This is a genomic window from Halopseudomonas sp. T1L2 (genome assembly GCF_055397385.1).
Genome location: NZ_AP040865.1, coordinates 165,934 through 223,604 on the forward strand (window position 1 = coordinate 165,934; position 57,671 = coordinate 223,604).

The 57,671-nt window shown below is 62.2% G+C and carries 44 protein-coding genes, 1 tRNA gene and 1 pseudogene (2 of these 46 only partly in view); 32 read left to right on the forward strand and 14 right to left on the reverse strand.

Going from position 1 to position 57,671, the window contains the following annotated elements; genetic code table 11:
* From ACZ5WQ_RS00855 to exaA, 7 genes and pseudogenes are all read right to left on the reverse strand, one after another.
* Positions 1-123: pseudogene (locus ACZ5WQ_RS00855) on the reverse strand (cytochrome D1 domain-containing protein); its annotated part reaches 726 nt to the left of the window's first position; the annotation flags it as partial.
* Positions 120-461, reverse strand: a complete 342-nt coding sequence (locus ACZ5WQ_RS00860; protein ID WP_464382925.1) for a c-type cytochrome — start codon at positions 459-461, stop codon at positions 120-122. The gene ACZ5WQ_RS00860 and the pseudogene ACZ5WQ_RS00855, both read right to left, overlap by 4 nt.
* Positions 462-482: 21 nt before the next feature.
* Positions 483-797 carry a c-type cytochrome gene (locus ACZ5WQ_RS00865; RefSeq protein WP_014851536.1) on the reverse strand — a complete coding sequence of 105 codons (315 nt, stop codon included), beginning with the start codon at positions 795-797 and terminating at the stop codon, positions 483-485.
* 355 nt (positions 798-1,152) lie between these two features.
* The gene (locus ACZ5WQ_RS00870) at positions 1,153-2,352 is read right to left on the reverse strand and encodes a tyrosine-type recombinase/integrase (protein ID WP_273010050.1); all 1,200 of its coding nucleotides are present in this window, start codon (positions 2,350-2,352) and stop codon (positions 1,153-1,155) included.
* A gap of 478 nt (positions 2,353-2,830) precedes the next feature.
* Positions 2,831-5,164: a putative bifunctional diguanylate cyclase/phosphodiesterase gene (locus tag ACZ5WQ_RS00875; protein WP_464382926.1), complete on the reverse strand. Its 2,334-nt coding sequence runs from the start codon at positions 5,162-5,164 to the stop codon at positions 2,831-2,833.
* 89 nt (positions 5,165-5,253) lie between these two features.
* A complete protein-coding gene (locus ACZ5WQ_RS00880) occupies positions 5,254-5,919 on the reverse strand; it encodes a pentapeptide repeat-containing protein (protein WP_335598994.1) in 666 nt (221 codons plus the stop codon).
* A gap of 50 nt (positions 5,920-5,969) precedes the next feature.
* Positions 5,970-7,826 (reverse strand): quinoprotein ethanol dehydrogenase, encoded by a 1,857-nt coding sequence (exaA, locus tag ACZ5WQ_RS00885; protein ID WP_464382927.1) that lies wholly within the window; start codon positions 7,824-7,826, stop codon positions 5,970-5,972.
* Between the two features lie 403 nt (positions 7,827-8,229).
* Here exaA and pedF point away from each other — a divergent pair, with 403 nt between their 5' ends.
* The 8 genes from pedF (at position 8,230) to ACZ5WQ_RS00925 (ending at position 22,089) form a co-directional block, all read left to right on the forward strand.
* Complete coding sequence (pedF, locus tag ACZ5WQ_RS00890; protein WP_464383678.1) at positions 8,230-8,640, forward strand: cytochrome c-550 PedF; 411 nt, start codon at positions 8,230-8,232, stop codon at positions 8,638-8,640.
* 4 nt (positions 8,641-8,644) lie between these two features.
* On the forward strand, positions 8,645-9,532 hold the full coding sequence (locus ACZ5WQ_RS00895; protein WP_464382928.1) for a substrate-binding periplasmic protein: 888 nt from the start codon (positions 8,645-8,647) through the stop codon (positions 9,530-9,532).
* Between the two features lie 528 nt (positions 9,533-10,060).
* Positions 10,061-12,094, forward strand: coding sequence for a TonB-dependent receptor (locus ACZ5WQ_RS00900; protein WP_464382929.1), 2,034 nt, complete (start codon positions 10,061-10,063; stop codon positions 12,092-12,094).
* 197 nt (positions 12,095-12,291) lie between these two features.
* Positions 12,292-14,070: a PQQ-dependent methanol/ethanol family dehydrogenase gene (locus tag ACZ5WQ_RS00905; protein WP_269687769.1), complete on the forward strand. Its 1,779-nt coding sequence runs from the start codon at positions 12,292-12,294 to the stop codon at positions 14,068-14,070.
* Between the two features lie 168 nt (positions 14,071-14,238).
* Positions 14,239-16,815 (forward strand): insulinase family protein, encoded by a 2,577-nt coding sequence (locus ACZ5WQ_RS00910; RefSeq protein WP_464382930.1) that lies wholly within the window; start codon positions 14,239-14,241, stop codon positions 16,813-16,815.
* Between the two features lie 183 nt (positions 16,816-16,998).
* Positions 16,999-18,165: a porin gene (locus tag ACZ5WQ_RS00915; protein WP_335600063.1), complete on the forward strand. Its 1,167-nt coding sequence runs from the start codon at positions 16,999-17,001 to the stop codon at positions 18,163-18,165.
* 179 nt (positions 18,166-18,344) lie between these two features.
* Complete coding sequence (nosP, locus tag ACZ5WQ_RS00920; RefSeq protein WP_464383679.1) at positions 18,345-19,505, forward strand: nitric oxide-sensing protein NosP; 1,161 nt, start codon at positions 18,345-18,347, stop codon at positions 19,503-19,505.
* Entirely contained in the window at positions 19,489-22,089 is a 2,601-nt protein-coding gene (locus ACZ5WQ_RS00925; protein ID WP_464382931.1) for a hybrid sensor histidine kinase/response regulator, read from the forward strand. Before nosP ends, ACZ5WQ_RS00925 begins: the two co-directional genes overlap by 17 nt.
* Before the next feature lie 821 nt (positions 22,090-22,910).
* Here the strand turns inward: ACZ5WQ_RS00925 and ACZ5WQ_RS00930 are convergent.
* From ACZ5WQ_RS00930 to ACZ5WQ_RS00950, 5 genes are all read right to left on the reverse strand, one after another.
* Complete coding sequence (locus ACZ5WQ_RS00930) at positions 22,911-23,573, reverse strand: response regulator (RefSeq protein ID WP_464382932.1); 663 nt, start codon at positions 23,571-23,573, stop codon at positions 22,911-22,913.
* A 252-nt stretch (positions 23,574-23,825) separates the two neighbouring features.
* Positions 23,826-24,617, reverse strand: a complete 792-nt coding sequence (locus ACZ5WQ_RS00935; protein WP_464382933.1) for an ABC transporter permease — start codon at positions 24,615-24,617, stop codon at positions 23,826-23,828.
* Positions 24,614-25,354 (reverse strand): ABC transporter ATP-binding protein, encoded by a 741-nt coding sequence (locus ACZ5WQ_RS00940; RefSeq protein WP_464383680.1) that lies wholly within the window; start codon positions 25,352-25,354, stop codon positions 24,614-24,616. The genes ACZ5WQ_RS00935 and ACZ5WQ_RS00940 overlap by 4 nt, the downstream gene beginning before the upstream one ends.
* Entirely contained in the window at positions 25,351-26,325 is a 975-nt protein-coding gene (locus ACZ5WQ_RS00945) for a YVTN family beta-propeller repeat protein (protein ID WP_464382934.1), read from the reverse strand. Before ACZ5WQ_RS00945 ends, ACZ5WQ_RS00940 begins: the two co-directional genes overlap by 4 nt.
* Positions 26,326-26,336: 11 nt before the next feature.
* Complete coding sequence (locus ACZ5WQ_RS00950) at positions 26,337-27,533, reverse strand: ABC transporter substrate-binding protein (protein ID WP_464382935.1); 1,197 nt, start codon at positions 27,531-27,533, stop codon at positions 26,337-26,339.
* Positions 27,534-27,686: 153 nt separating this feature from the next.
* Here ACZ5WQ_RS00950 and ACZ5WQ_RS00955 point away from each other — a divergent pair, with 153 nt between their 5' ends.
* The 13 genes from ACZ5WQ_RS00955 (at position 27,687) to ACZ5WQ_RS01015 (ending at position 42,005) form a co-directional block, all read left to right on the forward strand.
* A complete protein-coding gene (locus tag ACZ5WQ_RS00955; protein ID WP_285678093.1) occupies positions 27,687-28,124 on the forward strand; it encodes a cupredoxin domain-containing protein in 438 nt (145 codons plus the stop codon).
* Between the two features lie 8 nt (positions 28,125-28,132).
* Complete coding sequence (locus tag ACZ5WQ_RS00960; protein ID WP_464382936.1) at positions 28,133-29,410, forward strand: sensor histidine kinase; 1,278 nt, start codon at positions 28,133-28,135, stop codon at positions 29,408-29,410.
* On the forward strand, positions 29,407-30,048 hold the full coding sequence (locus ACZ5WQ_RS00965; protein ID WP_464382937.1) for a response regulator: 642 nt from the start codon (positions 29,407-29,409) through the stop codon (positions 30,046-30,048). The genes ACZ5WQ_RS00960 and ACZ5WQ_RS00965 overlap by 4 nt, the downstream gene beginning before the upstream one ends.
* 192 nt (positions 30,049-30,240) lie before the next feature.
* Positions 30,241-31,761: an acetaldehyde dehydrogenase ExaC gene (gene exaC, locus ACZ5WQ_RS00970; protein WP_464382938.1), complete on the forward strand. Its 1,521-nt coding sequence runs from the start codon at positions 30,241-30,243 to the stop codon at positions 31,759-31,761.
* A gap of 1,786 nt (positions 31,762-33,547) precedes the next feature.
* Positions 33,548-33,997 (forward strand): hypothetical protein, encoded by a 450-nt coding sequence (locus tag ACZ5WQ_RS00975; protein WP_464382939.1) that lies wholly within the window; start codon positions 33,548-33,550, stop codon positions 33,995-33,997.
* A gap of 693 nt (positions 33,998-34,690) precedes the next feature.
* Positions 34,691-34,762, forward strand: a complete 72-nt coding sequence (gene pqqA, locus ACZ5WQ_RS00980; RefSeq protein ID WP_063607997.1) for a pyrroloquinoline quinone precursor peptide PqqA — start codon at positions 34,691-34,693, stop codon at positions 34,760-34,762.
* Between the two features lie 56 nt (positions 34,763-34,818).
* A complete protein-coding gene (gene pqqB, locus ACZ5WQ_RS00985; protein WP_088277984.1) occupies positions 34,819-35,730 on the forward strand; it encodes a pyrroloquinoline quinone biosynthesis protein PqqB in 912 nt (303 codons plus the stop codon).
* A 10-nt stretch (positions 35,731-35,740) separates the two neighbouring features.
* Positions 35,741-36,493, forward strand: coding sequence for a pyrroloquinoline-quinone synthase PqqC (pqqC, locus tag ACZ5WQ_RS00990; protein WP_464382940.1), 753 nt, complete (start codon positions 35,741-35,743; stop codon positions 36,491-36,493).
* Positions 36,490-36,768, forward strand: coding sequence for a pyrroloquinoline quinone biosynthesis peptide chaperone PqqD (pqqD, locus tag ACZ5WQ_RS00995; protein ID WP_092288261.1), 279 nt, complete (start codon positions 36,490-36,492; stop codon positions 36,766-36,768). The genes pqqC and pqqD overlap by 4 nt, the downstream gene beginning before the upstream one ends.
* Positions 36,740-37,882, forward strand: a complete 1,143-nt coding sequence (gene pqqE / locus ACZ5WQ_RS01000) for a pyrroloquinoline quinone biosynthesis protein PqqE (protein ID WP_464382941.1) — start codon at positions 36,740-36,742, stop codon at positions 37,880-37,882. The genes pqqD and pqqE overlap by 29 nt, the downstream gene beginning before the upstream one ends.
* Entirely contained in the window at positions 37,848-39,746 is a 1,899-nt protein-coding gene (locus ACZ5WQ_RS01005; RefSeq protein WP_464382942.1) for an alpha/beta hydrolase family protein, read from the forward strand. The genes pqqE and ACZ5WQ_RS01005 overlap by 35 nt, the downstream gene beginning before the upstream one ends.
* A gap of 199 nt (positions 39,747-39,945) precedes the next feature.
* Positions 39,946-41,037: a flavin-containing monooxygenase gene (locus ACZ5WQ_RS01010; protein ID WP_464382943.1), complete on the forward strand. Its 1,092-nt coding sequence runs from the start codon at positions 39,946-39,948 to the stop codon at positions 41,035-41,037.
* A gap of 41 nt (positions 41,038-41,078) precedes the next feature.
* Positions 41,079-42,005, forward strand: coding sequence for a hypothetical protein (locus tag ACZ5WQ_RS01015; protein ID WP_464382944.1), 927 nt, complete (start codon positions 41,079-41,081; stop codon positions 42,003-42,005).
* Here ACZ5WQ_RS01015 and ACZ5WQ_RS01020 read toward each other — a convergent pair whose 3' ends face one another.
* Positions 42,006-42,542: a hypothetical protein gene (locus tag ACZ5WQ_RS01020; RefSeq protein ID WP_233049267.1), complete on the reverse strand. Its 537-nt coding sequence runs from the start codon at positions 42,540-42,542 to the stop codon at positions 42,006-42,008. It lies immediately after the preceding gene.
* 124 nt (positions 42,543-42,666) lie between these two features.
* Between ACZ5WQ_RS01020 and ACZ5WQ_RS01025 the strand changes: the two genes are divergently transcribed.
* A complete protein-coding gene (locus ACZ5WQ_RS01025) occupies positions 42,667-42,999 on the forward strand; it encodes a DUF7693 family protein (RefSeq protein ID WP_464382945.1) in 333 nt (110 codons plus the stop codon).
* Positions 43,000-43,065: 66 nt separating this feature from the next.
* On the forward strand, positions 43,066-44,433 hold the full coding sequence (locus tag ACZ5WQ_RS01030; RefSeq protein WP_233049269.1) for a diguanylate cyclase: 1,368 nt from the start codon (positions 43,066-43,068) through the stop codon (positions 44,431-44,433).
* Positions 44,434-44,443: 10 nt separating this feature from the next.
* Here ACZ5WQ_RS01030 and ACZ5WQ_RS01035 read toward each other — a convergent pair whose 3' ends face one another.
* Positions 44,444-44,755: a GIY-YIG nuclease family protein gene (locus tag ACZ5WQ_RS01035; RefSeq protein WP_269687747.1), complete on the reverse strand. Its 312-nt coding sequence runs from the start codon at positions 44,753-44,755 to the stop codon at positions 44,444-44,446.
* A gap of 546 nt (positions 44,756-45,301) precedes the next feature.
* Between ACZ5WQ_RS01035 and ACZ5WQ_RS01040 the strand changes: the two genes are divergently transcribed.
* From ACZ5WQ_RS01040 to ACZ5WQ_RS01080, 9 genes are all read left to right on the forward strand, one after another.
* The gene (locus tag ACZ5WQ_RS01040; RefSeq protein ID WP_233049271.1) at positions 45,302-46,324 is read left to right on the forward strand and encodes a DUF2804 domain-containing protein; all 1,023 of its coding nucleotides are present in this window, start codon (positions 45,302-45,304) and stop codon (positions 46,322-46,324) included.
* Positions 46,325-46,450: 126 nt separating this feature from the next.
* A complete protein-coding gene (locus ACZ5WQ_RS01045; RefSeq protein WP_464382946.1) occupies positions 46,451-47,887 on the forward strand; it encodes a thioredoxin family protein in 1,437 nt (478 codons plus the stop codon).
* On the forward strand, positions 47,884-48,414 hold the full coding sequence (locus tag ACZ5WQ_RS01050; protein WP_464382947.1) for a UGSC family (seleno)protein: 531 nt from the start codon (positions 47,884-47,886) through the stop codon (positions 48,412-48,414). Before ACZ5WQ_RS01045 ends, ACZ5WQ_RS01050 begins: the two co-directional genes overlap by 4 nt.
* Positions 48,415-48,429: 15 nt before the next feature.
* Positions 48,430-49,809: an L-seryl-tRNA(Sec) selenium transferase gene (selA, locus tag ACZ5WQ_RS01055; RefSeq protein WP_464382948.1), complete on the forward strand. Its 1,380-nt coding sequence runs from the start codon at positions 48,430-48,432 to the stop codon at positions 49,807-49,809.
* Positions 49,806-51,665, forward strand: a complete 1,860-nt coding sequence (gene selB / locus ACZ5WQ_RS01060) for a selenocysteine-specific translation elongation factor (RefSeq protein WP_464382949.1) — start codon at positions 49,806-49,808, stop codon at positions 51,663-51,665. The genes selA and selB overlap by 4 nt, the downstream gene beginning before the upstream one ends.
* A gap of 15 nt (positions 51,666-51,680) precedes the next feature.
* A tRNA-Sec gene (locus tag ACZ5WQ_RS01065) sits at positions 51,681-51,775 on the forward strand.
* A 220-nt stretch (positions 51,776-51,995) separates the two neighbouring features.
* On the forward strand, positions 51,996-54,194 hold the full coding sequence (gene katG / locus ACZ5WQ_RS01070; protein ID WP_464382950.1) for a catalase/peroxidase HPI: 2,199 nt from the start codon (positions 51,996-51,998) through the stop codon (positions 54,192-54,194).
* Positions 54,195-54,645: 451 nt separating this feature from the next.
* Complete coding sequence (locus ACZ5WQ_RS01075; RefSeq protein ID WP_464382951.1) at positions 54,646-56,637, forward strand: carboxylesterase/lipase family protein; 1,992 nt, start codon at positions 54,646-54,648, stop codon at positions 56,635-56,637.
* Between the two features lie 235 nt (positions 56,638-56,872).
* On the forward strand, positions 56,873-57,671 hold the 5' end (the start) of the coding sequence (locus ACZ5WQ_RS01080; RefSeq protein ID WP_464382952.1) for a carboxylesterase/lipase family protein. Its footprint extends 1,091 nt past the window's final position; only the first 799 of its 1,890 coding nucleotides appear in the window; its start codon is at positions 56,873-56,875; its stop codon lies beyond the right edge, outside the window.

Below are 57,671 nucleotides of genomic sequence, written 5' to 3' on the forward strand. Positions count from 1 at the left end.
CAGTTGCAGGCTGCCGGTGGCGCGTTCCACCACCACGCCCAGGTCGCCGGTGCCGCGCAGGGGTTGTTGCGCGCAGGCGCAAAGCAGGCCGGCCGCAGCCAGCAGCAGGAAGGGACGGATCATGGCTTTGGATATCCTTCGAGAAGCAGATCGACCAGCCAGACGATGTCCTGCTCGTCGAGCAGGGCATTCCAGCCGGGCATGGCGGTGCCGGGTCTTCCGTGGGTCACGGTGGCGATGAGGCTGTCGCGGGGTTTGCCGGTCAGTGCGTCGCGGGTGATGGCGGGGCCGAGGCCGCCGGTCATGCGCAGGCCGTGACAGGAACCGCAGTCCTGCACGAGAAGGTGTTCGAGTTGAGCCTGGCGTTCGGCATCAGGTGCCGCGGCCAGGGCTTCGGGAATCAGGAGGAGGGACGCCAGGGCGAGCCCCAAACGTGATACTGCGTGTCGGGACACTGTCATGACGTCCTCCAGGACGCTAGGTTACTTCTGGCTAAGAACCCACTCGGCGAGGATCTTGGCTTCTTCTTCGGTTACAGCATTTGGCGGCATCGGGATCGGACCCCAGACGCCCTGGCTGCCGTTCTTGATGTGGCCGGCAAGCAGGTCGGCTGCGCCTTCCTGGCCCGCGTATTTGGCGGCGACTTCCTTGAATGCCGGGCCAACCAGCTTGGCATCGATGCTGTGGCAGGCTGCGCAAGGCTTGCTCTTGAACAGCGCTTCGCCGTCCTGAGCAATCGCCGGTTGCAGCATCAGCGCGCCGCTCAGGGCGAACAGCGGAACCAGGATTTTTTTCATGAGTACTTCCTCAAGGCTAATTGAGGGGAGGATCTGAGCCCGCCCCGGTGGAAAAACCCAGCAACAAATGTACTGGGTGGATGCACGTTAAATTTTACCTCAATGCCCTCCGGTCAGACTTACAAGACTCTCCTGAATCATGTCAAGTAATGTCAAATAAAGTACGCCTGAAGCAGCGCTAAATATCAAGCCCTTTACGCTATGTGGACCGCCCCAGGTGTACAGACTAAGTATCACCTGACAACAGCCCCGTTCCGGGGCTGAGTTAATCAGCGTCTTCCGTAGCCGGTTCTGTCTGCTCAACAATACCTTCGGTGAACGCTTGGCTTTACGCTTTGCCGTTCATCATTTGCCCCTATTGTGCAAGGTACAGCGCCCAGTCCTCCATCAGCTTTCGCCGTTTCTCGAACATGTCACCGCGCCGATACGCAGACTCGACCGAGCTTTCCAGCGTATGAGCCAAAGCCTGCTCACAGACATCACGGGGATGAGATGTGTTTTCGGCCGCCCAATCCCGGAATGTGGATCTGAAGCCGTGGACGGTTATATGGTCGTAGCTCATTCGTTTCAGCGTCATCAACATAGACATGTTCGATAGGGGCTTGCCGTGGTCCCTACCCGGGAATAGGAACGGACTGTCGTCTATTCGATGTAAGCCTTCCAGGAGTGAACGAAGCGCGCCGGTTATTGGCACGCGGTGAGATCTCCCCGCTTTCATACGTTCATCAGGTATGGTCCAGATGCCTTCCTGCAGATTGACCTCATCCCACGTTGCGCCAAGTACTTCACTTGTGCGACAGCATGACAGGATGGTCATCTCTAGGGCGCGATGTGATGGGGAATGACACTGACGCAACTTGGCTATAAATGAAGGCGCTTCCTGCCAAGGGAGTGCAGGGTGGTGCACAACTTTGCTCACCTTGCTGCGTTTGGGGAACAGCTTGTCGAGATGCCCGCGCCATCTTGCGGGGTTTTCTCCTTCACGCAGCCCGACAGCTTTTGCTGCATCCAGAACCAACTCAATCCGGTTTCGTACACGGGAAGCGGTTTCCGGCACTTTGGTCCAGATTGGCTTCAATACCTTGAGCACGTGCTCGGTGGTGATCTGGTTAGGCGGTAAGTCACCGATGAGAGGGAAGGCGTAGGTGCTTAGCGTATTGGTCCACTGGCTTGCATGCTTGGCGTTTTTCCAACCAGCTTTCTGGGACTCAATGTAGTCGAGCGCAACACTTTCGAACGTGATCGACATTGCTGCTGCACGGCGTTGCTCCGCCTCAGCCTCTTCGCGTAGGCGCTTTCGTTCATCAAGCGGGTCTATGCCCGTTTTGGCCAGTTTACGTGCATTGGCCGCTTGGTCTCGTGCTTCGGCCAGGGTGACCTCTGGGTAAGCCCCGAGTCCCATGTCACGGAGTTTGCCATTGGTGCGGTATCGGTACAGCCAACTGGCGCTTCCGGGTGACTTGATACGAAGATACAGACCGTCACCATCGTTGTGCATTTTCGAGGTGCCATCCTTGACGAGCTTTTCAATGGTTTTGGCTGTGAGATTACCCAAGGGGGACTCCTGGAATTAATGTGGTAAGCCTTCGCTGGCCCATACTCTGGCCCATACTTTAGCGCTGGAAGTGCTGAGACGTCAAAAGACGATGTGCTAAAAAATATCAATCTAAAACATGGTGTTACGCCATTTTTTCGGATTTTTAGAGATGTGCTGAAACACTGAAAATAAGGACTGACTCTCCGCCAATAAACAAAACGCCCAGCCTAGCTGGGCGTTTTTGTTTATCCGGCGAGCTCTCGGTGAGAACCCTCGTTCGACCGAGCCTGCAACGCAGGCGAGGAACGCCGGAGCGCAGCGACGGCGGCCCCTCGAAGAGGGGTGAGGCGCGCAGCGCCGAATAATCCCTGACGAAGTCGCAGACGGCACAGTCCCCCGACTAGCTGGGCGTTTTGTTTATCCGGTGAGTTCTCGGTGAGAGCCCTCGTTCGACCGAGCCTGCAAGCTATACCTGCCATCTCAAGGCGGGGCGGCGTCAGCTTTGCAGCTCGCTTGTCATGACCGTGACAACGCCGGGGCGCTCGGGCAGGCTGCGCGGGAATGCCGAGAGTGGCACCGGCGCGGATATCAGATAGCCTTGTACCTCGTTGCAGCCGGTGGCGCGAACGGCGTTCAGCTGCTCGGCGGTTTCAACGCCTTCGCAGACCGTGCGCTTGCCGAGGGTGATGGCCAGCTCAGTAATCATCCGCACGATGGCCTGGGCATCCTGTCGGGTCAGCAATTCGGTAATGAATGAGCGGTCGATCTTCAGAGTGTCGAACGGAAAGCAGCGCAAGTACGACAAAGACGAGTAGCCAGTACCGAAATCGTCCAGTGCCAGTCTTACGCCGGTCTCACGGATGGCGTGGAGCGTGGCCAGCGCCTGATCCGGGTCATCGAGAATCACCGACTCGGTGAGCTCCAGTTCAAGCCGCTGCGGGGCGAGCTGGTAGCGTTGCAGCAGGGTCTTGAGGTCCTCAAGAAAATGCCCGAACTGTACCTGCATCGCCGAGACATTGACTGAAATGGTCAGCCCTTGCAGCTCATTGACTGCAGCCCGGCAAGCCTCCTCAAGTACCCAGTGGCCCAGACCGTCAATCAGACCGCACTGTTCGGCAATGGGAATGAACTCGTCCGGTCCGACTCTGCCCAGCTCGGGATGGCTCCAGCGAATCAGTGCCTCGGCGCCGACAATTTCCCAATTCGCGAGATCAACCTTTGGTTGCCAGTGAACCTGAATCTGTCCCCGCTCAATGGCGTGTCGCAAACCCTCTTCAATGGCCAGTCTGCGCCGGCTGCGCTCGCCCATTTCTTCGGAGTAGAGCGACCAGCAGCCCCTGCCCGCAGACTTTGCTGTGTAGAGAGCCATATCCGATTGCACCATCAGATCATCCAGATGAGGACCGCCCGGCGGACGCACGCTGATACCGATGCTGGCGCCAACGCGAAACTCTCGCTCAGCGACGGTGATAGGGTTACTGAGGTTGCTGATCAGCTTCTGGGCCAGGGCGGTGATCTCTGTGCTGCTCTCAAAGTGCCAGACCACCAGGGCGAATTCATCGCCGCCGAGGCGGGCGACCAGCATGTTTTCGCCGGCGCAACCGAGCAGGCGGCGGGCGATGACCTGGAGCAGGGCGTCGCCGGTACTGTGGCCGTGGTTGTCGTTGATGCTCTTGAAACGGTCCAGGTCGACCGACAGCAGGGCCAGTGACTGATCGCGCTTGACCAGTGCACTGATGGTGTCGCGCAGCTTGAAGCGGTTGGCCAGGCCGGTCAGCGAGTCGGTGTGGGCCAGGGTTTGCAGCATGCGTTCGTTGTTGACCTTGTCGGTCACGTCGCTGACGATGCCACGCCGTCCGACAAAGCGGCCTTGATCATCCAGAAGAATTTTGCCCGTCAAGGCCAGGTGGCGCACTCCGCGGCGACCTTGCAAGCTGAGCGGCAGTGCACGGAAGTTCTGGCGACATTCAATCAGTTCGGTGCCTTGCTTCTTCAACTCAGCGCAGCGATCACTCAGCAGCTCCACGAAGCGTTTTTCCAGGTGCTCATTGGGCGCCAGTTCAAGCAGTTCGGTCAGCCGCGGCGAAACGTGGTTGAGCATGCCATCGGCGTCTGTTTCCCACAGCGCGTCACCGGCATCCAGCTCGAAGTCCTGAAGCAGCACCGAGAGCATTTCGCCCTGGCGTGCAGCTTTGCGCTGAGCATTGATCAGGTCGGTTGATTTTCGCCACGACAGCAGCGCACCGATGACTACCATCGGCGAGTAGAGTGACAGCAGCAGGGCGAAAGCAAAGAAGTGAGTTTGACCGGTAAGCAGCAGGCCGATCAGGGAGGCCAGCGTGTATATGCCGACATAGATGATGCTGGCACTTGGCAGCGGGCTGAGAACAAACCCGCCGGCGCCGATCATTCCTGTTACCAGTGTCGAGATGGTCATCTGCTGCAAGCCACCACTGGTTGGGAACCACAGGATGATCATCACACCCCAGATACCGGACAGCCCCGCCGCGTGAAGAGTAGAGCGCTTTATTCGACGTACGCGGGAGGTTACAAGCCCCTCATCCGGCATTCGCCACCAGCTCACACAGGCGAGCAGACAGGCCAGTGCAAGAGCACAAAACCAGACCCATAGCCCGGCTGGAATATCGGGTGAGTAGCTAAGCAAAATACAGGCACCTGCGCCGACGTTGGCAAACATCATCGCGGGCGTGACCCGAATTACCGAGGTGAGGTGGGCGCCGCGCAGCAAAGCCATTTCGCGCTCGTTACTGCTGTACATTTGCGCGATGTCGTCGCGCAGTGATTCAAAGGTCTGTGAATATGGTTTCAAACGACACCCACCGATGACGTGACTGCACCCTGTCTCAACACTAGCAGAATGCAATCACGCCTGACGATAGGCTATAGGTCGCAGCCGCGTTATTCCCAATCAACCGGACAGGCTTGGCAACCATGCATTGTCACGTCCAGAAAGGTGCCGTAGTGCAGGCGTGCGCCTTCCAGGTTGGCGTCGGTCAAATTGGCGTGATTGAGTTTGGCTTCCTGCAGGTTGGCGTCGCGCAGATCGGCGCCGGCCATGTCGGCCTTTGGCAGCCAGGCCATCTCCAGATTGGCGGCGCGCAGCACGGTACCGTGCATGGTTGCACCGCTGAAACGCGCGAAGTCCAGGCTGGCGCCAGTAAAGTCTGCGCCCTTGAAGCTGGCTCCCTGCGCAGTGAGGTTCCAGCCACTGATGGCCACAAACTGTGCTTCGTCGGCCTGGGCGCCGCGCATGGCGGTCTGCTGCAAGCTGGCACGGGTAAAGTTGGCTCCTTCGAGCCGGGCGTTGTCGAGTCTGGCTTGGTCAAGTACTGCATGGCGCAGGTCTGCATCGCGCAGGTCGGCGCCGGTCAGGTCCGCCTTGCGCAGATCCAGGTGGCGGAGATCAGCGCCGCGCAGATCAACGCCCTGGCACTGGGTGCCGGGGATCAGGGCGCAGCCGTTTAGGGTTCGGATATCCTCTTCGGCGATGTCGGCACTCTGCGCCAGCAACGCGGGGCTGCTCAGTGCCAGCAGGCTGGCAGTCAGACGAACAAGCAGTTTCATGCTCTTCTCCATAGCCCTGCCCACCCGGGTGGGCAGGGCGTTTCAGGTGGTTACTCGTTGGCCCAGCTGGGCAGCTTGAATACCCAGAACGAGCCGCCCTGCGCGACCGGCTTGGTCAGCTCGGCCATGTCGCCACCCCACAGCGGAACCGCGCCGCCGTAACCGGTGGTCACGCCGATGTACTGTTCGCCATCCTGCTCCCAGGTGATCGGCGGGGAGATGATTCCGGTGCCGGTCTGGAACTGCCACAGCTGCTCGCCGGTCTCGGCGTTGAAGGCCTTGAAGTAGCCATCGCCGGTGCCGGTGAACACCAGATTGCCACCGGTGGCCAGTACGCCAGCCCACAGTGGCAGTGGCTCCTTGTGCTCCCAGGCGACGCGGCCGGTCTGCGGGTCCATCGCGCGCAGGATGCCGACGTGATCGTCATACATGCGCTTGATGCGGAAGCCCATGCCCAGATAAGCGGAGCCCTTGGCGTAGCTGACTTCTTCTGTCCAGTAGTCCTCCTTCCAGTGATTGGCCGGAACATAGAACAGACCGGTGTCGCGGCTGTAGGCCATCGGGTTCCAGTTCTTGCCGCCGAGGAACGGCGGGGAGACCTCGATCGCTTCGCTGCGCTCCTGACCTTCTTCCAGGCGCGGCGGACGCTGACCTTCGTTCTCGATCGGACGACCGGTTTCCAGGTCAATGCCGCTTGCCCAGGTGATGTTGTCGACAAACGGGAAGGCGTTCATCAGCTTGCCGTCTTCGCGGTTAACCACATAGAAGAAGCCGTTGCGGTCGGCGTGGGCCGTCGCGGGTACTGTCTCGCCGTCCTGCTCGTAGTCGAACAGCACCAGCTCGTTGTTGCCGGAGAAGTCCCAGGTATCGTTCGGGGTGTGCTGGTAGAACCACTTGACCTCGCCCGTGGTGGCGTCGACGCCGACCTGCCCGGAGGTGTAGAGACTGTCGTAGTCGTTCGGGTTGCCATCTTCCGGAGTGCGTGCCCAGCCGTTCCAGGGGGCCGGGTTGCCTGCACCGATGATGATGGTATTGGTTGCCGCATCGAAGCTGGCGCTCTGCCAGGGCGCGCCGCCGCCGTGGCTCCAGGCCTCGACCTTGCCGGTCGGCGAGTTCGGATCATCCGGCCAGGAGGGCGCTTTTACGTCGCCGGTGGGGGTGCTGTCTTCGCCGTTCAAACGGCCCATGTGACCTTCGACGAACGGGCGCATCCATACCTCTTCGCCGGTTTCCGGGTCGCGGGCAAACAGCTGGCCGACCACACCGAACTCATCGCCGGAGGAGCCGTGGATCAGCAGCGCGCGGCCGGTGGCCTGGTCCTGCACGATGGTTGGTGCGCCGGTCATGGTGTAGCCGGCCTTGTGATCGGCGAACTTCTTGCGCCAGACCACCTTGCCGGTGTCCTTGTTGAGCGCAACAATGCCGGCATCAAGAGTACCGAAGAACACCTTGTCTCCGTAGATGGCGGCGCCGCGGTTGACCACGTCACAGCATGGGCGAATGTCGTCGGGCAGGCGGTGCGAGTAGCTCCACAGGCGCTGACCGGTCTTGGCATCCAGGGCGAACATGCGCGAGTAGGAACCGGTGACGTAGATCACGCCCTCGTGGACGATGGCCTGGGATTCCTGACCGCGCTGCTTTTCATCACCGAAGGAGAAGGACCACGCCGGCGTCAGTTTGAACACGTTCTCGTCGTTGACCATGTTCAGCGGGCTGTAGCGCTGGGCGTTCGTGCCCAGGCCATACATCAGCACGTTGTTGGTGGTCATGTGGTCGTTGGCGATGTCCTCCCAGGTAACCGGGGTGGCCGCAGCAGGGCCCGCGACGAGGCCGAGGCCAGCGGCGAATACCAGGCCTCTGATGGCCTGGCTGACGGGCTTCAGCGCGGGAAGTCTTGTTGTTTTCATGGCAGTTTTCCTGTCGATAGTTGGGGTGTTCAGCGGGGCTGATCCACGACTCATGGTGGTCGTGTGGCTATGCCGGTCGATACGGAAAAATGCCCGGAGGCGGCGGGAAGAGTTCCCGGTCTGCTGGCGCTTGGTAGAGGGTAGGAGGGAGCAGTACTTTAGATGGAGAAAACCTGATCCAAGGATTGGACGGCTTTTCTGCGTTTTTTAAAAGGTCTTTAAAATCAGTTGCTTGGTATTTCTGTGAGTATGTTTCTACTACCAACGAACTAGGTCGCGGCCACCAAAGCAGCATTGGGCCGGTTGCGGTGGCTTCCTACCATGGCCTTCGACAGCAACGCACTTGCGCAATCGATTCGGCCACGAGGTGAGCAGTATGAACCAGTACAAGAAAGCACTGAAGATGACCGCACTCGGCCTGACACTGGCTGCCGGCCAGGCCATGGCCCATGGCAATGTCACGCCCCAGTCGGTGGACACCAAAGGACTCGAAGAGCTCGGCACGGAATGGCGCGAAACCAACCCCTACCGCGAAGGTCACCCGCAGCATGAGCTGGCCATCAAGGTGGGCGCTTCGGCCTATAACCAGAACTGCGCGGCCTGCCACGGCCTGGAAGGTATCTCCGGCGGCATTACGCCCGACCTGCGTTACCTGGAAGTCGGTGACTACGGCGATGAGTGGTTCAAGGAGCGGGTCATCAACGGCTCGGTACGCGACGGTCGCGTCTACATGCCGAAGATGGCCGACTTCCTGAGTCAGGAAGCGCTCTGGTCCATCCGTACCTGGCTGGAAAGCGTGGCAGTGGAGCAATAACACCATGGTCCGCGCCTGGCTGTTTTGTCTCTGCCTGCTGCTGGGACTGCCAGCGCAGGCTTTCAACATCACCCACATCCGTGATTACGACGAAATCGTCGCCTCTGGCGAGCTGCGGGTGGCGCTGTATCAGGACTTTCCGCCCTACAGCTTCATGCAAAACGGCGAGCCCGCCGGGGTTGATGTTGCGCTGGCCAAGGCGCTGGCCGAAGGGCTTGGCGTCCGCCTGAGTATCCAGTGGATGCAGGCGGACGAAACCATTGACGGTGACCTGCGTAACCACCTGTGGAAAGGGCATTACCTGCGTCCGGGCGAAGTCGCCGATGTGATGTTGCGGGTGCCCTACGATCAGGACTTCAGCAACCGCCGCGATGAGCTTGGTCTGCCGAAGAACGAGCTGGTGCACATGTTCGGGCCCTACCAGCGCGAACGCTGGCAGGCGGCGTTTGACCCAGGCAAGATCGACGCCGTACCGAGCATCGCGATCTTCCAGTATTACCCGGTCGGGGTAGAAGAAGACTCGGTGCCATCGTTCTATCTGGGCTCGGTGATGAACGGTCGCCTGGCCGGAATGATTCACCACTACCGCACCCTCGGTGTTGCCTTTGATGCGATGCTCAAGGGCGAGGTCAACGCGGTGATGGGCACCCAGGCGGAAATCGACTGGCTGCTGGCGCAACACCCGGCAGCGGGCATGCGATTGACTGAAAACGCCTACCCGAACATCGGCAAGCAGGTGTGGGAGCTGGGTATGGCGGTCCACGACTCCAACCGTCAGCTGGCCTACGCGCTGGGTGATGAGGTGGAAAGCATGATTCTCGATGGCCGGATGGCGGCTATCTACGCGGCGCACGGGCTGCGATATTTGCCGCCTGACCGCTACGCGCAGTAATCGACTGATCTCCTTTGCCGGCCTCTGGGCCGGTTTTTTTTTGCCTTTCACTTATGACCGGGATCGACCTTTCTTTCTGCGTTGTCAGCTAGTTCACTTTTCGCCTTTCCCGGCGAGCCAAGGGGGGCCGCTTGCCCGGCCCCCCTTAGCGATCCCCCGGGGTACCCGACTACGCGGCCCTTCGGGTTCGCTGCGTTGCTCGGTCTGACGGGGAGCGGCAGAACTCGTCGCTTTGCTCCTCAGACATACTGCCGCTCTTTTTCCCGTCAGCCCTGCGCTACTCGCCCGCGTAAACGGGGATTGGGGCCGTGCGCGCTTCACGTTTGGTTTCACTGTTCCGATGGCTCCCACGCTCTGCGTGGGAGCCAGACGCTTATGGCCGCTCTGCGGCCGACATTCGACCAGCACGACTCGCGTTGCTGATGAGAGCGAGCTTTTTGCTTTAAATGTTACGTTATAACAATTATAGTCTGCCCCCGCGGTGTGCCAGCCATGCCGTTGCCAATACCAAATTGAAAGGGAGCAGCCATGTTTTCAAGCAAGACGCCATTGACTCTGGCGCTGGCGGCGGTGGCCGCTGGTGTCTCTTCCGTGCAGGCAGCGGATGCGCCGCTGGATTTGCCGACGCTGACGGTCAGCGCCAGTGCGCTGAATCAGACTCCGGAGCAAATGGTTCAGCCGGCGGCGGTGCTGCAGGGTGAGGACTGGTTTGCGCTGCGTGAGACCGGGCTGGCGGACAGTCTGGAGTCGCTGCCGGGTGTGCGCGCCGCCGGGTTTGGGCCGGGCAGCAGCCGGCCGGTCATTCGCGGGCTGGATGGGGCGCGGGTACGGGTGCTGAGCGACGGCGCTGATGTGCTGGACGCCTCGACCATCAGCCCGGACCACGCGATCAGCGCCGATACCGCATTGATCGAGCGGGTGGAGGTACTCAAGGGCCCGGCCACGCTGCTGTACGGTGGCGGTGCGATTGGCGGGGTGGTCAACCTGATTGATCGTCGGGTGCCGACCTACGTGCCTGAGCGCGGCTACGAGGGCGAGATTGATCTGCGCGCCAATACGGTTGCCGATGAGCGCGCCGGTTCAGCGGGTCTGACGTTGGGTACCGGTGCCTTTGCCATGCGTATCGAGGGCGGCAAGAGTGAGGCTGATCCCTACCGCATCCCGGGCCATCCGTCCCGTCAGGAAGGCGCCTACAACGATACCGATACCGGTTCTCTGGGGCTGAGCTGGATCGGTGAGCAGGGCTATCTGGGCCTGGCCTACAGCCGTCAGGATCGCGAATACGGTTTGCTGGCGCACGAGCACGCCGACTGTCACACCCACGGCCCTGATTGGCACTGCGGTGGCCATGACGACCACGACGATGATCACGACGACCATGATCATGACCACGAACACGCCGATGCCTGGATCGATATGGAGCAGCGCCGCTGGGATCTGCGTGGCGAGTACCAGAATCCGTTTGCCGGGGTAGAACGTGTACGCCTGCGCGTTGCCGATACCGACTACCGCCACGTCGAGATGGAAGGCGATGAAGTGGGCACCCGCTTCACCAACCGCGGTACCGATGGTCGGCTTGAGGTTACGCATGCTCCAGTTGCCGGCTGGCGCGGGGTGATCGGCACTCAGCTGACCCGCCGTGACTTTGCCGCCGAAGGGGAGGAGGCTTACGTTCCGGCGACGCTGACCCACAACCGCGCGCTGTTTCTGCTGGAAAGCTATGAGGCGGGCGATTGGCTGTATGAAGTCGGTCTGCGCCAGGAATGGCAGTCGGTCGATGTGAAGCAGGGCAGTGACGACGCTGACCATCGCGGCACCTCGGTTTCGCTGGGTGCTACCTGGCAGTTCCAGCCGGATCTGGCGCTGTACGGTTCGCTGTCGCGCTCACAGCGTCTGCCGACCGCCGAAGAGCTGTATGCCAACGGCCCGCACGCGGCCACGCGTACCGTTGAACTCGGTGACCCGGATCTGGATCGGGAAACTGCGATCAACGCTGAACTCGGTCTGCGTCGCACCCGTGGCGCGGTCACCTTTGATGTCAGTGTCTATCGCAACGAGGTGGATGACTTTATCTACGCGGCGGATACCGGCGCTGATCCGGGCGCGGGCTATCGCGTCGTTGAGTACCGCCAGCCTGATGCCGTGCTGCAGGGGCTTGAGGGCAGCGTGAGCTGGCAGGCAACCGCGGCGACCGGGCTGACCCTGTTTGGCGACAGTGTGCGTGGCCGTCTGAAGGATGGTGGCGACCTGCCGCGTATCTCGGCTGATCGGGTTGGCGTGCGGCTGGATCAGCGTCTGACTGGCGCTGTATCGGCGCGGCTGGAAGCGAGTCAGGTGATGCGTCAGGACAACATTGCCGACTACGAGACCGAGACTGGCGACTACACGCTGCTGGGGGCCGGGCTGAACTGGCGTGGACAGCTGGGTGAAAGCGATCTGCTGCTCTATCTGCGCGGCAACAACCTGCTCAACGAGAAGGCGCGTCAGCACAGCTCGTTCATCAAGGACGAGGTGCTGCTGCCGGGTCGCAACCTCACGGTTGGCGCGCGTTTGGTGTTCTGAGGCGGGCGGGTACTGCTACCAAGGGAGTAAGGAAATTACCCCTGCGAGCAATTGTTGGTATTGGGCTCTGAGCCAAGAATCGTGGCCAGAAGCAGGAAATTTTCCCGTTTCATCGTGTGGGACGTGCCGAGCGGTACCGAGTATCGCTCGGCACAACCCGACTGCGCCAATACAACAACATCTCAGAGGTAGCAGCAATGACCAAACATGCCCGCTCTTCCTTTCTGTTAACCACGCTGGTCGCCGCCATGAGCGTCGCCAGCGTGGCCGCAGCCAATGTCACCAACGACGATATCCGTGCCGATGCCACCAACAACAGCCAGGTGGTCACCAACGGCATGGGCCTGCAGGGTCAGCGTTACAGCACCCTGGACATGCTCAATACCGAAAACGTCAGCAGTCTGCAGCCGGTCTGGGCTTTCTCGCTGGGTGGCGAAAAGCAGCGCGGTCAGCAGTCCCAGCCGATGATCAAGGACGGCGTGATGTATGTCACCGGTTCCTACTCGCGGGTCTTCGCGGTTGACGCCCGCACCGGTGCCAAACTCTGGCAATACGACGCCCGCCTGCCCGACGGCATCATGCCGTGCTGCGACGTAATCAACCGTGGTGTAGCCCTGTGGGACAACCTGGTGATCTTCGGCACCCTGGATGCCAAGCTGGTCGCTCTGGACAAGGACACCGGCAAGGTGGTCTGGCGCAAGACCGTTGCTGACTACAAGGCCGGCTACTCGATCACCGCCGCACCGCTGGTGGTTGACGGCAAGCTGATCACCGGCGTCTCCGGTGGTGAATTCGGCGTGGTTGGCAAGATCGAAGCCTACAACCCCTCCAACGGCGAACTGCTGTGGACCCGTCCTACCATCGAAGGTCACATGGGTTACACCTACGAAGACGGCAAGGCGGTCGAGGCCGGTATCTCCGGTGGCGAAGCCAATCAGAGCTGGCCGGGCGACCTGTGGAAGACCGGTGGCGGCGCGCCGTGGCTGGGCGGCTATTACGATCCGGAAACCAACCTGCTGTTCTTCGGTACCGGTAACCCGGCACCCTGGAACTCGCACCTGCGCCCCGGCGACAACCTTTACTCGTCTTCGCGTCTGGCTTTGAACCCCGACAACGGTCAGATCGTCTGGCACTTCCAGACAACCCCGCATGACGGCTGGGACTTTGACGGCGTGAACGAGCTGATCTCCTTCAATTACGAAGAAGACGGCAAGGAAGTGAAGGCGGCCGGTACTGCCGACCGCAACGGCTTCTTCTACGTGCTGGATCGCACCAACGGCGATTTTATCCGCGGTTTCCCGTTCGTCGACAAGATCACCTGGGCCACCGGTCTGGATGAGAATGGCCGTCCGATCTACGCCGATGACTACCGTCCGGGCGCACCGACCGAATCCGGCGACGCCGGCCGTCAGGTGTTCACCGCGCCGGCCTTCCTCGGCGGCAAGAACTGGATGCCGATGTCCTACGGCCAGAACACCGGCCTGTTCTACGTCCCGTCGAATGAGTGGGGCATGGACATCTGGAACGAATCCACCACTTACAAGAAGGGCGCCGCCTACCTGGGTGCCGGCTTCACCATCAAGCCGCTGAACGAGGAGTACATCGGTGTGCTGCGTGCGATGGATCCGAAAACCGGTGAGGAAATCTGGCGCTACCAGAACGAGGCTCCGCTGTGGGGCGGCGTGCTGAGCACCAAGGGCAACCTGGTGTTCACCGGTAACCCCGAAGGCTACCTGATGGCGTTTGACTCGCGTAACGGTGAGAAACTGTGGCAGTTCAATACCGGTTCCGGCGTGATCGGCTCACCGATTACCTGGGAGATGGACGGCGAGCAGTATGTCTCCGTGATGTCCGGCTGGGGTGGTGCGGTACCGCTGTGGGGTGGCCACGTTGCCGAGCGGGTGAAGAACTTCACCCAGGGCGGCACTCTCTGGACCTTCAAGCTGCCGAGCAGCGCGGCAGTCAGCCAGCGCTGAGCAGTCGGGAGTGCGCCTCGGCGCACTCCCTTCTCCTGCCACCGGGCGTATCCTGCGCCCGGTTCTTCGCCGCCTGTCGCGGCAATTTACTACTTTGGTACCGGTTTCCCGGGCGGCCTGCCTGGCTGCGTTACCCTGAGCACTGGCTTCTACCCTGCGTGACCTGCCGTGCACCCGATATCTCTTGCCTCCCTGCCTGCCGACCAGCGCGACTACCAGCTGTACCGCGCCAGTAACGGTCTGCTTTGTCTGTTGATTCACGACGCCCACGCCAGTCAGGCGACGGCGGTTTATCAGGTTGCCGCCGGCAGTCATGCCGAGCCCGACGACCTGCCGGGGCTCGCGCATCTGCTCGAACACATGCTGTTTATGGGCTCACGAGGCTGGCCTGATCCGGGCTCGTTTCCTGCCCGGGTGGCGGAGTGGGGTGGGCGCTTTAATGCCAGCACCGCACCCTACGCCACACGTTTTTTCTGCTCGGTCAGCCCGCAGGGCCTGCAGCCATGCCTGGCCCAGCTGACCGACATGCTGGCGGCACCATTGTTTGCCCCTGAACAGATCGAGCAGGAACGGCGGGTGATTGACGCCGAGTTCAAGACCCGCCTGGCCGACGACGACATCCATGCCCAGGCGGTGCTCGCCTCGCAGGTGCAATCGCAGCATCCACTCAGCCGCTTTACCGCCGGCAATGCGCAAACACTGGCGGGGGACGCGGCTACGGTATCCGAGCGGCTGAGCCAGTGGCACGCCATCCACTACCGTGCGGGCAGCATGGCGCTGGTGCTGCACGGGCCGCAGGCGCCAGAGCAACTGCTGGCGCTGGCGCGGGACAGCGCGGAGCAACTGCCGGCGGGGCGCGCGCCCGAACCTTTCGTCCTGCCGCTGTTTGCACCAGGCCAGTTGCCGCGTCAGGTGGAATGGCAAGGTCGCAGCAGTCAGCCGCAGACGGTGTTGCTGTATCCCGTGCGTGAGTGCGATCTGCACGGCGCCGCAGCGCACTGGCTGGATGAATGGCTGAACAGTCCCTCGCCCGCAGGCGCACTGGGATATCTGCGCGATCGCGGTTTGCTCGATGAGTTGCACGCCTCGCTGGAGCCGGACGTCGGCGGTCAGGCGCTGCTGCGTATCGAGTTGCACAGCGCTGACGCCGAGCCCGAACAGGTGCTGGCCGGGCTGGACGGCTGGCTGCAGGCCATGCGCAGCAAGGACCCGGCCGAGTGGCCGCAGGCGGCGCGTCGGGCTCTGGCGCAGACCGCCTTTGATCTCGGCCCGCAGGGTGACATGCTCGACAGCTGCCGTCGCTACGCCGATCGGTTGCTGACGCTGGCGGCGGAACAGGTGCTGGATGTGGCTGGCGTTGCGCTGCCGACTCTCGGCCTGGCCGATTGGCAGCAACTGCTCAGCCAACTGAGTCCGACCAACCGTTTACTGTTGCAGCGCCTGCCAAGGCTGCCAGGCGGTGAGCTGTGTGCGCACACCGACACCCGCTGGCAGGCACGCGCGTTGCCGCCGAGCCCTGCGCCGACCGCAAACCTGGCCGGTCGGCTCGGCCCCTGCCTTGGTCCGCTGGCCGAGGCACCCAAAGGGCTGCGCTGGTCATCGGTCGCGCCCGGTCTGCGTCTGCAACGCTTTAGTCCGCAAGGTGGGGCGTTGCGCACCCGACTGGCATGGTGCTGGGCAGACAGTTCGGCAACACTGGCCGAGCGGCGCTGGCTGCAGGCCTGCTGGACGCTGCAAAGCGAGGCGCTGGAGCGTTGGGGCGCGCGGGTTGGCGTGGGACTGCAATGGTCGCTGGCGCCGGGCCAGCTGGTGCTGGATGTGCGTGGTCCGCAGGCCCTGCTGCCTGGCTTTGTGCGCGAGCTGCTGAGTCAGTTGCAGACGCCGCCTGCGGCCAGCCAGCTGCCTTTGATCGAGCGTCGCCGCCGCCGCTGGCTGCAGGACGAGCAGGACGCCCTGCCCGCCTGGCGGCTGCTGCAGACGCTGGAGCAGGAACGCTCGACCAGTGCCTTGCGGCTGCGCGACCCGTTGGCGCTCTGGCAGCGGCTGTGCGGGCAGGCGCAGATCATCTGGCTCAAACCCGACGGCTGGCCGGAGGCCGAGCGCTCGCAAGTGGCCAAATTGCTGATCAATCTGTGCCCGAGTCTGATGCAGCCGTTTGCCTGGTGCTGTCCGTTGCCGCAGCTGCAGCCGGGGCAGCTGCAGGTCAGCGAGGTCAGCAGCAGGCACACCGACCGCGCCCAGCTGCTGTATCTGCCGGCTGAAGGCGACAGCCTGCTGGAAGCGGCCTGCTGGCGCCTGCTGCACCACTTGCTGGCTGATTCCTTCTTTGCCGAGCTGCGCACCCGCCAGCAGCTGGGCTACTGGGTAGTCGCGCGCCTGCATCGCCGTGCCGGCCGCCCCGGTCTGTTGCTGCTGGTGCAGTCGCCGGACCGTTCACACCGCTGCATCGAATCGGCGGTAGACCGCTTTCTGGAGCAGAGCCTCAAGCATCTGGGTGCCCTGTCTACCGTTCAATTGCAGGACCATGCCGTGCACCTTTCGCAGTTGCTGGAGCAGTATCGGCAGCACCCGCAGCAGGGCTTTGAGGCGCACTGGGAAGACTGTCTCTGGCAGCGCGAAGATCAGTTGGTGGCAGAGCGGCAGGCGTTGCTGCAGCTTGACGCCCTGCACTGGCGCGCATTCGTCAGTCGCCTGCCCCACAGTGCGCGTTGGCGCCTGCTCAGTCGGCAGGCCGGGGCGGACTGAAAAAAGCGCATGTGTACTACCTAGGTAGGTTGTAAATACAACCTGCCGCCGGCGATTTTCTTCGTCGCTTGGTCGCACACACCAAAGGGCAATACAACCGCCGCTCATGGCCAATGGGGGCGGGCAGGGGGCTTTCTGATAATCGGTGTGACGCTTCAGTCACTGATTACATCGGAGAGCACCATGTACAAGAACAAGATTGCCTGCACCCTGCTGACCCCCATCGCCCTCGCACTGCTGAGCGCGCCGGCCTCCGCCGCCATTACCCTGTACGACGAAGACGGCACCACCTTCTCCGCTGACGGCTACGTCAATGCCTTCTACGTTCAGACCGACACCGACAACATCAATGACGACCTGGACCGCGATCAGGCCCGCGTCAAGATGGGCTTTCTGCCGAACTACATCGGCTTCAACATGGGCAAGGACATGGGCGACCTGACACTCGGCGCGCGTTCGTCCTTCTGGGTCACCATCAACGACAGCGAAACCAACGGTACCGCCACCGCCATCGACGTACGTCAGTTCTACGGCACTATCGGCGGCGACTGGGGTGAAGTGCTGGTCGGTAAGGACTTCGGGCTGTTTGCCCGCTCCAACATTCTGCTCGACGAAATGCTCGCCGGTTACGGTCAGGTCAGCGACACACTGGGCCTGGTCGACGGCGGCGGCGTGTCCTTCGGCAACATCGGCAGCGGCTACCCGTACCCGTTCCCGACCGCTCAGATCACCTACCGCTCGCCGGTCATGGGTGGCCTGCGCGTTGCCGCCGGTATCATGGACCCGGTCGACACCAGCGACGACAGCGCTGTCGGCAAGAACTATCAGGACGCCCCGCGTTTCGAAACCGAGATCACCTATCAGTTCGATCTGGCTGGCGCCGATATCTACAGCTGGGTGAACGCCGGTTACCAGACCTCCAAGAACACCGACAGCACTGTTGATGACGTGACCTCGCAGGGTTTTGGCTACGGCGTCCAGGCGAAGATGGGCGCCCTGTCCCTGACCGCGTCCGGTTTTGACGCCGAAGGCATCAACCCGTTCTTCACCAACAACGCGGGCGAAGCGGTACTGCGTGAAGTCGACAGCACCGGTCACCTGTTGCAGGGTTCCTACACCTTCGGCGGCAAGACCCGTCTGGCCCTGTCCTTCGGCAAGACTGAAGACGACGGCAACGGTCTGGGCGTTGCCGCTGACTACGAAACCCGCGCTATCGGCCTGTTCCACAGCATCAACGAGCACCTGACGCTGGTAGCCGAGTACAACCAGTTCGAGATCGAAGATCGCACCAACAGCGTCACCATCGAAGAGACTGACTCCGTCGCTCTCGGTGTTGCGCTGAGCTGGTAATCGCGTCCAGTAGTGCCAACCCCCGCCTGTGAACACCGGCGGGGGTTTTTGCATTCTGCTGCACGCTGCCCCTTCGCAGGGGCGCGTCCTTCCCAAGACCTACCAATCCAGTACTGAAGTAGTATAGGGCCGGGGCTTGCCTGCTCTCTAGAATCGTTGGCATGAACCCGATTTCCGGTATGCCCGACTTCAGCACCCAGCCGCTCGACGACTGCTTCCGCACCGCCATGACCGAGGCCACCGACCCGGACGCCGCGGCGCAGGATCTGGCGCGCCAGTTATTGCACCCGCATCTGGGCTGTGTGCTGTTCTTCTGCTCGGCCGAATACCCGCTCGACCAGCTGGCGACCGCGCTGGAACAGCACTTTGGCGGCGTCATGCTGTTGGGTTGTACGACTGCCGGAGAGATCAGCGCCGAGGGCTATGGGCGTGGCTGCATCAGCGCGGTCGGGCTGGATCTGCGTACCTTTGCCGTGGACTGCACGCTGATCCGCGCGCTGGACAGCTTCAGTCTGGTCGAGGCGCAGCAGGCGGTAGAGCGGATGCTGGGTCACTGTCGGCAGGTCAACCTGGCGCCGGTCAAGGATCACACCTTTGCCCTGACGTTGCTCGACGGCTTGTCCAGCCGCGAAGAACTGGTGCTCAACACCCTCAGCGCCGCGCTTGGCAGCATTCCCCATTTCGGCGGCTCGGCCGGTGACGACAATCACCTGAGCCACACCCACGTCTACTATCAGGGCCGCTTTGTTACCGGCGCTGCGGTGGTGGTGATGGTCAACACCTGGCTGGATTTCGAGGTGTTCACCACCCATCACCTCAAACCCACCGAAAGCAAACTGGTGGTGACCGACGCCGACAGCAGCACCCGCACCGTGCTGGAGCTGAACGCCGAACCCGCCGCCGAGGAATACGCCAGGCTGGTCGGCGTGCCGGTGGATGAACTGAGCGGCAAGCACTTTGCCCTCGACGCGCTGGCCGTGCGCATTCGCGACCAGTTCTACGTGCGCTCGATTCAGCGGGTCAACCCGGACCGCAGCCTGACGTTCTACTGCGCGGTGGATACCGGCATCGTGCTTACGGCGATGACGCCGGGCGAGCTGTTGCCCAACCTGCGCCTGCGCTTGGAGCAGTTGCGCCAGCGCCTCGGCGAACCGGTGCTGATCCTCGGCTGCGACTGCTTCCTGCGGCGCATGGAGTCCGAGCTGCGCGGTGAAGATAAGCGCATGTCCGAGTTTCTTGCCGCCAACCGGGTGATCGGCTTCAACACCTACGGTGAGCAGTTCAACGGTATGCACATCAACCAGACCTTCACCGGGGTGGCGTTTGCATTCCCGCGTTGAGTTGCCGCTGCATGACCCGGAGCTGCTGGCTGAGCTGGAAGCGCTGCGCGCGCAGAACAGCAAACTCAAACGCATCAATGCCGCGCTGATCGAGCGGGTCGAATCCAGCTCCAGCCAGCGCACTGAAAGTTACGCCGCGTTTCAGCACTCGGTCGAGCTGGCCGAGCAGGTACGCGAACGCACCCAGGCGCTGAACGACACCATGGCCGAGTTGCAGGCCAGCAACCGCCTGCTGAGTGATGCCCGCGCCCGCGCCGAGAAGGCGCATCACTACCTGATCGACGCCATCGAAAGCGTGCCCGATGCCTTTGTGCTGTTCGACGAGAACAAGCGCATCGTGCTTTATAACCGCCGCTTTGCCGCATTCTGGCAGGGCACCGGCGTGCGCATCACCGAAGGCACCTCACTCGGCGAGGTCAAGCGCATGGCGCTGCGCGCCGGGCTGATCGTCGATACCGACGCCGCCGCCGATGGCCACCTGCTGCATCAGCTGCGCGATCAGCGCTGGATGCAGGTCAGCGAACGGCCGACCCGCGAAGGCGGGCTGGTGATCATGTACACCGATATCACCGACCTTAAGCAGTCCGAAAAGGCGCGGCGCGAGAAGGCGCTGGAGCAGAAGACCCGGCTGCTGCAGCGTACCGTCGACAGCCTGTCGCAGGGCGTGGCGGTGGTTAACGACGAGGGCGCGCTGGAAGTCTGGAACGGCCGCTTCCTGGAACTGGCCGGTCTGGCACCGATTGAAGCCCATCGCCCGTTCGACGAGGTGATGGAAGACAGCGAGCTGGAGCTGTTCACGCCCTACAGCCGCACCGAGCAGGGCGCGCCGGTGCTGACCTGCGAGCAGCACTTGGGCAATGGCCGGGTGCTGGAAGTACGCACCCATCCCATGCCCACCGGCGGCTTCGTCAACACATTTACCGACATTACTGAGCGCGACCTCTACGCCCGCGCGCTGGAGGACAGCGAGCGCTGGGTCAGGCTGATTACCGACCATGTACCGGCGCTGATTGCCTATGTCGGTGCCGATCTGACCTACCAGTTCACTAACAAGGTGTATGAAGACTGGTACGGCTGGGCCCGTGGCGAGATCCTCGGCCAGAGCCTGCACCGGGTGCACAGCGCCGAGCAGTACGCCCGTCTGGAGCCTTACATCGCCCGTGCCTTCAACGGCGAGAGCGTCAGCTTCGAGTTTGCCGAACCCAATCTGGACGGCCACCAGCGCTACCTGCTGCGTTCCTACGTACCCAATCGGAGCGCCGACGGCGAGGTGGTCGGCATCTTTGTGATGATCCGCGACATCACCGAGCGGCGGCGCACCTCCGAGGCGCTGCATCAGGCCTATCAGCATCTGGAGCAGCGCGTGCGCGAGCGCACTCAGGAGCTGACCGAAGTAAACAGTCAGATGCGCCAGGAGATCCGCGAGCGCGCCGAGGCCGAAGCGCGCCTGCGCGAAGCCAAGCGCGAAGCCGAGCAGGCCAACCTGTCAAAAACCAAGTTTCTCGCCGCCGTCAGCCACGACCTGCTGCAGCCACTCAACGCCGCGCGGCTGTTTACCGGCGCGCTTTTGGAGCAGCAGGTGCCGGAAGGAAGTGCCGCGCTGGTGCGGCAGGTCAGCCACTCGCTGGAAGACGTCGAAAACCTGCTCGGCACGTTGGTCGATATTTCCAAGCTGGACGCCGGGGTCATCAAGCCGGATATCAACGCCTTCTGCCTCGACAGCCTACTCGACAACCTGGCCAACGAATATCGCCAGCTCGCCGCCAGCGAAGGTCTGCAACTGAGCTTTGTGCCGTGTGGTGCGGTGGTGCGCAGCGACGCCCAACTGCTGCTGCGTATCCTGCGCAACTTCCTCACCAACGCCATCCGCTACACGCCGTCCGGGCGCATCCTGCTCGGCTGCCGTCGCCACGCCCACGGCCTGCGCATCGAGGTCTGGGACACTGGCATGGGCATCCCAGAAGACAAACTGCAGGAGATCTTTCAGGAGTTCAAACGGGTCAACCCCAGCGCCAACACCCGCGACCGTGGTCTGGGCCTGGGTCTTGCCATCGTCGACAAGATTGCCCGCATGCTCGGTCACCGCATTCGCGTGCGCTCAACCGAAGGGCAGGGCTCGGTGTTCAGCGTCGATGTGCCCTTTGGCCGTCTGCAACCGACCGTGGTGCACGACGAACCGGTCACCGCGCGGATCGGCGAACGCCTGCCGGGCTCCACCATCTGGGTACTGGATAACGACGCCGCCATCTGCGCCGGCATGCGCACGCTACTGGAAGGCTGGGGCTGCAACGTCATCACCGCGCTGTCGGAAGAAGACCTCGCCGCGCAGGTCGACAACTTCCACGCCCAGGCCGATCTGCTGATCGCCGACTACCACCTCGACAACGACGTCAACGGCGTCGACGTCGTCCAACGCATCAACGCCCGCCGCAGCTCACCGCTGCCCGTGCTGCTCATCACCGCCAACTACAGCAACGCGCTGAAACTGCAGGTGCGCGAGTTGGGGCATGTGATTCTGCACAAGCCGGTGAAGCCGATGAAGTTGAAGACGGCGATGAGTCATTTGTTGGCGGTGAGTGGGTGATCTTTGGGTCGCCCTGACAAATACAGAAAATAGTGCCTTCTGCTGGCTCTGTGGTTTCTTCGATACGCGCGTTCGCCTTTGGTATTTCAGGCTTATTTCCTCGCATTCATTGGGATTCCTTTCGCCTTCCTGGCGAGTCACTTTTCTTTGCTTGGCCAAAGAAAAGTAACCAAAAGAAAGGCCACCCGGCTGCGCAGCCCTGCGGGTTCGCTGCGTTGCTCGGCCTGACGGGGGCCGGCAGAACTCGTCGCTGCGCTCCTCAAACAGGCTGCCGCCCTATTTCCCGCCAGCCCTGCGCTACTCGCCCACGCAGACGGGGGTATTGGTCCGTGCACACCTCATCCCCCGTCGCAGGAACATTCTCTGCGGGAAGGCCGAGTTCCAACTCGGCCATGACGTTGCACGGCGGTTCGCTGGTCGAGCGGGAGCTCGACCGTCCCGTGTGTGTGGTTTTGATTACGGAGAAGAGGGGCGAGTGCGCACGGCCCCAGTTCCCGTTTACGCGGGCGAGTAGCGCAGGGCTGGCGGGAAAAAGGGCGGCAGCATGTCTGAGGCCCGCAGAGCCGAGTTCTGCCGGCCCCCGTCAGGCCGAGCAACGCAGCGAACCCGCAGGGCCGCGTAGTTGGGTGCCCCGGGGGATTGCTAAGGGGGGCTGGGCAAGAAGCCCCCCTTGGCTCGCCGGAGTAGGCGAAACAGGGACGCTAAGCCGGCGCAGATAATGATCAAATCCGAGGATGTATCGCGGGACGCCGGGCACGGCATACCGTGCCGCTACGAAAGCGGTATTAAAACGTACGCCGAGGGGCTAAACAGCGCCCCGCTCAGCGCCGCAAATACGCACTGAAATCCACATCACTCGCCGACAAAATCGCCTGCACCCGGTTATGCACATTCAACTTGCGCAGAATCGCGGACACGTGCGCTTTCACCGTGGTTTCGGCGATGTCGAGGTGGTAGGCGATCTGTTTGTTGGACTCGCCCTTGGCCATGCGCTCAAGCACCAGCAGTTGCTTGCGGGTGAGGGCGTACAGCAGTTCCGGGGAGATGGGGTATTCCTCGGGGTTGCGGCGGGTGATGGTGTGGTTGGCGCGGATGATGTCGGAGGGCAGGTAGACGTTGCCGGCAAGGATCTGCTCGATTGCTTCGGTCATTTGCGCGCGGGGTGAGGATTTGGTGATAAAGCCGACCGCGCCGTAGGTGATGGCCTGCAGCACTACCTGCTTGTCTTCCTCGGCGGAGACGATCACCACTGGAATCGATGGCGACTCGTTGCGCAGCGTGATCAGGCCATTGAGGCCGTGCATGCCGGGCATGTTGAGGTCCAGCAGAATCAGATCCAGGTCGTCCTGTTCCCGGGCTATGGCCAGAGCACTATCCAGGTCGCAGGTTTCCAGCAGCTCGCTGCCGGGAAATCCGCTACTGATGACGTTGCAGATGGCCTCGCGAAACAACGGATGATCATCAGCTATCAGTATCTTGTACATGGCTTGGGCAACCTGTTTTTGTTGTATTTGGTCATGCCGGGCAACGCTGGCCCGGTGGTATCAGTTGGTATTACACCCCCGGTGGGGCGTCTTGCAAATGATACATTCGCACAACGAACCGGTACTAAAGTAGTAATCCCGGCCCGGAGGGCCGGGAGCCGCAAGTTTTAAGCTGCAAGCCATAAGCTTCAAGCGAAAAGCGAAAAGCGAAAAGCGAAAAGCGAAAAGCGGCGCGGGCGCTTGGTATGCAGCTCACCCCCGGACTGCCGCCCGCTGCGGATTGAAGGTCAGCACCGCCGCCAGGCTGAACAGCAGCCACAGCCCAAGGCACACCAGCAGCGGGGTCAGGTTGAACTGCTGATACAGCGCAAAGCGCACCAGCTCGACCGCGTGGGTGAACGGGTTGAGCGCGCACAGCCAATACAGCCACTCACTTGACTCGCGCATTTTCCACAGCGGATACAGCGCCGACGACAGGAAGAACAGCGGGAAGATGACGAAGTTCATCACCCCGGCGAAGTTCTCCAGCTGGCGAATGCCGTTGGACAGCAGCAAGCCCAGAGAACTCAGCAGCAGCGCCGCCAGCAGCAGGGCAGGCGCGGCGGCCAGCAGGCCCCAGAGCGGTGGGCGAATGTCGAAGCACCAGGCAATCGCGAGGAAGGCGTAGACCTGAATCAGTGACACCAGCGCGGTCGCCAGCAGCTTGCTGAGCAGCAGAAACGGCCGGGGCAGCGGGCTCATCAGCAGCACGCGCATGCTGCCCATCTCCCGGTCGTAGACCATCGACAGCGAGCCCTGCATGCCGTTGAACAGCAGGATCATGCAGCACAGGCCGGGCAGGATGTAGGTCTCGTAGGTGATGTAGGTGCTGTATGGCGGGATGATTGACACCCCGAGCGCGGCGCGAAAGCCGGCGGCAAATACCAGCAGCCACAGCAGCGGCCGCACCAGCGCACTGAGAAAGCGAGAACGCTGCTGGAAGAAGCGCAGCCATTCGCGCTGCATCACGCCTTGCAGGCAGTTGAGGTACTGGGCGGCGGTCATAGGGCGGGTTCCTCGCTGGCGCGGCTGAGCCGCTCGAAGGCATCACTCAGGCTCTCCTGAGTCGCGCCGTTGCTCAGCGCGTCGGCTTGCCCCTGGGCGACCACGCGGCCGCGGTTGAGCATCACCACCGGGTCGCTCGGCAGAATTTCGTCGAGCAGGTGGGTGGTCCAGATCACCGTCAGTTGCTGTTCATCGCACAGCGCGCGCACGTGCTGATTGAGTGCCCGGCGGCTGGCCTGATCCAGCCCCACGCTGGCCTCATCCAGCAGCAGAATGCGCGGCTGATGGAGCAGGGCGCGGGCGATTTCGACTCGGCGGCGGTGGCCGCCGTTGAGCGCGCGTACCCGTTCGTGTTGACGCTCGCCGAGTTGCTGGCGGGCCAGTTCGGCATCGATCCGCAGCCCGGCCTCACGCCGCGACAAGCCGTGCAGCGCGGCGTGGTAAGCCAGGTTCTGGCGCACGCTCAGGTCCAGATCCAGCGTGCTCTGCTGAAACACCACGCCGAGCTGGCGCAGCGCCGCGCGCGGGTACTGGCGGATCGACAGGCCGTCGAGCAGGATGTCGCCCTGCTGCAGGTCGTACAGACGGCTGAGCAGCGCCACCAGCGTCGATTTGCCCGCGCCGTTGGGGCCGAGCAGGGCGTTCAGGCAGCCCGGCTGGCAGCTGAAATCAACCTGCTTGAGCGCCTGACGCTCGCCATAGGCGAAGCTGACTCCCTGCGCGCAGATGCTCATCAGGGCGTAATCACCACGCCCCAGGGGAAGCGGCCGACCTTGATCGACTTCACTACCTCCAGGTCGTGGACGTTGACCACAGATACGTCGCCGCTGATGCCGTTGGTGGTCAGCAGCAGGCTTTCGTCTGCGTTGAACGCCATGTGCCAGACGCGGCGGCCAACCAGCAGGTAATCCAGCACCTCGAAGGTGTTGGCGTCGACCACCGCCACGTGGTTGGCCGGGCCAAGGGCGACGAAGGCGTATTTGCCGTCGCGGGTTAGGCGCACGCCAACCGGCTGGATGCGGTCCGGGTGAATGCCCTTGATCTCGAAGGTCAGCACCTTTTTCACTTCGCGCGAATCCACGTCCATCACGGTAACGGTGCCGCCGATCTCGGCCGAGGCCCACAGCGTCTTGCTGTCGTGGGTGAATTCGACGTGGCGCGGGCGCTGGTCAACCAGGGTGTTGTCGACCAGTTCGTTCGTGGTGGTGTCGATCCAGTGCAGCATGTTGGTGGTTTCGCTGGTATTCACCGCCCACTTGCCATCCGGGCTGACCGCCATGCCTTCGGGCTCCACGCCCACGTCGATCTGCGCCAGTACCTCGGCGGTCGGCACATCCACCACGGTTACCAGTGCGTCGTCTTCGTTGGAGATGTACAGGGTGCGGTCGTTCGGGTGCAGGGCAAACTGCTCCGGGTCAGCGCCGGACGGCAGCTCCTGAATGATGCGGCGGGTCGCCAGATCCATGATCTGTACGGTGTCGGAGTCGCTGGCGCAGATGAACAGCTTGCTGTTGTCGCTCGACAGCAGAATGCCGCGCGGGCGCATGCCGACCTCCAGCGTATCGGTCACCTCCAGGGTGTTCATGTCGATCACCGAGATAGTGTTGTCCTTCTCGTTCGATACGTAGGCGGTCTCGGCCAGAGCGGTGGTGCTCGCGGTGGTTATCAGCGCGGCCAGCAGGGCGTGGCGAAAGGGCAGGGTAGTCATGGGCAGCTCCATCAGCTCTTGTTCAGGTGTTCGGCGATGCGGCACTGGCTCTCGGGTTCGTCGTAGCCGAGGGTGTCCAGGTCGGTGCCGGGGTGCAGGAATCCGTCCTGCGGTGAGGTGGTCACCAGTGCGCGTGGCTGCACCAGTGCAATCGGTTGGCGCAGTTGGCCGCTCCAGGTGCGGTAGCTCAGCTTGCGGCCCTTGAAGCCGTCCATCGGCAGCCGGTCGCTGACGCTGAGCGCGGCAATCGCCTCGGCGTCGGTGTTCTTGAGGGTGGTGACCGCCGCGCCAATTGAGCGCACGGCCAGCCACGATGCGAAGTCCAGACTGTTCATCCAGCGCCCGGCTTGTTCCTCAAAGCGCTTCTGCAATTGCGCCGCGCCGTAGGTTTCGATGGTCTTGTGCCATCCGACCGGGGTCAGGCCCTGGGTGCCGGCCACCGGGCGCGGATACCAGGTGTTGTAGGGGATGTATTCGCCAAAGTCGCCGCGCTCGTCGGCCACCAGCACCACGTCGTACTCGTCGGTCTGGGTGAACAGCGGCACCTCGGCCTGGGCGGCGCGGCGCAGGTCGGTATCAAAGCTCCACTCCTTCTCCGCGACGATGCGCATGCCGTAGCGCTGGGCGGCGCGCTTGAGGGCGGCGGCATAGGCCTTGTCTTCCTCGGTCGGGCCGCTGATCAGCAGCCAGCGCTTGAGTTTGCGGCTGAGCAGAAACTGGCCCAGCGCATCGGCCAGCATGGCGCGGCTGGGCAGGGTGTGCAGCACGTTGGGCAGGCACTGGGTGGTGCGCAGGGCGTCGTCGTAGCTGCCAGCGTTGAACAGCAGGCTGTCGCCAAACTCGGCCGACAGGGTGCTCAGCGCGCTGGCCGGCAGGTTGCCGATGAACAGCCGCACGCCGTCGGCATGTAGGGCGCGGGCGGCGTCGAGGGTGGCGTCCAGCTCGGGCTCGCTGGCGGTCAGCAGTTGGTAGTCGTGTTTGAGGAAGCGGCCAGTGGTGTTGTTGTCGACGATGGCGAGTTCCGCCCCGCGCAGGCCGGCGTCGGTTGGCTCGGGGATCACGTTCGACAACACCGGACCGGGGTCGGGCGCCCAGGCCACGTAGCCGATGCGCACCGCCAGCGGCTCGGCGTAGCTGCGTTCGGCCACCAGCGTAGCCGCGCACAGGGCGAGCATGAAGAATGCAGTTTGGGTGAGTAGCGGGCGCATCGGGGCCTCCTTTTTGTTGTGGCCCCAGCATAGGAACCGCCCGCCGGCGGGGAAATATGAAGAAAGTACCAATAGCCCGGTACCAAGGTAGTATTTCGGCTCGCGGCAGGGTCTTTAGCATTGCGGCAAGACAATAAGAAAAGGATTGCTCCCATGTCACGCACCCGTACCATGCTGCACGTCAGCCTCATGCTGGTCTGTCTGATTGGCACCGACCGCCTGTTCGCCGCTGGCGATTTGACCCGCCGTACCACGCCCTTGCCCGACCTGATTCTTGGTAACGAAGAAAGCGACTTCGCCATGAGTCAAAGCGAATACGAGCTGGAAACCGGCAAGGCCTATCAGCTGATGATCGTTTCCTCCGGCCAGAAGGAATACGCCTTCCAGGCGCCCGACTTCTTCAAGACCGTGCATCTGCGCAAGGTCGAGGCCGGTGACGTAGAAATCAAACCCGCCGTGCTGCACGAGCTGGAATTTGAAGAGGCCGGTGAGGCCGAAATCTTCTTTACCCCGCTGATCCCCGGCCGCTACGCCTTCTATCTGAAGGGTTATGAGAGCAAGGGTATGCAGGGCACCTTCGTCGTTCGCTGATCAGCCCGATGAAAACCCTCTCGCTGGCGGTGCGGCTTTACACGGGCGTGCTGCTGGCCTTCGCCGCGATGCTGCTCAGCGTGCTGCTGGTGCTGCTGCAGCAGGCCGAAAAAGACCTGGTGCGCGAGCTGCACGCCAGCCGCGCCCTGGCGCTGCAACTGTTTGACGGCCTGTCGCGCAGCCCCACCTCACCCGACCCGCATCAGTTCGACGGCCTGCGCCACCTGCGCATCAGTCGCGTGGGCGAAGCGCTGCCCGCAACCACGGCGGAAGACGTGCCGCGCTGGCTGGTCAACTGGCTGCAACCGGCGGTAGATGAACGCTTCCCACCGCTGACGCTGTCGTTCAACGACGGCTCCCAGTGGCATATCACCCCGGACCCGCACGACGAACTGGGCGAAATCTGGGAATCGGTACAACTCCTGCTGCTGGTGTTTGCCGCCGCGCTGGCGGTCTCGCTGCTGGCGATCCATTGGGCGCTGGGCCGCGGTCAACGCGCTTATCAGCAACTGCTCGGCGGCCTGCATGAAGTCGCCGCGGGGCGCTTCAGCACTAGGCTGGCCGCCAGCCAACAACCGGAACTCAATCATCTGGCCGAACGCTTTAACGCCATGACCGGCGCCTTGCAGCAGGCCGAGCAGCGCAATCAGAACCTCACCGAGCGGCTGCTCAGCGTGCAGGAAGACGAGCGCACGCAACTGGCCCACGCGCTGCACGACGATCTGGGCCAGTACCTCACCGGCATCCGCGCCCAGACCTTCATGCTGCAGCACAGCCGCAGCGCCTCACCCGAGCAGATCGAACAGCTTAGCCAGCAACTGCTCGCCAGCTGCGATGGGTTACAGCAGGGCTTTCGCGCCCTGGTGCGCGACCTGCACCCGGTGGTACTGCAACGCCTGGGGCTGGAACAGGCGTTGGCCCAACTGACTGAACAATGGCAGGTACAGCACGGCATCGACTGCCGCCTGCTGCTGACAACGGACCTGCCCGAGCTGGCGCCCGATGCCCGCGCGCACCTCTACCGGCTGGTGCAGGAAGCGCTGAACAACGTCGCCCGCCACGCCCGCGCCACGCAGGTGCAGATCTGGCTGGGCTGCGTGGGCGATCAACTGGTGGTGCGTATTGAAGACGACGGCTGCGGGCTGGGGCAGGGCAGCGTCTGGGGTATCGGCATGCATTCGATGCACGAACGCGCCCGCTGCCTTGGCGCCGCGCTGCACCTGCGCAGCGCCGAGCAGAGCGGGTTGATACTGGAACTGAGCATTCCCTGGAGGCAGGCAGCATGAACATCTTGCTGGTGGACGATCACGCGGTAGTGCGCCAGGGCTACACCAGCCTGTTGGCGATGATGCTCGGTCAGGCCGAGGTGCGCGGCGTCGAGAGCGGGGAGGAGGCCATCGCCGCCGCCCAGCAGCGCGTGCCCGATCTGGTGGTGATGGACATTGGCCTGCCGGGTATCAGCGGCATCGAAACCGCCCGGCGGCTGATGCAGCGTTGGCCGCTGCTGCGCATCCTGTTCTTCAGCATGCACGACGAACTGCCGCTGGTGCGTCAGGCACTGGCCACGGGCGCGCTCGGTTACATCACCAAGAATGCCTCGCCCGAAGTGCTGCTCGAAGCGGTCGGTCGCTGCCTCAAGGGCCACCGTTATATAGAACAAGACCTCGCGACCCAACTGGCCTGTGCCGGCAGCGATGAACGCCTCGACCCGCGCCTGCGCGACGTGACCCAGCGCGAGTTTGAGATATTCGTCATGCTCGCCCGCGGCGTGCCGCCCCGGCAGATCGCCGAGAACCTGTGCATCAGCAGCAAGACGGTTTCCAACAACCTCACCGTGCTGAAACAAAAGCTCAACGTCAGCTCGCTGACCGAACTGGTGCACCTGGCGATTGATACCGGCGTGCTGCGGGTGCAGAGCGCCTGACCGCTGGTCGGCTGCAACACCGCCGAGGCGCCTGCCAGCTAGCCTGAGAGAGCGTTGTTGGTCGGGCAATCTACTACTAAATAACGACGTCAACCCTGCCAACGGCGCATACCAGACACCACGGAGCCGTTACTAAGATCGAACCATGACTTGACCCGTGCGGGGTCAGGCTTCGCTCAGAGGAAAACAACAATGATCTATGCACAACCTGGAGCCGAAGGCTCAGTCGTTTCCTTCAAGTCTCGCTATGGCAACTACATCAACGGCGAGTTTGTCGCACCGGTCAAAGGCCAGTACTTCACCAATCTGACGCCGGTCACCGGCAACGCTGTGTGTGAAATCCCGCGCTCCACCGCAGAAGACATCGAGAAGGCGCTGGACGCCGCTCACGCTGCCAAGGATGCCTGGGGCAAGACCTCCGTGCAGGCGCGCAGCAACATCCTGCTGAAAATCGCCGACCGCATCGAGCAGAACCTCGAAAAGCTGGCCGTCACCGAAACCTGGGACAACGGCAAAGCCGTGCGTGAAACCCTGAACGCCGACATCCCGCTGGCGGCTGACCACTTCCGCTACTTCGCCGGCTGCCTGCGCTCGCAGGAAGGCACCGCTGCCGAGCTGGACGAGCACACCGCCGCGTACCACTTCCACGAGCCGCTGGGCGTGGTTGGTCAGATCATTCCGTGGAACTTCCCGCTGCTGATGGCCGCGTGGAAACTGGCCCCGGCGCTGGCTGCCGGTAACTGCATCGTGCTCAAGCCTGCCGAGCAGACTCCGCTGAGCATTCTGGTACTGCTGGAAGTCATCGGCGACCTGCTGCCGCCGGGCGTGCTGAACGTGGTTAACGGCTACGGCCGCGAAGCCGGTGAAGCGCTGGCCACCAGCACCCGCATCGCCAAGCTGGCGTTCACCGGTTCTACCCCGGTTGGCCGTCACATCCTCAAGTGCGCTGCGGAAAACATCATCCCGTCTACCGTCGAGCTGGGCGGCAAGTCGCCGAACATCTACTTCTCCGACATCATGCAGGCGGAAGAGTCGTTCATCAGCAAAGCCGTTGAAGGCATGGTGCTGGCGTTCTTCAACCAGGGCGAAGTGTGCACCTGCCCGTCCCGCGCCCTGATTCAGGAAGACATGTACGACGACTTCATCGGCATGGTTCTGGACCGTACCCGCAGCATCAAGCGTGGCAACCCGCTGGACACCGAAACCATGGTCGGCGCACAGGCTTCCGAGCAGCAGTTCGACAAGATCCTGTCCTACATGGAAATCGCCCGCGAAGAGGGTGCTGAGTTCCTGATCGGTGGCGGCGCAGAGCGTCTGAACGCCGAGTTCGGCAACGGCTACTACATTCAGCCGACCCTGCTCAAAGGCCACAACAAGATGCGCATCTTCCAGGAAGAAATCTTCGGCCCGGTGGTCAGCGTGACCACCTTCAAGACCGAAGCCGAAGCCCTGGCAATCGCCAACGACACCGAGTTTGGCCTGGGCGCTGGCCTCTGGACTCGCGACATCAACCGTGCCTACCGCATGGGTCGTGGCATCCAGGCTGGTCGTGTCTGGACCAACTGCTACCACATGTACCCGGCCCACGCCGCGTTCGGTGGTTACAAGAAGTCCGGTGTCGGTCGCGAGACCCACAAGATGATGCTCGACCACTACCAGCAGACCAAAAACCTGCTGATCAGCTACGACGTCAACCCGCTGGGCTTCTTCTAAGCCCAACCCAGGCAAACCCCGCGCAGGTTGCTCCACCTGCCGGGGCGCTAGGGGCTGGTGGTGAGTTGTCGGCCCTGAGTAGTACCCCTGAGGGAACATGCCCCTCGTTCTGCAAGTCTGTTCGTGAAACGTTTGGCGTGACTTCGGTCACGCCTTTTTTTGTTTGGGATTTGGTGGGGGAGGGCTCTATAGCTCCGCTGCTGACCCAATCTACCCTACGGGCACGGCATGCCGTGCCCGTGGTGACATCTGCACGAACGTGAATGGTATGGTTCAGCGACGTGTGCACTGCTCACCTCTGCCTTTCGCCTTCACGGCGAGCAGGGGGAAATGCATGGCCATTTCCCCCTGCACCCCCTAGGCCACCCCGACTACGCGGCCCTTCGGGTTCGCTGCGTTGCTCGGTCTGACGGGGGCCGGCAGAACTCGGCTCTGCGAGCCTCAGACATGCTGCCGTCCTATTTCCCGCCAGCCCTGCGCTACTCGCCCGCGTAAACGGGGACCCGGGCTCCGTGCAAGCAATACGGCTTGCGCTCAACTGAAAAATCAGCTTGCCGTGTGTTCTCCTTTCGCTAAAGTAGGAAACACTTCACAAAATTTGCAGCTGAGCGAAGACGTCAAAAACACCAAGGAGGTTGGTAACTACATGAGTTCATTCAACGACTATCTGGATGCGCTTTGGGTGTTATGCCGAGAGCACTAATGATGTACTAGTGCCTCCCACTATTTGGTCACTTTTGCGCAAGTCACTGTAGGGTATTCTAATGAGCAAAAAGGATATTGACGCTAGATCGGAAGAGTTTATCGCGTATGACTTAGCGCTTCTGAAGGACAAGGGGAAGTGGAAGAAGTACGCTCGCGTGGTAGCTAACGCTATGAGCGCTATTCCTTGGGTCGGCACGATACTTTCGTCAGGCGCCAGTATCGACAGCGCAAGAGAGCAGGGGAAGGTTAATGAGCTTTACGAAGAGTGGCTGAAAGTCCATAAGCGGAAAGTTGGCGACCTAATGGTGTCCTTAGATGAGGTCGCGGGACGGTTGGAGTCTGTTCATGACGACTACGAAGAGCGAATACAGTCAGAAGAGTATTTGGCCCTAGTCAGAAGGGCGTTTCGGTCATGGGACGATGCAGAAACTCAGGAAAAGCAAGCTTACGTCGTCAACCTTATTTCCAACGCTGCGGCTTCTCACCTATGCCCTGACGATCTGATTCGACTCTTTAACGACTGGCTCGATAGATACCACGAAACGCATTTTAGAGTAATTCGTGCAATATATCAGAATCCTGGAATCACTCGATTGGGGATTTGGCGATCAGTAAGTGACACAGTACCTAGAGACGATAGCGCCGAGGCAGATTTATATCGACTGCTCATTCATGACCTAAGTACGGGACGAGTAATCAGGCAGTCTCGTCAAACCACCCGTGACGGCCAATTCATAAAACAGAGCACCAGGGGGACCAGTCGCAAGACCTCTAGCTCGACAATGGAGTCAGCCTTCGAAGATACGAAACCATACCAGCTTACGGAGCTTGGGTCGCAATTCGTTCATTATACAATGAACCAGGTTGTCAAACGGATAGGAAGTGCGTAGCAAAGCATTGTAAGAGGTTCAAGTCGTGTTCTTGGTTTGTTGAATGTTGGTTGGCTTTGAGTTTTTCTTGATTTATATAATAAGGGCTAGGTGTGAAAAATAGATTTTACGGGCCTCTGCATTGGGTCGTTATAGGAGTTTTGTCTGTTCTGCTTTTTTTTCTGGATATAACCTATTTTTTAGATTTTCTTGTGAGTGAGAATTTGGCGGATAAGGTCGTGTTTTCGGCGATTCTCATGAATTTTACAGTCGGATTTATTATATTTCTACCATTGATCGTAGGGCGAGTATTCGAATTAGATAGCAAGGCGATAGAGTCTTTTCTTGCGATGCCTCGTGAAGATGACGAGGTGACGTTTCCGGTTGTCACTGCATTCCTAGGCGAGCAGGCGCTCGGGGCTTTTCTTGGTACGGTGCTTATTTTTACAACAGGGCATGTTTACAATGATTTTGGTGTCTATGTTTCCGGGGTTTATTGTTTTATTTTATCCGTGCTTTCCATTTTTGTTGTCACCTTCTCGCTGATTAGGTTTGTTGCCCATTTCTTTGGTCGAAGTGGAGCTCTGTATGGGCTTGCAGCATTCCTATCGTCGATCACGATGTTCGTTTTCTTTGGTTTGGGGCTAAAACTTGCGCCATAAAGTCGTACAAAAAGCACGTAAGCGTAGCGCATGAAAAGTTTGCATGCGTTGGCGCGGTTTTTTGGGGGAGCACCGCTCTCATCCTGGTGAGTGTGGCTACTATTACCCGCGCAGAGTCTGCAAGCAGCGTTTACAGAGTCGGTCTGACGTTGCAGCAGAGCGACCTGCAACTGGCTGTATGCATCGAAGATGGATGCCAGAAGTCACTTAGCTATCAGAAGGTGGAGGGCGGGTACTTTTACGATTTCGGTACCTTCGCGATTTCAGATCACCGTCGTTTTCCGGTGTATACGTGGATTATTAACCTGGCCGAACGGCGAGTTCGCAGGTTACTTGAGGCCTACTTGCCGGATGGCTGTACCATTGCGAGCTGCGGTAGTTTTACTTTCCAAAAGGTTGATGCGCCTGTTACCTCAACTGACGATTGTGAGGCGGGAGTTGCGGCTTGTCACGGTGATCGAATAATCCGCTGAGCAATCCTGACGGCAGGACGCCTACGTCATTGTCGTTAGCTGGTTTGGTGTACCCTGGCGTTCCTCCCGGAGCGATGCGTTGCAAGCCCCACACACCAACCAAATCACGACCAAATCTACTCCCAAAGTATCATTCGTACCCCCCCGATCCCGGTGTTTAACTGAGTCCGTCGGTTCCTGCCGACGCTGTAAACCCACGCAATAACAAGAGGATCGACCCATGTGGACTAAACCCAGCTACACCGACCTGCGCATTGGCTTTGAAGTCACCATGTACTTTGCCAACCGCTGAGTACCGGGCGCCCCGGTTTCCGGGGCGTTTAGGCACGCTGGCCGAGGACAGATCCCATGCATGTACAGATACTTGGTTCAGCTGCTGGCGGTGGTTTTCCGCAGTGGAACTGTAACTGCCGCAACTGCGACGGCCTGCGCCGTGGCACGCTGAACGCGAAAGCGCGTACCCAATCTTCCATTGCCTTGTCGGATGACGGGGTGAACTGGATTCTCTGCAACGCTTCCCCCGACATTCGCACCCAGCTGGAGCAGACGCCTGTGCTGCAACCGGCGCGGGCGGTGCGTGATACGGCGATCCGGGCGATTGTGTTGATGGACAGCCAGATCGATCACGTGACCGGGCTGCTGACCCTGCGTGAGGGTTGCCCGCACGAGGTCTGGTGTACCGATATGGTCCATGAGGACCTGCAGACCGGCTTCCCGCTGTTCCCGATGCTGAGCCATTGGAACGGTGGTTTGCAGCGCCGTCGGATCGGGTTGGGCGAGCCGTTCCGTATTCCGGCTTGTCCGGCGCTGGAGTTTTTGCCGATTCCGCTGCGCAGTGCGGCGCCGCCGTATTCGCCGCACCGCAACGACCCGCACCCCGGCGACAACATCGGCCTGCTGGTGCGCGACACCAATACCGGCGGTGTGCTGTTTTACGCGCCGGGCCTGGGCCAGCCGGATGACGGGCTGCTGGCGACCATGCGTGATGCCGATTGCCTGCTGGTGGACGGCACCCTGTGGCGTGATGACGAGATGGCCTTTGCTGGGGTGGGCGACAAGCTCGGCAGCGAGATGGGCCACCTGCAGCAGAGTGGGCCGGGCGGGATGATCGAGCTGCTGGATGCGCAGCCGGCCAGCCGCAAGGTGCTCATTCATATCAACAACACCAATCCGATCCTGGACGAGGACTCTGCCGAGCGTGCCGAACTGGTAGCGCATGGCATCGAGGTCGCCCATGACGGTATGCAGATCGTTCTGTAAGGAGGCCGCCATGCAGCGCGAGCCGATGAGCATTGCCGCATTCGAGCAGGCCCTGCGCGACAAGGGCCGCTACTACCACATTCATCACCCGTTCCACGTTGCCATGTACGACGGCAGCGCAACCCGCGAGCAGATTCAGGGTTGGGTGGCGAACCGTTTCTACTATCAGGTCTGCATTCCGGTGAAGGACGCGGCTATTCTCGCCAACTGCCCGGACCGCGACACCCGCCGCGAGTGGATTCAGCGCATCATCGACCACGATGGCGAGCCGGGCAGCGAGGGCGGTATCGAGGCCTGGCTGCGTCTGGGCGAGGCCGTGGGGCTGGACCGCGAGGTGCTGCTGTCGCAGGAGCTGGTGTTGCCGGGCGTGCGCTTTGCAGTGGATGCCTACGTCAACTTCGCCCGCCGGGCCAGCTGGCAGGAGGCGGCCAGTTCGTCGCTGACCGAGCTGTTTGCGCCGCACATTCATCAGTCGCGGCTGGACAGCTGGCCGCAGCATTACCCGTGGATTGACCCGACCGGGTACGACTATTTCCGCAAGCGTCTGAAAGAGGCCCGCCGCGACGTCGAGCACGGCCTGCGCATTACCCTGCATCACTACACCACCTGGGAGGCGCAGCAGCGCATGCTGGAGATTCTGCAGTTCAAACTGGACGTGCTCTGGAGCATGCTCGACGCCATGACCATGGCCTATGAGCTGGAGCGCCCGCCGTATCACACGGTCACGGCCGATAAGGCCTGGCATCGGGGGATCGCGCTATGAGCCCGGTGGTGCGTGATAACACGCCGGTGCTGCGCCCCGGCTTTCGTCTGCAATGGGAACCGGTGCAGAACAGCCACGTGCTGCTCTACCCGGAGGGCATGGTCAAGCTGAACGAAAGCGCCGCCGAAGTGCTGTTGCTGGTCGACGGCAAGCGGCCGGTGGCTGACATCATCGACACCCTGTCCGAACGTTTCCCCAATGTGCCTGGTCTGGACGAAGACGTTCTGGCCTTCATCGAGGTGGCCCATGCTCAACACTGGCTCCACATCCGCTGATCAGGGGCCACCGCTGTGGCTGTTGGCCGAGCTGACCTACCGCTGCCCGCTGCAGTGCCCGTACTGCTCGAACCCGCTGGAGTTTGCCAACCACAAGAGCGAGTTGAGCACCGCCCAGTGGATTGACGTGTTCACCCAGGCGCGGGCGCTGGGCGCGGCGCAGCTGGGCTTCTCCGGTGGCGAGCCGCTGGTGCGTGAAGACCTTGCCGAGTTGATCGGCGCGGCGCGCGAGCTGGGCTTTTACACCAACCTGATCACCTCCGGCATGGGGCTGACCGAGGCCAAGATCGAGGCGTTCCGCGAGGCGGGGCTGGATCATATCCAGATCAGTTTTCAGGCCTCCGATGCCGAGATCAACAACATGCTGGCCGGCTCGCGCAAGGCCTTCGAGCAGAAGCTGGCGATGGCGCGGGCGGTCAAGGCGGCGGGTTACCCGATGGTGCTCAACTTCGTGACCCATCGGCACAACATCGACCAGATCGACCGCATCATCGAGCTGTGCGTGGCGCTGGAGGCCGATTTTGTCGAGCTGGCGACCTGTCAGTACTACGGCTGGGCGCACCTGAACCGCGCCGGGCTGCTGCCGACCAAGGCGCAGCTGGACCACGCCGAGCAGGTCACCAATGCGTGGCGCGAGAAACTGGCCGAGCAGGGCAACCCGTGCAAGCTGATTCTGGTCACCCCCGATTACTACGAAGAGCGCCCCAAGGGCTGCATGAATGGCTGGGGCAATATTTTTCTAACTATTACGCCGGATGGCACCGCCCTGCCGTGCCACAGCGCGCGGCAGCTGCCGGTCAGCTTCCCCAGCGTGACTGAGCACAGCCTTTCACACATTTGGTATGACTCTTTCGGTTTCAACCGTTTCCGCGGCTATGATTGGATGAGCGAGCCGTGCCGGTCCTGCGACGAAAAGGAGAAGGATTTTGGCGGCTGTCGCTGTCAGGCGTATTTGCTGACCGGCGATGCCACCCAGGCAGACCCGGTGTGCAGCAAATCGCCCCACCATCACAAGATTCTGCAGGCCAGAGCCGAAGCAGAGCAGCCCCAGCCGGGGATAGAGGAGTTGACCTTCCGTAATGAACGTACCTCGAGGATCATCTGCAAGGTCTGATGTAACCCTGCCTGGCCGTTGGCCGAGCGACTTCAGTGCAGCGCAGGCGGTTGCCGCCAGCGCTGACTACAGCGATCTGTGCTGCGCCGATGGGGCACTCTGGTGGCTGACCTTTCGCCCGGAGCAGGGTGACAGCGTGCTGCAGCGTTGGCAGGACGGCGTCACCCGCACCGTCACCCCCCAAGGCCATTCCGTGCGCAGCCGCGTGTATGAATACGGCGGCGGCAGCTTCTGCGTGCTGCCCGGTGAGTTTGAACCCGACTGCCTGCTGGTGTTCGTCAATGAAGCCGACCAGCAGCTGTATCTGCAATGCCCGGAAGGCCAACGCCTTGAACCCCTGACCCAACACCCGGAATGCCGCTACGGTGGGCTCTGCGCTGACCTAACCCGCCGCCGCGTGCTGGCGGTGGAAGAGGCGCATCTGCCGGGGCGGGTGGAGCACCGGCTGGTCGCCATCGGGCTGGACGGCTCGCGCCAGTTGCTCGCCAGCGGCGCCGATTTCTACCACACCCCGCAGGTTAGCGACTGCGGGACCCAGCTGGCCTGGATCGGGTGGGATCGCCCCGACCTGAGCTGGACTCGTACCCGGCTGATGCTGGCAACCCTGGCGGCCGACGGCAGCGTCGCGCAGGTGCAGTCGCAGGGCGGGGCGGATGAAGCGCTGCAACAACCGCGCTTTGATGCCAGCGGCCAGCTGTGCTGCCTGTCTGATCGCAGTGGTTATTGGGTGCCGTGGCTGTTTGCCGAGGGCGGCCCGCGCAAGTTGCCGGCGATTGCCGCCGATCACGCCCCCGCGCCCTGGCAGCAGGGCAGCAACACCTGGCTGCCGTTGACTGACGGCTGGATGGCGCTGAGCTGGAGCGAGGCCGGCTACGGTCACTTGGCTATTCGTCATTCGGTCAGCGCCGAAGAGCGGCGGCTGGCACACGCCTACAGCCGCTTTCGGCACCTGTGCAGCGACGGCAAGGCGCTGTATTGCATCGGCGCATCGCCCAGTTGTACCGCCGCCATTCTGCGTATCGAACTGGCCACCGGCGAACTGACCCGTTTGCTGGGCCAAGACACCGCGCTGGACGCCGCCGACCTGTCGCGCCCCGAACGGCTGCTGTACCTCAGCGCGGGCGGCGAGAGCGCCCACGGCTTTTTCTATCCGCCGCGCAATCACGCGCAGAAGCTCGATCAGCCGCCACCGCTGCTGATCTTCACCCACGGCGGGCCAACCTCGGCCTGCTACCCGGTGCTGGATAACCGCATCCAGTTCTGGACCCAGCGCGGCTTTGCCGTTGCCGATCTGAACTACCGCGGCAGCACCGGCTACGGCAGGCCGTATCGCCAGCGCCTGCAGGGCAACTGGGGCGTAACCGACGTGGAAGACGTGCTGGCGGCGGTCGACTATCTGAGCCAGCAGGGCAAGGTTAACCCCGCGCAGGTATTCATTCGCGGCTCCAGCGCCGGTGGCTACACCACCCTTTGCTCACTGGTGGCCGGGGCGGGGCGCTTCCGCGCCGCAGCCAGCTTGTATGGCGTGAGTGACCCGCTGCAGCTGCGCGCGGTGACCCACAAGTTCGAGGCCGACTACATCGACTGGCTGATCGGCGACCCCGATACCCAGCCAGAGCGCTACGTCGAGCGCTCACCCCTCGCCCAGGCCGAACGCATCCGCACCCCGGTGATCTTCTTCCAGGGCCTGCGCGACGCTGTCGTGCTGCCCAGCCAGACCGAACAGATGGTCGCCGCGCTAGACGACAACGGCGTGCCGGTGCACTGCGTCACCTTCGCCGACGAACGCCACGGCTTTCGCAAGGCCGCGCATCTGGCGCAGGTGTTGGAAGAGGAGTTGGCGTTCTATCAGTCGTGGTTGTAATGCGGGAGGTCTGCTCAGGGAAGGGTTGAGCGCCTGCTCGACCCGCGGCTTCCCGTGCCGCGCCCGTGGCCGAGTTGCAACTCGGCCTCGCTGGGTAGAGCACTTCCTGCTTCCTCGAGGCGGCTCCTGTTTGAACTTGAGTCTGAAGCTACTTCAAGGTTTAGCCTGCATTTCCACTTAAACGTGAAGGGTGCAGGCAATGGAGAGCAACAGCGTTGAAACGGCTATAACAGACCAGCATGTGTACCCAGTGCTGATCATTGGCGCAGGTCAGGCGGGGTTGGCCGCCTCCCATGCGCTGGGCCAGCGCGGTGTTGATCACCGGGTGCTGGACGGCCACGCAGAGGTTGGCGACAGCTGGCGCCAACGCTACGCCGGTCTGCGTTTATTTACCCCGCGGCAGTTCAGCAGCCTGCCGGGTATGCCGATGCCGGGGGATGCAGCGGGCTATCCGGATCGCGACGAGTTTGCCGATTACCTGCGGGATTACGCGCGCTTGTTTGAGCTGCCGGTGCGGAGCAATACGCGGGTGACTCGTTTGACGCGCGATGCGCTGGGGCGCTTTGCGGTGTCGTTGGACAGCGGTGAGCAGCTGCTGGCCCAGCGGGTGATCATTGCCGCTGGCGGCTTTCAGCAGGCGGTCATTCCTGCAGTGGGCGCTGGGCTGGACTCCAGCGTGCTGCAGTTCACGCCAGACACCATCGGCGACGGCAGTGCGTTGCCCAGCGGCACGCTGTTGGTGGTCGGTGATGGAGCCAGCGGACGCGATCTGGCCCGGCGCTACGCGGCCTCGCACCGGGTGTTGCTGGCCTGCGGCAAACCGCGCCGCCTGTTGCCGGAGCGATTGTTCGGGCGCTCGATCTGGTGGTGGCTGCAGCGGCTCGGCTTGATGCGCGCCTCGGCTGACAGTGTTATCGGGCAGCGGATGCGGCGCCTCGATCCGTTCCCGAATCGGCAGGCGGCACTGCCGGATCTGCAGCGTCTTGGTGTTGAACTGTTGCCGCGGGTGCGGCGCGCGGATGGTCGGCTGGTTGAATGTGCTGATGGCCAGCAACAGGACATTGATGCGGTGATCTGGGCGGTCGGCTACCGCGATGCGCTGGACTGGCTGCAGGTGCCGGGCGCGCTGGATGAGCACGGGCGGGTGTTGCACCACAGCGGCCTGTCGCCGGTACCGGGGCTCGGCTGGTTGGGGCGGCCGTGGCAGCGCAACCGCGCCTCGGCGCTGGTGATGGGCGCGGGCGAAGATGCCGAGTGGCTGGTTGAGCGGATGTTCGCCGAGCCATGCTAGTCTCGCTGCGTAGCCAACAAAGCGAACAAGAGGAGAGGTCTGTGAGCACGTTTTCCCCTGTGCAGTGGTGTTTGAAGGCGTCGGTAGAGGTACCTGCGATGGCAACAGCCGATGACTGGCTGGCCAGCTGGCGGCAGCTGCCGCTGGATGAACTGTCGCCCTTCGCACTGGCGGTGATGGGCGGCTTCCAGGCTGATCGTGCTGCCTGGGCGTTCAGCGCCGGGTACGAGGCAGCGCTGCGGGCGATGTTCCCGCAGATCAGCGGCGGCGGGCTGCACGGCTTCAGTCTGAGCGAGGAGGGCATTCGCAGCCCGCGTGATTTGCAGACCCTTTGGCAAGCCGATGACGCAGGTGGTATTCGCCTGAGTGGCAACAAGGGCTGGGTGCCGCTGCCTGAGCATTGCGAGGCGTACTTTGTGGTGTGCCGCGCCAGCGGGCAGGATGGCGCATTGAGTGTGGTGCACATGCCTGCCACGGCGGACGGTGTGTCGATGAGCCCACGCAATCCGGCGGCCTTTATGCCGGAGCTGCCGGCCGCGCGCATGCAGTTGCAGGGCGTGGTGCTGGATGCCTCGGCGATGCTGCCCGGTGATGGCTGGACCGATTATGCCCGCCCCTTTGGTGCCCTGGAGGAGCTGTATGTCAGTGTGGCACTCATGGGTTATCTGCTGCGCGAAGGGCGGGCCCGTGATTGGCCGCAGGCAATGCTGCGGCAGCTGCTGGCGGCCATCACCTTGCTGGAGCGGATTGCCACCGAGGCAGGATCCGATCAAGGCCTGGTATTGCTGGCCGGCGCGACCGAATGGGTGCGCACATTGATGACGCGAGCAACTGCGCAGTGGGCCGACCAGCCGGAGGACGCCGGCGGACAGCGCTGGGCTCGTGACCAGACAGTGCAGCGCATGTGGGCTGCCGCCGGTGCCAGACGGGGTGATCGGGCCTGGCAGGCGCTAAGCCCGAGCGAGTGATCAGGCTCCGGCGTCGCTGACCAGTGGCGCCGGAGTGCCGGCTGCCTGGTGTTTGAACAGTGGGAAGAGCACTGCCAGCGGACAGGTCAGAGCGGCAATCAGCCCGGTCCAAAGGGTTTTGAAAATCAGGTAGTGACTGACGCTCAGCTGCTCAATGCCGAACAGGCCGAGCAGCGCGATGGTGGGTGCAGCGTAGATCAGTGTTGCCATCAGACCGATGCACAGGGCAGCGCCGAGAGGGCGGTCCGGCAGGTAGCGAATGATCTGTCGCAGCACGCTGAATCGGTCCGCGGCGACTGCGGGAAACTGGCCGCTGCTGACCTTGCGGCGCTGCAGGGCTATGGTGATCCAGCTCAGCAACATGCAAAGGACAAGGGCGGTGATCACCAGATCGGCGGCGATTCCGCCCTCGCCACGCAGACTGAGCGTCGCCTGCTCACGGAGCAGTACCCAGGCAACTGCGCCGTTGAGCAGCGCATTGACGACAAAGGTGGCAATCACTTCGGTTCTCAGGTGCGAGTGTATCGAGTTGCTCATGGGGTTCTCGTTGTTATGATTGTCGGCCATTCAGCTGCCAGCCAGCGTAGTGTGCGATTGCCGGCTCCACAAGCTGCAGCGCCGTTTTGCTGATTTTTGCTGATTATCGGAGATAGCCATCCTCATGCCCGGTCGTTCTGCTACTGCTACTGCTACTGTCCCTGCCCGTGAGGTGTATCAACTGTTCCGCGATGTTGCCCTGCAGCAGAGCTCGCTGATGCGTGGTGACGGGCCGCGCTGGGCCGAGATCGACACTGGCGTGGTGCATGTCTGCATTGATGGCCAGCGTGTTGCTCTGTTCAAGGACGCCGGAGAGCTGCACCACTGCCTGAGCTGCGAACTGCAGGACGGTCGTGTTGCGGGGCAGGATAGTTGGCGCGGTGCGGGTACCGATCCGCTCGAGCTGCTCAGTGTCTGGGAACGAGCGCAGTTACTGAAAGCCCTTGAGCGGCTCTAGTGGCAGGATGACAGCAGCGCGCGGGCGTGAAACAATCGCCGGCTAGTCATTTTGAGGTGTTTGTCAATGCCGCGCTTGTCCGTTGAGCAGCTTTCACAGGAATGGGGGCTGTTAAACCAGAAGTTCAGTCAGCAGAGTCGTCGCTTTGTACTGGAGTTCTGCATTCGTCATGCTGTTGATCTGACCGAAACCTTCTACTCGGAGATGATGGCCGATCCGGCTGCGTCGCTTTTTCTCTCGCATGATCAGGTTCAGGGCCGCCTGAGTCTGTCCATGCGTCGTTGGCTGGAAGGGTTGTTTGACAGTGAGGATGAGGTCGCGCTGGCACGAATCATTGCCGAGCAGAAGAAAGTAGGTGAGGTTCATGCCCGCATTGATATCCCCGTGCACCTGGTGCTGCGTGGTGCGCGTTGTCTCAAGGACCGTTTCATCGCGTTGCTGCAGGAGGATTGCGAGTTGTCGGAGCGCGAGCACCTGGATGCGGCGCGACTGATGTCGGACACCGTGGATCTGGCGATGGAGATCATGAGTCACGCCTATTCCACCTCGCACGATCGTAACTCGCGTAATGAAGAAGCCTATCGCCTGTTTTCGGTCACCCAGAACATTGCTACTGAAAAGGAACGTCAACGCGCAGCGCTGTTCGACTGGGAGAATCAGTTGATGTTCGATCAGGCCGTTGGCCAGAGCGGTGAACATCTGCCGCGTATTCTCGCCTCCGAGTTTGGCCTGTGGTTCCGGCATAAGGGCGCCCATGCGTTTGAGGGCGCGCCCGAGGCTCAGCAGATTCTTGATGCGATGGAGCGGATTGACGATGTGATCCTGCCGCTGTTCGACCAGGACCCGGCCGAGCGCATCGTGCGCCTGCGTGAATTGCGGGAAACGGTGAAGGCAATCCGGTTCAGCCTGGATCACCTGTTCGAGCAGAACAATGAGCTGGAGGCCGGGCGTGACGTGTTGACCCGCCTGCTCAATCGCAAGTTTTTGCCGGTAGTGCTGACCCGTCAGGTCAGTCATGCCCGCAGTCACGGTACGCCATTTTCCGTGCTGGCGCTGGATATCGATTACTTCAAGCAGATCAACGACAGTTACGGCCACGAGGCCGGGGATCGGGTGCTGCAGCAGTTGGCCTCGCTGTTGATCAACAGCAGTCGTGCCGGGGATTACCTGTTCCGTCTAGGTGGCGAGGAGTTTCTCATGCTGCTGGTCGATACCGGACTGGATGGCGCGCGTCGCGTGGCCGAGAAGTTGCGCCGCGGTGTCGAGCAGGAAGTCTTCCGTCTGCCGCAGGATCGGACGCTCAACATCACGCTGAGTATCGGCGTTGCCTGTTTCAATGGTCACCCGGACTATCAGCAGTTGATGCGCCGTGCCGACGATGGTCTGTATCAGGCCAAGCACAGCGGCCGCAATCGGGTAGTGGTGGTCGAATAAACCCGTTCGCTCAGCAGCGCTCCTGCCCGGGGGCTGCGAGTCTGGTGTAGAGATCATCCCAAGCAGGATTGCTCTGCTCGATCAGGTTGATTTTCCACTGTCGTTTCCAGCGCTTCAGCTGCTTCTCGCGGCTGATGGCGCTGAGCATGTCGGCGGCTTGCTCGAAGTACACCAGCTGGTGGATTCGGTAACGCTGGGTGAAACCACTGATCACGCCGTTCCTGTGTTCCCAGATACGCTTGAGCAGGTTGCTGGTGACGCCGACGTACAGGGTGCCATTGCGTTGGCTGGCGAGGATGTAGACGCAGGGTTGTTTGGTCATTTGGGTGCGCCTCTTGGTATGGCAGTGGGTCTATGTTGTCTGATGCCTTTGCGTGACTGGATCCCTGCCTGCGCAGGGATGACGTGGAGGTTTGGATTGCCGTGGGAGGCTCCACTCTAAATGCCGCTTTCGTCTGGCCAACTCCGGAGCGTGGCTTTGGAAATGCCGATACATAAACCTCGTCATCCCTTGGGTGCGCCTCTTGGTATGGCAGTGGGTCTATGATGTCTGATGCCTTTGCGTGACTGGATCCCTGCCTGCGCAGGGATGACGTGGAGGTTTGGATTGCCGTGGGAGGCTCCACTCTGAATGCCGCTTACGTCTAGCCAACTCCGGAGCGTGGCTTTGGAAATGCCGATACATAAACCTCGTCATCCCTGCGCAGGCAGGGATCCAGTTGCGGGTTCGCGTTAGCGCAGTATCCATTGCCCAATCACCAATGGCTCTGGCACTTTTCCGTCAATGCGATAGGGTTGGCACGCAGCATCTGCTTTACTGAGCGCAGCTCGTCGAGCTCGGTTCTGCCAATAACAAGAGAGCACACCAATGCCCGCATTACCCCGCCTGATCGACGCATCCGGCCAACCCCGCTATGGCCTCTTCCCCGACGGGGTGGAGGAGATCAACTACCAGGACTTTGACCTGCGCACGGTGATGGACAAGCCGCGCTCGCAGCTGGCGCGGCGGTTTGGCGCGAATCAGTTCCAGTTCATCAGCCTGCTCAGCTCGGAGCTGATCGTTGGCGTGGCGATTGTCGATCTCAAGCTGGTCAGCAATGCCTTCGTCTACCTGTTCGATCCGCGCACCCGGCGCTTTGACGAGTTCAGCTTTCTGCAGCCGCTGGCGCGTGGCACGACGTTCGAGTCGCGGCCAGGCAGCGGTCGGGCGGTATTCGAGAAAGGGCGTAACCGAATCACTGTGGATGCTGCTGGCGAAGCCGGCGTGCGTCAGTTGCTGGTCGAGCTGGCCGACGGCACCCGCATCGATGCGCGGATTGACGAGGGGGCGAGTCAGCAGCCTTTGTCGATTTGCACCCGGGCCGGATATACGGGCTGGGTATTCACCCGCAAGACCGCCGCGCGGGTCTGCACCGGCAGCGTCAGCTGGCGCGGGCAGCAGTTTGATCTGCGCCAGCTCGGCGCGCTGGCGGCAGTCGACTGGACCACGGGCTTTATGCGCCGGGAAACATTCTGGAACTGGGGCAGTCTGTCCTGCCGCTTGCCTGACGGTAGGCGCCTCGGCTTTAACCTGGCGGCCGGGGTCAACGAAACCGGCTTTACCGAGAACGGCATCTGGCTTGACGATCAACTGATCAAGGTCGACATGGTCGACTTTCAATTTGACCGCGCCAAGCCGCTGGCGCCCTGGCAGCTGCGCTCGGCGGACGGGCAGGTTGACCTGCAGTTCGAGCCGGCTGGCACCCGTCAGGAAAAGCTCAATGCACTGTTGCTGGCGTCCAATTTTAAGCAGCACTTCGGCCAATTCAGCGGCGAGTTGCGGATTACCGGGGAGACGCTGACGCTGGATGGTGCCTGGGGGCTGGTAGAGGATCATTACGCGCGTTGGTGAGCTGCTTCGCTTGTATTGATACCCCTTCAATCAGCGCATCCATGACGGCGGTCGGTGGTTGGAATTGGACGGCAGCCTGCCTATTCTGTCTGCTAATCGAGACACAAGACCCTCAAAGGGCTGCCCATGAAACCTGCACTTCCCGACGGCTTGATCGTCGTCGCCAAGGCTGACTGCCCGACCTGTCGACTGGTCGAGCCGCTGCTGGCCGAGATTGCCCAGGCCGGGTCGCTGACTGTCTACGCGCAGGATTCGGCCGAGTATGCCGCCGACCTGCCATCCTCCCTGTACGACAAGACGCTCGAACACTCCTTCCACCTTGGCATCGAGTTTGTGCCGACGCTGATTCGGGTCGAGAACGGCGTGGAAGTCGAGCGCACCTACGGCTGGCACAAGGAAGACTGGCGACAGCTGACCGGCCTGGCCGAGCTGGGCGAGGCGCTGCCGGTGATGCGCCCTGGCTGTGGCTCGAAGACGCTGGAGCCGGGTATCAGCGAAGAGCTGGAACTGGCCTTTGGTGATATTCGCCTGCAGTCGCGCGAGATCGACATGGGCAGCGCCGAAGACCCGATGGAAGCCTGCTTCGAGCGTGGTTGGAGCGATGGCCTGCCGGTGGTGCCGCCGACACCGGTGCGGGTGCTGCGCATGCTCAAGGGCACCAGCCGCAAGCCCGACGAGGTGGTCGGGCTGATGCCGCCGGATCTGGTGCCGGTGACCGTCGAGAAGGTCGCGATCAACGCGGTGCTGGCCGGCTGCAAGCCGGAATACATGCCGGTGCTGCTGGCCGCGCTGGAAGCGGCACTGACCGATGAATTCGGCCTACACGGCCTGATCTGCACCACCATGTTCGGCAGCCCGATGATTGTGGTCAACGGCCCTGCCGCCCGCGCCATCGGCATGAATTCCGGCGTCAACGCGCTGGGGCAGGGCAACCGCGCCAACGCCACCATTGGCCGCGCGCTGCAACTGCTCATTCGCAATGTCGGCGGTGGTCGGCCGGGCGAGATTGACCGCGCAACCCTGGGCAATCCCGGCAAGTACAGTTTCTGTTTCGCCGAGGCCGAAGACGCCGACTGGCTGCCGCTGGCGCAGGAGCGCGGCGTTGAGGCCGGGCGCTCGGCGGTGACCCTGTTCCCCGGTGAGGGCGTGCAGGGCATCGTCGATCAGAAGTCGCGCGACCCCGAATCGCTGGCGCGCTCCTTTGCCCTGTCGCTGCGCACGGTGGACCACGCCAAGCTGGCGATGGCCGGTGACGCGGTGCTGGTGGTCTCGCCTGAGCATGCGCGGGTGTTCATCGACGCGGGTTGGTCCAAGCAGCGGCTGCGTGAAGAGCTGGAACGCCTGCTGTTGGCGCCAGGCGCCGAGCTGGTTGCTGGCGCCGGCGGCATTGCTGAAGGTATTCCTGAACGTTTCAAGGATCAGCAGGTGCCCAAGTTTCGGCCCGGCGGGCTGCTGATTGTCCGGGCTGGCGGCACCGCTGGCCTGTTTTCCGCCATCATCGCTGGCTGGGCGGCGTCTGGCCCGGTTGGTTCTTCACCCGTGACACGAGAGGTAACGTCATGAATGACAGCATTGTGCTCGATCCGACCGCGGAACGGGCGCCGGCGCAGCGTGCGCGTCTGGCCCGTCCCGCCAGCCTTGAGGGCAAGGTGGTCGGTCTGCTCGACATTTCCAAGCCACGCGGCAATGTCTTCCTCGACCGTATCGAGGAGCAGCTGGCAGCCATGGGTATTGCAGTGAAGCGCTATGACAAGCCGACCTTCACCCGCATTGCCCCAACCGAACTCAAACAGCAGATGGCCGCCGAGGTGGATCTGCTGGTGGAAGGTCTGGCCGACTGAGGGTCTTGCACGTCGTGCTGTATGCATGACATCGCAGACCTGGAGTCACGTCAGATCCCGGGAGTAGGGGTTGCCTCCAGTGAATTTGTACAGGCCGCGGCGTTGCAGTCGAAGGCCCTTGGCTTTGATCCGGCCATGGTCTTTGTTCCGCATCCGATCCAGGACCGCACCGACGATGAAATGCGCGCGCTTGCCGATGGCGCGCTGGCAGAGATTCTGCGCCTGCTGCAAAGCGGCGACGCAGACTGAGCCGCAGGTGGCCGCATGACGGCCGCCATCAACCGACCGCCAGCGGTCGACCGGGTCCTGGCCTGGCCGCTGGTGCAGCAACTGATTGCCGATCACGGCCGCGCGCTGGTGGTTGATGGTGTGCGTGCCGCGCTGCAGTTGTGGCGCGACGGCGCGATCAGCGACGATGAGGCGCTGGTGCATTGGCTGCGTCAGCACCTGCTGGCGACGCTGGCGCCCTCCATGCGCCCGGTGCTGAACCTGACCGGAACCGTGCTGCATACCAACCTTGGCCGCGCGCCCTTGCCGCCGGAAGCGGTGGCGGCGATGAACTCGGTCGCGCTTGGGGCGAGCAATCTGGAGTTCGATCTCGCCAGCGGGCAGCGTGGCGACCGTGATGATCACGTCGAGCAGTGGATCTGCCGGCTGACCGGCGCCGAGGCCGCGACGGTGGTCAACAACAACGCCGCTGCCGTGCTGCTGGTGCTCAACGCGCTGGCGAACCGCCGCGAGGTGGTGGTCTCGCGCGGTGAGCTGATCGAAATCGGTGGTTCCTTCCGCCTGCCCGACATAATGGCCCGCGCCGGCTGCAAGCTGCGTGAGGTTGGCGCCACCAACCGCACCCACCCGCGCGACTACAGCGAAGCCGTTGGCCCGCGTACCGCGCTGCTGCTCAAGGCACACACCAGCAACTACCGCATCGAAGGCTTCAGTACCGCGCTCAGCGAGGCGCAGCTGGCGGCGATTGCCCGTGAGCATCAGGTACCGCTGGCGGTCGATCTGGGCAGCGGCTCGCTGATCGACCTGCAGGCGCTGGGTCTGCCGGCCGAACCGGTGGTGGCGCAGGTGCTGGCCGAAGGCGTCGACGTGGTGACCTTCAGTGGCGACAAACTGCTGGGCGGCCCGCAGGCCGGCATCATCGCCGGACGCGCCGACCTGATCGCGCGCATTCGCAAAAGCCCGCTCAAGCGCGCGCTGCGCTGCGACAAGATGACCCTGGCAGCGCTGGAAGCGGTACTGCGGTTATACGCCGACCCGGACACGCTGGTGCAGCGGGTGCCGACCCTGCGTCTGCTGACCCGCAGCGAAGCGTCGATTCAGCAGACCTGCGCGGCGCTGCTGGCTGATTTGCAGCGCTGGGCGGGGGAGGGCTTTGCGGTGGATGTGTGTGCAGTCAGCAGTCAGATTGGCTCTGGGTCACTGCCGCTCGATGTGCTGCCGAGTGCGGCGCTGCGTGTGTGCAGCATCAGTGGCAATCGGCGTGAGCGCAGCCGCGCGCTGCGTCAGTTGGCAGAGCGCCTGCGACAGTTGCCGCAGCCGGTGATTGGCCGGATTGCCGATGACAGTCTGCTGCTCGATTGCCGCTGTCTGGAAGACCCGCAAGAGCTACGTGTCGCCCTGGGAGCGACTGGGTGATCATCGCCACCGCCGGGCACGTCGACCACGGCAAGACTTCATTGATCCGTGCCCTGACCGGGGTAGACACCGACCGGTTGGCCGAAGAAAAACGCCGCGGGCTGACCATCGAGCTGGGCTTTGCCTGGCTGCCGAGCGAGAGCGGCGAGCCGCTGGGCTTTATCGATGTGCCAGGCCACGAACGCTTTATCGGCACCATGCTGGCGGGGGTTGCCGGGGTGGATATGGCGCTGCTGGTCGTAGCGGCCGATGACGGCGTGATGCCGCAGACCCGCGAGCATCTGGCGATCTTGCAGCTGCTGGGTGTGCGCGAGCTGGCGCTGGTGATCAGCCGCTGCGATCTGGCGGATGCTGCTCAACAGCAGCGGGTCTCCGAGCAGGTGCAGGCGCTGGCGGCCGATGCGGGTTGGCCCGCGGCGCGTATTTGGCCGGTATCCAGTACCAGCGGGCAGGGCATTGACGCGCTGCGTCAGGCGCTGCAGCAACAGGCAGAACAGCGCGAGACGCGGCCAAGCGACAGCCCGGCGCGCTTCATGATTGACCGCCGCTTCAGCATTGCCGGGGCGGGCTGTGTGGTGACCGGCACGCTGGTCAGCGGTCGCCTGCAAGTGAGGCAAAAGCTCTGGCTGCATGGGCAGGAGGTGCGGGTGCGCAGCCTGCAGCGGGCCTCCAGCGAGGTCGCGGAGGTTCATGCCGGGCAACGCTGCGCGCTCAATCTGGGTGGCGCGGTGTCGGCAGACCAGCCCCAGCGCGGCGACTGGCTGAGCGAGCAGGTGTTGCCGCTCAGTGATCGGCTGGATGTTTCCCTTACGCAGTTACTCGACAGCCATTGGCACCGTGGCGTGCTGCAGTTGCATCTGGGCACGGCGATCCATTCGGTACGGGTGGTGCTGCTGGATGAGGCCGCGGGGCTGGCGCAGCTGATGCTGGAACAGCCGGTGTCTGCGGTCTGGGGAGATCGCTTTATCATTCGCGACCCGGCGGCCAACACAACGCTGGGTGGCGGTCGGGTACTGGATCCGCAGGGTGTGGGCCGCGGTCGCAGCAAGCCGCAGCGGTTGGCCCTGCTCGCCGCCTGGTCGAACGCCAGCACGCCGAGTGAGGTGCTGGCCGCAGCGCTGCAGCAGGGCGCAGTGGCGTTGTCCGAGCTGGCGCTGAAACTGAATCTGGCTGCCGAGCAGCTTGAGCAACTGCTGCCGGCTGAGGACCTGATCGTGCTGGCGGCGGCTGGCCAGCGGGTTGCTGTTACGGAGCCATTTTGCGAAGCACGTTGGCGGCATTTGGCTGTGCGTTTGGCCGACTGGCACCAGCAGCACCCCGAGTTGCTTGGGCCGGGGGAAGGGCAGATCGGCTTGGTGGGCTGTCTGCAACTGCCGTTACCGTTGGCGCGCCAACTGCTGCAGCGCTGGCAGACCGATGGGCGGTTGCAGCGCACCGCCTGGGCGCTGCACCTGCCGCAGCACCGGCCGCAACTGCAGCCGGGTGATGCCGAGCTGCTGGCGCGGGTTGTTAATGAACTGGCGCCATGCGGCTTGCGACCGCCGATTGTTGGCGAACTGGCCACGGCATTGGGCATGGAACTGGGGGAACTCAAGGCGTTCTTGCAGCGCATGCAGCGGGCCGGTGAACTGGTTGCGGTGGCATCCAACCGTTATTACCTGCCATCACAGGTGGAAGGCTTGGTAGCGGTGGCGCGGCAGTTGGTGGCAGACTCGCCGTCCGGCAGTTTTAACGCCGCCGAGTACCGTGACGCCTCGGGCATCGGCCGCAACCTGACCATTCAGGTACTGGAGTATCTGGATCGCGCGGGCGTGACCCGTTTCGTTCGCGAACAACGTTTCTTAGTGGCAGGCTGAGCCTACCGCTGCAATGGATGGACATCGTCCCCGGTGGGGCGCCCGGACTTCAACTCCGGTGAGATGCGCAACGCGTGTCTGGTGGGTTCGACTCCCATGTCCTTCCGCCATTATTCGGCACAAGCCGGCGCTGATGCGCCAGCGCGATGGCGTTAAAACATCGCTTGGGGTGTTTTTATAGTCAAAGCCTATTGAATGCTTTGATTTAAGTTAATGGCGCTATTCCGGCTCCGTGCTTAACTTACTTGCAGGTTGCAGGTTCCCAGGCGCTCAGCAGACTGACTCCCTCCGATCCTGCGATATGACACCCAAACAAGAGCGGAGACTGACATGACTGACAAAAAGACTGGCGGATGCCCGGTAATGCATGGGTCTAATACCCGGCTCAAGATGACCAAGGACTGGTGGCCGAACCAGCTCAATCTGGCGATCCTGCACCAGCACAATCCCAAATCCGATCCCATGGGTGGCGATTTTGACTACGCCGCCGAGTTCAGCAAACTCGATCTCGCCGAGGTCAAGAAGGACCTTACCGCGCTGATGACCGATTCCCAGGAGTGGTGGCCTGCGGATTACGGTCACTACGGCCCGCTGATGATCCGCATGGCCTGGCATTCGGCCGGTACCTACCGTACGGCCGACGGCCGTGGCGGCGCCTCTACCGGAAACCAGCGGTTCGCGCCGATTGGCAGCTGGCCCGATAACGCCAACCTGGACAAGGCCCGCCGCCTGTTGTGGCCGGTGAAGAAGAAGTACGGCAGCAAGCTGTCATGGGCGGATCTGTATATCCTTGCCGGTAACGTTGCCCTGGAATCCATGGGCTTCAAGACCTTCGGTTTTGGTGGCGGTCGCGCCGACATCTGGGCTCCCGAGGAAGACATTTACTGGGGGGCAGAGGACGAGTGGCTGGCGACCAGCGACAAGCCGAACAGCCGCTATTCCGGTGAGCGTGATCTGGAAAACCCGCTCGCTGCCGTTCAGATGGGTCTGATTTACGTCAACCCGGAAGGCCCGGATGGCAAGCCCGATCCGCTCGCCTCGGCCCGCGATATTCGCGAAACCTTCGCTCGCATGGCGATGAATGATTATGAAACCGTGGCGCTGACCGCCGGCGGCCATACCTTTGGCAAGGTGCACGGTGCCGGCGATGCGGCGCATGTGGGCCCGGAGCCCGAGGCGGCGCCGATTGAGGAGCAGGGGCTTGGCTGGAAGAGCAGCTTCGGCAGCGGCAAGGGCCGCGATACCATCACCAGCGGTCTGGAAGGCTCCTGGACGCCTAACCCGATCAAGTGGGATATGGGCTACCTGGATGTGTTGTTGGGTTATGACTGGGAGCTGACCAAGAGCCCGGCCGGCGCCTGGCAGTGGGCACCAAAGAATCTTGCACCGGAAGACCACGCGCCGGATGTCGAGGATCCCAGCAAGAAGGTCGGTATCATGATGACTACCGCCGACATGGCGATGCGCGAGGATCCCGAGTACCGCAAGATCGCCGAGCACTTCCACAAAAACCCGGAAGAGTTCGCCGATGCCTTTGCTCGCGCCTGGTTCAAGCTGACCCACCGGGACATGGGGCCGAAGGTGCGTTACCTGGGCTCTGAAGTTCCGGCGGAAGATCTGATCTGGCAGGATCCGGTGCCGGCAGTCGATCACCCGCTGATCGATGCGCAGGACATCACCACGTTGAAAGCCAAGTTGCTGGGCTCCGGTCTGAGCGTTGCCGAGCTGGTTTCGACTGCCTGGGCGTCAGCCTCGACCTACCGCGACTCTGACAAGCGTGGCGGAGCCAACGGTGCACGTACTCGCCTGGCGCCGCAGAAGGATTGGGAGGCCAATCAGCCGCAGCAACTGGCCAAGGTGCTCAAGGTCCTCGAAGGTATTCAGGCCGATTTCAACGCTGCCGGTGCCAAGAAAGTCTCGCTGGCTGACCTGATCGTGCTGGGCGGCGCGGCGGCTATCGAGAAGGCTGCGCAGGATGCCGGGCACAGTGTGACCGTACCCTTTGCGCCGGGTCGTACCGACGCCACTGACGAGCAGACCGATGCCGAGTCGTTCGAGCCGCTCAAGCCTGAGGCTGATGGTTTCCGTAATTACCGCCGGACCAAGTTCACTGTCTCGGACGAGGAGATGCTGGTCGACAAGGCGCAGTTGCTCGGCTTGAGTGCGCCGGAGATGACTGTACTGGTCGGTGGCCTGCGGGTTCTTGGCGCCAACCACGGTGGCAGCAAGCACGGCGTGTTTACCAGCACCCCGGGTGCGTTGAGCAATGACTTCTTCGTCAATCTGGTCGACATGAGCACTGCCTGGTTCCCGACCTCGGACGATGCCGATGTGTTTGAAGGCCGTTGCCGCAAGACCGGCGCGGTGAAGTGGACCGGTACTCGGGTGGATCTGGTGTTTGGTTCCAACTCGCAGCTGCGGGCGCTGGCGGAGGCCTATGCCCAGGATGACGCCAAGGCGAAGTTCGTGACCGACTTTGTTTCAGCGTGGAACAAGGTGATGAACGCAGATCGTTTCGACCTGACCTGATTCACCGGTTTTACCCCTCCAACCCACGGGCGCCGCATGGCGCCCGTGGCGTTTCTGCGCTCGCGTTTGCTGCCATCAGCGCGGTGAATATTGCTCAACAGGGTTGCTGTGCAGTTGTTTGGTCATGGTGTTCTGTCTCGCTAAAGGCCTCTTCCGGGAAGCGCCGGTGGTGATGGGGACGTGGGATCGAGCGTTCATAGATGACTGTTTTTCATTAAGAATGAATGTTCGCTCCATTTAATAGGCTTATCTGCCGTGACATGAGAGGGGAAGCACTGGCCGAGACGGAGAGGATTGATGTCTCGAAAATGAGTCGCCGTATCGCTGCGAATGATCATTCATTTTTCCGTTGTTGTGCCTTGCAAGTCTGCCTATGCTCAGCCGGAGCGGAGGGTGACCAGCAAGTCATTTCTCTTGCTTGGCTTCTTACAACAATAAAACGGAGAGCAGCATGAACCCCGGTATTGCAACACCTCCCAAGCGTATCAGCTATCTGAGCATATCCCTGATGGCAATTACCTTGCCGCTGGCCGGCTGTCTTGGTGGCGGCGGCGGGAGTGACGATGAACGTCGCACCGGCACCTTTGTGGACAGCCACGTGGCAGGTCTTGACTACAGTGCAGGCGGCAACACTGGTACAACCAGTGACACCGGAACCTTCCGCTATCGCCCGGGCGAAACGGTTACCTTCTCCATTGGTGACATGGTGCTGGGGGCAGCTGTCGGTGCAGAAGTGATGACACCGCTGAGTATTATTCAGGGTGCAACCGACGCATCTGACCCTCGGGTCAACAATATGCTGATTTTGCTGCAAACGCTGGATGCCGACGGCAATCTGAATAACGGTATCCAGATTACCGAGCAGATTCGCACCGAAGTCTCGCTTGCTGCTGCGGACATTAATTTCGATCAGCCGGTGGCGGATTTCCGCACGGCGATTACCGGCCTGGTTGCGGATCTGGAAAGTGCCGGCGCGTTTTCCGATACCGATCCCCGTGCCCGCAAGGTGGTAGCGGCAGACGATGCCCGCGAGCATTTCAGCCGCTCGACCGGTGAGCGTATTGTCGTGGCCACCACTGGCGGCGAGCTGCGCGGTTTCGAATCCAGCAACACGACCTGGCAATTCCTTGGCGTACCCTACGCCAAGCCGCCGCTGGGCGAGCTGCGCTGGCGTGCGCCCGAGCCGGCAGAGCCCTGGGAAGGCGTGCGCGATGCCGTCGCCTGGAGTGACCAGGCCGCCCAGAACGCGGCGCTGGAGCGTTTTGGTGAAGGCGGCATGAGTGAAGACTCGCTGTACCTCAACGTCACCATGCCCAAGGACGCCGACAACCTGCCCGTTATGGTCTGGTTCCACGGTGGCGGTTTTACCGCCCTGACCAGCAACACCATTCCGTTCAACAACCCCGAAGCGGTGGTCAGCAAGGGGGTGGTGCAGGTTTCGGTCAACCACCGGCTGGGCGCTTTTGGCTATCTGGCGCACCCGGAGCTGACCGCCGAGAGCAACTATGGCGGTTCCGGCAACTATGGCCAGATGGACCTGATCATGGCCCTGCAGTGGGTGCAGGACAACATCGAGGCCTTTGGCGGCGACCCGGATAACGTCACCATCTTTGGTGAGTCCGGCGGCGGCCGCAAGGTGCTGTCGCTGATGGCGTCGCCGCAGGCCGCAGGGCTGTTCCACCGTGCGATCAGTCAGAGCGGCACCCTGCGTCCGGATACCCGCTCGCTGGCCGATGGCGAGGCCCTTGGCCTGACCATTCAGGGTCGCATGGGAGCCGCATCGCTGGCCGAGATGCGTGAGGCCACCTGGCAGGAGGTTGCTGCAGCTGCCACGGGTAACGAGTACACCAACGTCGACAACTACTACCTGCCGGTATCCGAGCGGGCGCTGTTCGAGACCGGTCGGGATAACGATGTGCCGTTCATGTTCAGCGTCAACACCAACGACACCGAGGAGCCGATCGCCACAACCGTCAACGTATTCCCCTGGATGGCACCGCTGAAGGCTCAGCCAATGTACGCGACCCTGTTCGCCCACCAGCCGGCAGGTTGGCGCGCGCGTGGCATGCATGCCTATCACGCGGCAGAACTGGCTTATCTGTTCAACAAGCTTGATAGCGTGGTGACCCATTACCAGCTCGGCCTGGTACTGGATCCGGCAACCGGCAGCTCGTTGGTGATCGGTGACTTGAATGGCAACGGTGTCAGCGGCTCGCGTGGCGATCCGGCCGACATCATGGCTTCGGCGGGATTTGACGCCACCGACGAGCAGGTTGTCGACCGGATGATGACTATCTGGACCAACTTCGCCAAAACCGGCAACCCGAGCATCGACGGTGAAATCAGCTATCCGATTTACAACGCCACCAGCGAATCCTATGTCGAGCTTACCGATATCGCCGAGGCGAAGTCCTATCTGGGCGAGCGCTTCAGCGACGACTGAGTCGCCGCTGCCGGCAACTCAATTCAGGGTTGGTACATGACCCACCGGCTGCTGCGGCAGCCCGGTGCGGTCGCTCTGCAAGCAACAGGGAGTAGTGCAAATGGGTATTTCAAACGTGCGTAAACCAGCGCGCTCAGCCGCGCTGGGGTTGACTTTGACCCCGCTGTTTCTGGCATTGACGGGGTGCTTGGGTGGCGGGGGCGGTGGCTCCGACGCAAACCCTGCGCGGACCGGGGTGTTCATTGACAGCCCGGTGGCCGGGCTGGATTACCAGGGCAGCACGACGCCCGCCGGCCAGACCGACGCCGAGGGTGGCTTCCGCTATCGGGAGGATGAAACCATCCGCTTCTTCATCGGCGATCTGGAACTGGGATCGGCAGTGGGCGCTGAGCAGCTTACACCTCTGAGCATTGTTGCCGGTGCAGAGTCGGCCAGCGATCAGCGTGTCACCAATATGCTGATTCTGCTGCAGACTCTGGACGCCGACGGCAATCTGAACAATGGCATCCAGATCACCCACGAGATCCGCGAGGAAGTCTCGTTCAACGCCGGCAATATCAACTTTGATCAGCCCAGTGCCGACTTTCGCAACAGCCTGACGGCCATGCTGGAGCGACTGGATGACGTCGGTGCCTTTACCGATACCGATCCGCGGGCCCGCAAGGTTGTCGATACCGCCGATGCGCTGGCGCATTTTCAGCGTTCGACGGGCCCTCGGGTTGAAGTCGAGACAACCGGCGGCATGCTGCGCGGCTTTGAGGCCAATGCCTCGACCTGGCAGTTCCTCGGCGTGCCCTACGCCAAACCGCCGCTGGGCGAGTTGCGCTGGCGCCCGCCACAGCCGGCCGAGCCCTGGGAAGGTGTGCGTGAAGCGACGTCCTGGGCGGATCAGTCGGCGCAGGACTTCACCCTGGAGCGGGTCAATGAAGGTGGCATGAGCGAAGACTCGCTCTATCTCAATATCACCGCACCCAAGGATGCCGAGGGGCTGCCGGTCATGGTCTGGCTCCATGGTGGCTCGTTCGCCATCCTGT

Bases quoted from the DNA above. Each gene is read 5' to 3' on its own strand.
- selA (WP_464382948.1), top strand. From the start codon at position 48,430: ATGACGGCCGCCATCAACCGACCGCCAGCGGTCGACCGGGTCCTGGCC.
- ACZ5WQ_RS00930 (WP_464382932.1), bottom strand. From the start codon at position 23,573: ATGTACAAGATACTGATAGCTGATGATCATCCGTTGTTTCGCGAGGCC.
- ACZ5WQ_RS00900 (WP_464382929.1), top strand. From the start codon at position 10,061: ATGTTTTCAAGCAAGACGCCATTGACTCTGGCGCTGGCGGCGGTGGCC.
- ACZ5WQ_RS00860 (WP_464382925.1), bottom strand. From the start codon at position 461: ATGACAGTGTCCCGACACGCAGTATCACGTTTGGGGCTCGCCCTGGCG.
- pqqE (WP_464382941.1), top strand. From the start codon at position 36,740: ATGCTCAACACTGGCTCCACATCCGCTGATCAGGGGCCACCGCTGTGG.
- ACZ5WQ_RS00915 (WP_335600063.1), top strand. From the start codon at position 16,999: ATGTACAAGAACAAGATTGCCTGCACCCTGCTGACCCCCATCGCCCTC.
- ACZ5WQ_RS00950 (WP_464382935.1), bottom strand. From the start codon at position 27,533: ATGCGCCCGCTACTCACCCAAACTGCATTCTTCATGCTCGCCCTGTGC.
- exaA (WP_464382927.1), bottom strand. From the start codon at position 7,826: ATGAAAACAACAAGACTTCCCGCGCTGAAGCCCGTCAGCCAGGCCATC.
- ACZ5WQ_RS00895 (WP_464382928.1), top strand. From the start codon at position 8,645: ATGGTCCGCGCCTGGCTGTTTTGTCTCTGCCTGCTGCTGGGACTGCCA.
- ACZ5WQ_RS00905 (WP_269687769.1), top strand. From the start codon at position 12,292: ATGACCAAACATGCCCGCTCTTCCTTTCTGTTAACCACGCTGGTCGCC.
- ACZ5WQ_RS01075 (WP_464382951.1), top strand. From the start codon at position 54,646: ATGAACCCCGGTATTGCAACACCTCCCAAGCGTATCAGCTATCTGAGC.
- ACZ5WQ_RS00880 (WP_335598994.1), bottom strand. From the start codon at position 5,919: ATGAAACTGCTTGTTCGTCTGACTGCCAGCCTGCTGGCACTGAGCAGC.
- ACZ5WQ_RS00965 (WP_464382937.1), top strand. From the start codon at position 29,407: ATGAACATCTTGCTGGTGGACGATCACGCGGTAGTGCGCCAGGGCTAC.
- ACZ5WQ_RS00955 (WP_285678093.1), top strand. From the start codon at position 27,687: ATGTCACGCACCCGTACCATGCTGCACGTCAGCCTCATGCTGGTCTGT.
- ACZ5WQ_RS00945 (WP_464382934.1), bottom strand. From the start codon at position 26,325: ATGACTACCCTGCCCTTTCGCCACGCCCTGCTGGCCGCGCTGATAACC.
- pqqB (WP_088277984.1), top strand. From the start codon at position 34,819: ATGCATGTACAGATACTTGGTTCAGCTGCTGGCGGTGGTTTTCCGCAG.
- ACZ5WQ_RS01035 (WP_269687747.1), bottom strand. From the start codon at position 44,755: ATGACCAAACAACCCTGCGTCTACATCCTCGCCAGCCAACGCAATGGC.
- ACZ5WQ_RS00960 (WP_464382936.1), top strand. From the start codon at position 28,133: ATGAAAACCCTCTCGCTGGCGGTGCGGCTTTACACGGGCGTGCTGCTG.
- ACZ5WQ_RS00935 (WP_464382933.1), bottom strand. From the start codon at position 24,617: ATGACCGCCGCCCAGTACCTCAACTGCCTGCAAGGCGTGATGCAGCGC.
- ACZ5WQ_RS01005 (WP_464382942.1), top strand. From the start codon at position 37,848: ATGAACGTACCTCGAGGATCATCTGCAAGGTCTGATGTAACCCTGCCT.
- ACZ5WQ_RS01030 (WP_233049269.1), top strand. From the start codon at position 43,066: ATGCCGCGCTTGTCCGTTGAGCAGCTTTCACAGGAATGGGGGCTGTTA.
- ACZ5WQ_RS01025 (WP_464382945.1), top strand. From the start codon at position 42,667: ATGCCCGGTCGTTCTGCTACTGCTACTGCTACTGTCCCTGCCCGTGAG.
- nosP (WP_464383679.1), top strand. From the start codon at position 18,345: ATGCCCGACTTCAGCACCCAGCCGCTCGACGACTGCTTCCGCACCGCC.
- pedF (WP_464383678.1), top strand. From the start codon at position 8,230: ATGACCGCACTCGGCCTGACACTGGCTGCCGGCCAGGCCATGGCCCAT.
- pqqD (WP_092288261.1), top strand. From the start codon at position 36,490: ATGAGCCCGGTGGTGCGTGATAACACGCCGGTGCTGCGCCCCGGCTTT.
- ACZ5WQ_RS01045 (WP_464382946.1), top strand. From the start codon at position 46,451: ATGAAACCTGCACTTCCCGACGGCTTGATCGTCGTCGCCAAGGCTGAC.
- ACZ5WQ_RS01040 (WP_233049271.1), top strand. From the start codon at position 45,302: ATGCCCGCATTACCCCGCCTGATCGACGCATCCGGCCAACCCCGCTAT.
- ACZ5WQ_RS01010 (WP_464382943.1), top strand. From the start codon at position 39,946: ATGGAGAGCAACAGCGTTGAAACGGCTATAACAGACCAGCATGTGTAC.
- pqqC (WP_464382940.1), top strand. From the start codon at position 35,741: ATGCAGCGCGAGCCGATGAGCATTGCCGCATTCGAGCAGGCCCTGCGC.
- ACZ5WQ_RS01020 (WP_233049267.1), bottom strand. From the start codon at position 42,542: ATGAGCAACTCGATACACTCGCACCTGAGAACCGAAGTGATTGCCACC.
- ACZ5WQ_RS00865 (WP_014851536.1), bottom strand. From the start codon at position 797: ATGAAAAAAATCCTGGTTCCGCTGTTCGCCCTGAGCGGCGCGCTGATG.
- katG (WP_464382950.1), top strand. From the start codon at position 51,996: ATGACTGACAAAAAGACTGGCGGATGCCCGGTAATGCATGGGTCTAAT.
- exaC (WP_464382938.1), top strand. From the start codon at position 30,241: ATGATCTATGCACAACCTGGAGCCGAAGGCTCAGTCGTTTCCTTCAAG.